The organism is Colwellia sp. BRX10-9 (assembly GCF_014077405.1).
GTDB lineage: Bacteria > Pseudomonadota > Gammaproteobacteria > Enterobacterales > Alteromonadaceae > Colwellia_A.
The window spans coordinates 115,343-173,013 of record NZ_JACGVV010000001.1 but is presented as its reverse complement, the minus strand read 5'-3'; the positions used below and the strand labels follow the sequence as shown (position 1 = coordinate 173,013).

General features: G+C 38.6%; 47 protein-coding genes and 1 other RNA gene (2 of these 48 running past the window's edge). 11 read left to right on the top strand and 37 right to left on the bottom strand.

Going from position 1 to position 57,671, the window contains the following annotated elements:
• The 10 genes from H4J69_RS00715 to H4J69_RS00675 all read right to left on the bottom strand — a co-directional run.
• Positions 1-255 carry the 5' portion of a response regulator gene (locus H4J69_RS00715; RefSeq protein ID WP_182230109.1) on the bottom strand. 138 nt of this gene lie to the left of the window's left edge, so the window shows 255 of its 393 coding nt (coding positions 1-255); its start codon is at positions 253-255; its stop codon lies beyond the left edge, outside the window.
• 38 nt (positions 256-293) lie between these two features.
• On the bottom strand, positions 294-419 hold the full coding sequence (locus tag H4J69_RS20000) for a hypothetical protein (RefSeq protein ID WP_259367688.1): 126 nt from the start codon (positions 417-419) through the stop codon (positions 294-296).
• 479 nt (positions 420-898) lie between these two features.
• Positions 899-1,492 (bottom strand): hypothetical protein, encoded by a 594-nt coding sequence (locus tag H4J69_RS00710; protein ID WP_182230110.1) that lies wholly within the window; start codon positions 1,490-1,492, stop codon positions 899-901.
• A 625-nt stretch (positions 1,493-2,117) separates the two neighbouring features.
• The gene (locus H4J69_RS00705; RefSeq protein WP_182230111.1) at positions 2,118-2,519 is read right to left on the bottom strand and encodes a DUF3718 domain-containing protein; all 402 of its coding nucleotides are present in this window, start codon (positions 2,517-2,519) and stop codon (positions 2,118-2,120) included.
• A gap of 748 nt (positions 2,520-3,267) precedes the next feature.
• Positions 3,268-4,539, bottom strand: coding sequence for a lipopolysaccharide assembly protein LapB (locus H4J69_RS00700; protein ID WP_182230112.1), 1,272 nt, complete (start codon positions 4,537-4,539; stop codon positions 3,268-3,270).
• A 5-nt stretch (positions 4,540-4,544) separates the two neighbouring features.
• A complete protein-coding gene (locus tag H4J69_RS00695) occupies positions 4,545-5,159 on the bottom strand; it encodes an energy transducer TonB (RefSeq protein ID WP_070374081.1) in 615 nt (204 codons plus the stop codon).
• Between the two features lie 3 nt (positions 5,160-5,162).
• On the bottom strand, positions 5,163-5,564 hold the full coding sequence (locus H4J69_RS00690) for a biopolymer transporter ExbD (RefSeq protein ID WP_070374082.1): 402 nt from the start codon (positions 5,562-5,564) through the stop codon (positions 5,163-5,165).
• Between the two features lie 12 nt (positions 5,565-5,576).
• On the bottom strand, positions 5,577-6,101 hold the full coding sequence (locus H4J69_RS00685; RefSeq protein ID WP_146798594.1) for a MotA/TolQ/ExbB proton channel family protein: 525 nt from the start codon (positions 6,099-6,101) through the stop codon (positions 5,577-5,579).
• Positions 6,101-7,444, bottom strand: a complete 1,344-nt coding sequence (locus H4J69_RS00680) for a MotA/TolQ/ExbB proton channel family protein (protein ID WP_070374084.1) — start codon at positions 7,442-7,444, stop codon at positions 6,101-6,103. Before H4J69_RS00680 ends, H4J69_RS00685 begins: the two co-directional genes overlap by 1 nt.
• Positions 7,444-8,226, bottom strand: a complete 783-nt coding sequence (locus H4J69_RS00675; protein ID WP_070374085.1) for a DUF3450 domain-containing protein — start codon at positions 8,224-8,226, stop codon at positions 7,444-7,446. The genes H4J69_RS00680 and H4J69_RS00675 overlap by 1 nt, the downstream gene beginning before the upstream one ends.
• A gap of 449 nt (positions 8,227-8,675) precedes the next feature.
• On the opposite strand from H4J69_RS00675, the gene H4J69_RS00670 reads away from it, so the two are divergent.
• From H4J69_RS00670 to H4J69_RS00660, 3 genes are all read left to right on the top strand, one after another.
• On the top strand, positions 8,676-9,461 hold the full coding sequence (locus H4J69_RS00670) for a TSUP family transporter (RefSeq protein WP_182244085.1): 786 nt from the start codon (positions 8,676-8,678) through the stop codon (positions 9,459-9,461).
• 22 nt (positions 9,462-9,483) lie between these two features.
• Positions 9,484-10,089 (top strand): primosomal replication protein PriC, encoded by a 606-nt coding sequence (gene priC, locus H4J69_RS00665; protein WP_182217995.1) that lies wholly within the window; start codon positions 9,484-9,486, stop codon positions 10,087-10,089.
• Between the two features lie 99 nt (positions 10,090-10,188).
• On the top strand, positions 10,189-10,452 hold the full coding sequence (locus tag H4J69_RS00660) for a late competence development ComFB family protein (RefSeq protein WP_070374088.1): 264 nt from the start codon (positions 10,189-10,191) through the stop codon (positions 10,450-10,452).
• A 568-nt stretch (positions 10,453-11,020) separates the two neighbouring features.
• Here the strand turns inward: H4J69_RS00660 and ffs are convergent.
• From ffs to pspA, 11 genes are all read right to left on the bottom strand, one after another.
• Positions 11,021-11,117, bottom strand: an RNA gene (ffs, locus tag H4J69_RS00655) — signal recognition particle sRNA small type.
• Between the two features lie 170 nt (positions 11,118-11,287).
• Complete coding sequence (locus tag H4J69_RS00650) at positions 11,288-12,145, bottom strand: DUF3014 domain-containing protein (protein ID WP_182217997.1); 858 nt, start codon at positions 12,143-12,145, stop codon at positions 11,288-11,290.
• Positions 12,146-12,290: 145 nt separating this feature from the next.
• Complete coding sequence (gene maiA / locus H4J69_RS00645) at positions 12,291-12,944, bottom strand: maleylacetoacetate isomerase (protein WP_182217998.1); 654 nt, start codon at positions 12,942-12,944, stop codon at positions 12,291-12,293.
• 33 nt (positions 12,945-12,977) lie between these two features.
• Positions 12,978-14,528, bottom strand: coding sequence for a transcriptional regulator TyrR (gene tyrR, locus H4J69_RS00640; protein WP_182218000.1), 1,551 nt, complete (start codon positions 14,526-14,528; stop codon positions 12,978-12,980).
• A 110-nt stretch (positions 14,529-14,638) separates the two neighbouring features.
• Positions 14,639-14,977: a 4a-hydroxytetrahydrobiopterin dehydratase gene (locus H4J69_RS00635; RefSeq protein WP_182221589.1), complete on the bottom strand. Its 339-nt coding sequence runs from the start codon at positions 14,975-14,977 to the stop codon at positions 14,639-14,641.
• A 9-nt stretch (positions 14,978-14,986) separates the two neighbouring features.
• Positions 14,987-15,799: a phenylalanine 4-monooxygenase gene (gene phhA, locus H4J69_RS00630; protein ID WP_182214954.1), complete on the bottom strand. Its 813-nt coding sequence runs from the start codon at positions 15,797-15,799 to the stop codon at positions 14,987-14,989.
• Between the two features lie 230 nt (positions 15,800-16,029).
• The gene (locus H4J69_RS00625; protein ID WP_182244084.1) at positions 16,030-17,073 is read right to left on the bottom strand and encodes a YcjF family protein; all 1,044 of its coding nucleotides are present in this window, start codon (positions 17,071-17,073) and stop codon (positions 16,030-16,032) included.
• 444 nt (positions 17,074-17,517) lie between these two features.
• Positions 17,518-18,948: a YcjX family protein gene (locus tag H4J69_RS00620; protein WP_182214950.1), complete on the bottom strand. Its 1,431-nt coding sequence runs from the start codon at positions 18,946-18,948 to the stop codon at positions 17,518-17,520.
• Positions 18,949-19,080: 132 nt separating this feature from the next.
• On the bottom strand, positions 19,081-19,527 hold the full coding sequence (gene pspC / locus H4J69_RS00615; protein WP_182214948.1) for an envelope stress response membrane protein PspC: 447 nt from the start codon (positions 19,525-19,527) through the stop codon (positions 19,081-19,083).
• Positions 19,524-19,736, bottom strand: a complete 213-nt coding sequence (pspB, locus tag H4J69_RS00610) for an envelope stress response membrane protein PspB (RefSeq protein ID WP_182214984.1) — start codon at positions 19,734-19,736, stop codon at positions 19,524-19,526. Before pspB ends, pspC begins: the two co-directional genes overlap by 4 nt.
• Before the next feature lie 56 nt (positions 19,737-19,792).
• Positions 19,793-20,461 carry a phage shock protein PspA gene (gene pspA, locus H4J69_RS00605; RefSeq protein ID WP_182214946.1) on the bottom strand — a complete coding sequence of 223 codons (669 nt, stop codon included), beginning with the start codon at positions 20,459-20,461 and terminating at the stop codon, positions 19,793-19,795.
• Between the two features lie 191 nt (positions 20,462-20,652).
• Here pspA and pspF point away from each other — a divergent pair, with 191 nt between their 5' ends.
• The 6 genes from pspF to H4J69_RS00575 are packed head-to-tail and all read left to right on the top strand — an operon-like array spanning position 20,653 to position 27,065.
• Positions 20,653-21,744: a phage shock protein operon transcriptional activator gene (pspF, locus tag H4J69_RS00600; RefSeq protein ID WP_182244083.1), complete on the top strand. Its 1,092-nt coding sequence runs from the start codon at positions 20,653-20,655 to the stop codon at positions 21,742-21,744.
• 9 nt (positions 21,745-21,753) lie between these two features.
• Positions 21,754-23,379, top strand: a complete 1,626-nt coding sequence (locus tag H4J69_RS00595) for an ABC transporter substrate-binding protein (RefSeq protein WP_259364600.1) — start codon at positions 21,754-21,756, stop codon at positions 23,377-23,379.
• A gap of 1 nt (position 23,380) precedes the next feature.
• Positions 23,381-24,409: an ABC transporter permease gene (locus H4J69_RS00590; protein ID WP_182214943.1), complete on the top strand. Its 1,029-nt coding sequence runs from the start codon at positions 23,381-23,383 to the stop codon at positions 24,407-24,409.
• Positions 24,399-25,292, top strand: coding sequence for an ABC transporter permease subunit (locus H4J69_RS00585; RefSeq protein ID WP_182214941.1), 894 nt, complete (start codon positions 24,399-24,401; stop codon positions 25,290-25,292). The genes H4J69_RS00590 and H4J69_RS00585 overlap by 11 nt, the downstream gene beginning before the upstream one ends.
• Positions 25,292-26,281: an oligopeptide/dipeptide ABC transporter ATP-binding protein gene (locus tag H4J69_RS00580; protein WP_182214940.1), complete on the top strand. Its 990-nt coding sequence runs from the start codon at positions 25,292-25,294 to the stop codon at positions 26,279-26,281. The genes H4J69_RS00585 and H4J69_RS00580 overlap by 1 nt, the downstream gene beginning before the upstream one ends.
• 1 nt (position 26,282) lies before the next feature.
• Entirely contained in the window at positions 26,283-27,065 is a 783-nt protein-coding gene (locus H4J69_RS00575; RefSeq protein ID WP_182214938.1) for an ATP-binding cassette domain-containing protein, read from the top strand.
• A gap of 76 nt (positions 27,066-27,141) precedes the next feature.
• On the opposite strand, the gene yeiP is transcribed toward H4J69_RS00575, so the two are convergent.
• The 9 genes from yeiP to H4J69_RS00530 all read right to left on the bottom strand — a co-directional run bounded on the left by yeiP (position 27,142) and on the right by H4J69_RS00530 (position 38,450).
• Positions 27,142-27,714: an elongation factor P-like protein YeiP gene (yeiP, locus tag H4J69_RS00570; RefSeq protein ID WP_182174511.1), complete on the bottom strand. Its 573-nt coding sequence runs from the start codon at positions 27,712-27,714 to the stop codon at positions 27,142-27,144.
• 95 nt (positions 27,715-27,809) lie between these two features.
• Complete coding sequence (locus H4J69_RS00565) at positions 27,810-28,730, bottom strand: M14 family metallocarboxypeptidase (protein WP_182244082.1); 921 nt, start codon at positions 28,728-28,730, stop codon at positions 27,810-27,812.
• A 152-nt stretch (positions 28,731-28,882) separates the two neighbouring features.
• The gene (locus H4J69_RS00560) at positions 28,883-31,459 is read right to left on the bottom strand and encodes an exo 1,3/1,4-beta-D-glucan glucohydrolase (protein WP_182244081.1); all 2,577 of its coding nucleotides are present in this window, start codon (positions 31,457-31,459) and stop codon (positions 28,883-28,885) included.
• Between the two features lie 14 nt (positions 31,460-31,473).
• Positions 31,474-32,745 (bottom strand): sugar MFS transporter, encoded by a 1,272-nt coding sequence (locus H4J69_RS00555; protein WP_182244080.1) that lies wholly within the window; start codon positions 32,743-32,745, stop codon positions 31,474-31,476.
• A gap of 393 nt (positions 32,746-33,138) precedes the next feature.
• Positions 33,139-33,651 (bottom strand): tyrosine-protein phosphatase, encoded by a 513-nt coding sequence (locus H4J69_RS00550; RefSeq protein WP_182214931.1) that lies wholly within the window; start codon positions 33,649-33,651, stop codon positions 33,139-33,141.
• 48 nt (positions 33,652-33,699) lie between these two features.
• Positions 33,700-35,322: a glycoside hydrolase family 30 beta sandwich domain-containing protein gene (locus tag H4J69_RS00545; RefSeq protein WP_259367687.1), complete on the bottom strand. Its 1,623-nt coding sequence runs from the start codon at positions 35,320-35,322 to the stop codon at positions 33,700-33,702.
• 156 nt (positions 35,323-35,478) lie between these two features.
• Entirely contained in the window at positions 35,479-36,246 is a 768-nt protein-coding gene (locus H4J69_RS00540) for a sugar-binding protein (RefSeq protein WP_182214928.1), read from the bottom strand.
• A 200-nt stretch (positions 36,247-36,446) separates the two neighbouring features.
• Positions 36,447-37,268 carry a LytTR family DNA-binding domain-containing protein gene (locus tag H4J69_RS00535; protein WP_182214926.1) on the bottom strand — a complete coding sequence of 274 codons (822 nt, stop codon included), beginning with the start codon at positions 37,266-37,268 and terminating at the stop codon, positions 36,447-36,449.
• Between the two features lie 15 nt (positions 37,269-37,283).
• Positions 37,284-38,450 (bottom strand): sensor histidine kinase, encoded by a 1,167-nt coding sequence (locus H4J69_RS00530; protein WP_182214924.1) that lies wholly within the window; start codon positions 38,448-38,450, stop codon positions 37,284-37,286.
• 409 nt (positions 38,451-38,859) lie between these two features.
• On the opposite strand from H4J69_RS00530, the gene H4J69_RS00525 reads away from it, so the two are divergent.
• On the top strand, positions 38,860-40,770 hold the full coding sequence (locus tag H4J69_RS00525) for a methyl-accepting chemotaxis protein (protein WP_182244078.1): 1,911 nt from the start codon (positions 38,860-38,862) through the stop codon (positions 40,768-40,770).
• 154 nt (positions 40,771-40,924) lie between these two features.
• On the opposite strand, the gene H4J69_RS00520 is transcribed toward H4J69_RS00525, so the two are convergent.
• The 7 genes from H4J69_RS00520 to H4J69_RS00490 form a co-directional block, all read right to left on the bottom strand.
• Positions 40,925-41,917 carry a glycosyl hydrolase family 17 protein gene (locus H4J69_RS00520; protein ID WP_220467852.1) on the bottom strand — a complete coding sequence of 331 codons (993 nt, stop codon included), beginning with the start codon at positions 41,915-41,917 and terminating at the stop codon, positions 40,925-40,927.
• Positions 41,910-42,797, bottom strand: coding sequence for a glycosyl hydrolase family 17 protein (locus H4J69_RS00515; RefSeq protein ID WP_182214921.1), 888 nt, complete (start codon positions 42,795-42,797; stop codon positions 41,910-41,912). Before H4J69_RS00515 ends, H4J69_RS00520 begins: the two co-directional genes overlap by 8 nt.
• A 93-nt stretch (positions 42,798-42,890) precedes the next feature.
• Complete coding sequence (locus H4J69_RS00510) at positions 42,891-46,337, bottom strand: hypothetical protein (protein WP_182244077.1); 3,447 nt, start codon at positions 46,335-46,337, stop codon at positions 42,891-42,893.
• Between the two features lie 99 nt (positions 46,338-46,436).
• A complete protein-coding gene (locus H4J69_RS00505) occupies positions 46,437-47,849 on the bottom strand; it encodes a family 16 glycosylhydrolase (RefSeq protein WP_182244076.1) in 1,413 nt (470 codons plus the stop codon).
• A gap of 156 nt (positions 47,850-48,005) precedes the next feature.
• Entirely contained in the window at positions 48,006-49,334 is a 1,329-nt protein-coding gene (locus H4J69_RS00500; protein WP_182244075.1) for a glycoside-pentoside-hexuronide (GPH):cation symporter, read from the bottom strand.
• A gap of 122 nt (positions 49,335-49,456) precedes the next feature.
• A complete protein-coding gene (locus tag H4J69_RS00495) occupies positions 49,457-52,441 on the bottom strand; it encodes a TonB-dependent receptor (RefSeq protein ID WP_182244074.1) in 2,985 nt (994 codons plus the stop codon).
• Positions 52,442-52,517: 76 nt separating this feature from the next.
• On the bottom strand, positions 52,518-55,187 hold the full coding sequence (locus H4J69_RS00490; RefSeq protein WP_182244073.1) for a glycoside hydrolase family 16 protein: 2,670 nt from the start codon (positions 55,185-55,187) through the stop codon (positions 52,518-52,520).
• A 909-nt stretch (positions 55,188-56,096) separates the two neighbouring features.
• Here H4J69_RS00490 and H4J69_RS00485 point away from each other — a divergent pair.
• Positions 56,097-57,671 carry the 5' portion of a putative Ig domain-containing protein gene (locus tag H4J69_RS00485; RefSeq protein ID WP_182221604.1) on the top strand. Its footprint extends 585 nt past the window's final position, so 1,575 of the gene's 2,160 nt are visible here — the first part of the coding sequence; the start codon lies at positions 56,097-56,099; its stop codon lies beyond the right edge, outside the window.

Genomic DNA, 57,671 nt, shown 5'->3' with positions numbered 1-57,671 from the left:
AGTGTTTTGAGTAGTCATGAATATTATAGGAGTGTTAACGGTAAAAGGTTTTTTTTGAAGGTTTTTACTTAACTGAATACCGTTCATAAAAGGCATAAGATGGTCAATAATATAGAGGTCAAAATGCTGTTGTTGCGCCTTTTCAAAGGCAGCTAAACCATTGCCTGCAATTTCAACGATATGACCCTGTTGTTCGAGTAACGGGGTAATAAAATCTAAAACGTTCTGCTTATCATCAGCGAGTAATATAACCATAGTATTAATACTTCTTATTTTAATTAAACGAGAAAATACTAATTTGAAAGCAGAGTGAACCAACCCATTACCATAGGCAAAAGTGGCGCTGAAACTAATACAATAATCGCTGCTAATAAATGAAATATAGATGAGCTGTCTTTGAAGTCTTCGCCGTGTGACATGTTGATCTCGTTAACTTGAAAATATTCAGCGCGCATTCTAGCCGACAACAAGATTTATTTCTAGTAAAAGTTGATCTGGATCAATGATAAATCATGGTGATTGTGCATACACATAATGATTGATATTAGACTCATTTACACTTGGTGGTTTTTAAGGGGATGCAGTTAAGATGGCTTTTTGAAAAGACGACTGTTCAGTCATAATACTTGAGATAAACCGGAATATTTAGGATCACTTTGTGCGCATTCCTGACATTAACTATGGTTTGTTCTTTAGGTCACTGATTAGCCAAAAGCGGACAATTTTGGATTGATTTTTAATTGATAAATTTTTGTTGAAATAGCTACCCCAATGACCCAGCTTTTATGTCAGCTATATTCAAAGGTAACTGACATTAGAGGAATATTTCTATGGCGCTAACGCCCCCATTGCGCCATAGCACTTATAATAACTTTGCCGAAAGCAAGGTCATATAATGTTAATCTTCATGTATATAACTGCAATCATCTGAATCAAGACCTAACTGATAGTCTTTTGATTTTCCCTCTAACCAATCGACTAACTCTTTGGCCGCAGGTGAAAGGTTGACTTCAGCTCCTCCCCCTCTCCTTTCCAAAAGGTAGGGGGTATAAAGCTCTGTTTCATTATTAAACTTAAAGCTCAAAAAACGAATACTTCCAGCGTCAGAACAACGTTTTTGCAATTCAGTAAAATTTTGAGAAGTCACCTGGCTAGCAATACTTTGAATGTCCTTGACAGCTTCAATATCTATAGTTTCAAGTAAAGTACCAGCCCCACCCATCACTTTAGTGAGTTCAATTTCTGACTGCTCTGCCACATCATCTACAGAAAGATAACCGTCATTCTTCCCTTTATTATGATAATAATGATAAAAGTTGCCTTGAATATCAACAAAAATTCCAGCATGACTTGCCCCCCATGCGTTGTTATCATAAACCACAGCCAGTAAATATTTTTGTTCAGCTATTGGCTCTGCTTTTTCTTCTGAATCCCCCTGACAAGCAGTAATAAAACAGATAATTACAAGTATCAAAAGATTGTTAATTTTCATTTTATATCTCAATTAGTTTAATTTTAACTCAACCGTTTATTGTAAGTTCAGATGATATTGGTAATTATTATACTCTAGCAAATTTATCATGGGTGTCTTGATAACTTTTGAAAAGACGACGGTTCAGTCATAATACTTGAGATAAACCGGAATATTTAGGATCACTTTGTGCGCAAATAAGGAGTAAAATTTTAAAATGTTGAATGTTTGTTGATGTCACTATACACCCGTTAGTTGTCTTAAGCAGGCAAACAGCTAATTAAATAATCATTGCCATAGCGGACATACCTAAAATCAGTTTTGAGACTGATTTCACGGTATAAAAAACAAAATAAAATTATATAATGAAAACAAAACCATAACGTCTGCAAGTTTATAGTTTTACTTGGCATTCAATATATAGACGCTAAATTCTGCTACAAAATAGTCATTCTGGATTATTAAATAGATTCTAATTACTGCTCAGCTTTTGGGTAAGAAAACTGACAGATAGATATTTCAGTAATTTATATCCAATGGTAAGAAGCAGATATTTGTATGCTAAACTTAACATTAACTTATTGAATGAAGAGTTAAACTTTATAGTAAGTTATAAAAGTTTAACTCTAAATTTTCAATATGCTATTTATTTAGCCGAGCCGACATAAATGATTTTAATCTCTTCATTTTTGTGATTAAAAACGGCTGCGATATCTTTTATTTCAACACTTGTGGTAGGTATTTTATCTTTTTTGGAGGTAAAATGGTTTAAATACGAAAAAGTATCTAACGCATCATATTTATGGGCAAAATGCGCCATTACCATATCATTACAAGTAACAGAATTAACAGCAAAGCGTTTTGAATTAATCGCAGAACTAATCATACGCAATCTCAGTGCATTTTTTAATCCATCTTTATTATTATTTCCAGCAAACACACACATTTTTGTCTCAATATTACTATCTGTTGCAATAAACTCGTACTTGGTAGCATTAGAATTGAAAGCTAATAATACGAACACTACTGCCAAAGTTAAAATTTTCATAATTGACTCCTTTATAGTTGCAAGTACCCGGTACAACTTAACTAAAACTCTCGAATAGTTAACGGGAGATAGGAAGCTATTTAACACATCCTCATCCGTACGGTTATAGGCATTTTTTGCGCCATTCAGAATTGGTAAAGCCTAATTGTATGAATAAAATGCGATTAAAATGTGTAACTAAAAGTAATATTAATTTTGAAATAATAAGTGTAAAAAAAATGGACACTAGCTAATTAAAAACTCAAAATATAGAGCAAAATCTAATGTTAGATTGGAAATATACATATTTACACCTCGGAAATATACATATTTGCAGTGCAATGTATTATATGCTGTAAAAAAAGCTGACATTTTAGTCTACTTTATACAAGGTGGACGAGCTGCAATAAATCATGCAATACAAACATGTCAACGACCGCTATCGGGCACACTCCAAAGTAATATGAATGTTCAATCATGTCCGCGTATATCAAAATATACAAAAAATTTTAGTATGTATTATAAAATGCGAATGTCTTCAAAGTGGCAAAAGTGATCATTAGAAGCCAATCTCATTTAGTGATTGGTAGTCTTAAACATTATGTGCTTTCACACTATACAAGGGCTCAATTATTTTAATGAGGCGGTCAGTCTAAAAATTTATCAAGGATAATCAACTAAATTTAACGAAGTATCTTTTGAATTGAAGGAATTTTAGCGATAAAAAAACCAGCCATAAGGCTGGTTTTTAACGCAAAGACAAAAGAAGTTAAATAGAAACGTTCTTACGTGCTGCGGTATCTTTGATATAAGTAACCCAACCTTTAGCCGTTCTACGTGACTTAGGGTCTTTTAATGCTTTTTGTACATAAACATTGGCTTGCTTATAATTTTCAAGATAAAAGTATGATTCTGCAATACTTTGGTTCAAGCGACCTTCGTTACTAACACCAATCTCGATGGCTTTCTTTAAAGCAACTATCGCTTTAGCAAATTGCTCATCTTGATTTAACAACATACCTTGCTTGCTGTAATGCTTAGATAAATTAGTCATTTTGGCTAATTCACCGTAGTAAGCAGCAGCTTTACCTATATGCTGAGCAGCATGCCAGCTGTTAGCTAAAGTAAAGAGGTTTTTGTCATCACGAGGTACAACGCCCGAATCAATATACTTTTCCATTAAAACAGCTGCTTTATGTGGAATTTGACTTTGAGCATACAAGTTAGCAAGCATCTTAATTTCGTTTTCTTTATCAAGATAGCCTTGCTTATAAGCTAGATCCAATGTCTGTAAACTTTTTGGGTAATCTTCAACCATCGCATAAAACGAGGCTAATTGAGTCCAAAATAGTTTAACTTCAGGGAATAATTGCACTGCTGTTTCTAAAACTTCAACACATTCTTTAAACATCTTACGTTCATAATAAGAGTTTAATTTAAGAACATGTGGGTTTTGGTTTTTCTTATCACCAAAAACCGCGATAGCATTATCGGCAGCAGGAATAACCTTAGCGTATTGTTTAAGTTCTAAATTAGCCTGAGCTATTTTGATCCAAACATTACCATCAGTTTCCCCTGTAAACTTCATCCAAGCATCATAAGCAACAAGCGCTTCTTTATAGCCTTGTACTTGCATCTGCAAGTCACCCACTAGTTTCAGTGAGTCGGCATGCTCTTTCTCATTTAAGATATCAGGTGCAAGTGCTTTGTTAAGGTAGATAATTGCATTCTTTTCGTCACTTTTCTGCGCATACATCACGCCAATAAAACGATCTAAAAAAGCAATATCATAATCTTTTTTTGCATTTATTTCTAAAAGCAAAGTCAGAGCATTATCGATGTTAGAACCATCTTCAGCTTCAACGCCGTAAGCTTCAAAAGCTTTGGCTACCTTTTTACCAACAGTTGGACCAACAAGCTGTGTTTTACGCTCTTGTCTCTCACTCTGTTCTTCCCCTATAGCATAAGCTACAGGAGATAAAGGCAAATGAGCAATCGTTACTGAACCTATGATCAATATAGATATAAAAATCTTATTCATTCTGATTACTCCTTATTCATACTAAAGTCTAGTTGTACCGTTAAACCAGGACGACGTTGAGCAACACCGTCAACAACTTTTGGCTTGTAACGCCATTTTTTCAAAGCGCGTTTAGCCTCTCTGTCAAATATACGTTTCGGTTCTGAATCGATGACTTCAACATCTTCAACACCACCAAGTTCGGTAATGGTAAATGAAAGCTTAACCCAGCCTTCTTTACCATCACGAGCGGCTTGCTGTGGATACTTAGGGTCAATACGTACGATTGGCGATGCATCACCGTCACGTCCAAAACCAGCTCCCGGAGCAGACATACCTGAATTAGCACCAGATAATTGCACACTAGGCATATTAAACGTTAGTCCACCTGAGTTGTTATTAGCTTCAGGCTCTGGAGCTTGAGGCTTAGGTGGCGTTTTTGGCGGCGGTGGCGGCGGCGGCGGTACACGCTGTCGACGTTCTGCTGCTGACTTAGGCGGCGTAGTATTAACTTCTACAATAATATTATCTAATGGATCTTGTTTCGTCATGTCACCACTTGAAACAAGAAAAGCCATAAAAGAAAATAGTGCAAAAGTAACCGCTGCGCCTAGTAGTAATGAAACTAAAAAGCGAACCATAGACTACCCCTTCGCTGCAGCAATAGAAATTCTATCTATACCTGCATCTTTAATCGCATCCATCACTTTAACAACTATGCCATGTTTTGCATCTTTGTCTGCTTGAATGATAACAACATCAGTTGGTTGCTCTGCTAATAATTTTTCAATGTTAGCAGCAACACGTTCGACATCAACGCGACGTTTATCTAACCAAATTTCGCCATTTTCTCTAACAGCAATAAAGATGTTAGCTGATTTTTGCTTGCTTTGGTTAGCGGCTTTAGGTTTGTTAACTTCAATACCAGCTTCTTTTACAAATGAAGTGGTTACTATGAAGAAGATCAGCATGATAAATACGATGTCTAGCATCGGTGTCATATCAATTACTGCTTCTTCGTCTTCACGAATACGTTTACGTGCCATTCGAATATCTCTCTAGTGATGAGGTAAACTGTCAATCAGTTTAGCCTTTGCTAGTTTAACTTTAGCGTCTAACCTTGTACTGAAAAACACTCCTGATAACGCAGCAACCATTCCCGCCATTGTCGGGATAGTAGCCATTGATATACCAGCAGCCATCAGACGCGGATTACCTGTACCTTGTTGAGCCATTGTCTCAAACACACCAATCATACCGGTGACTGTACCTAGCAATCCAATCAGTGGACACATTGCCACTAAGGTTCTAATTGTGAGCATACGTTGCTCTAGTAATTCTGTCGCTTCGGAGATCCAAGTATCTCTAATCCGATGGGCATACCAAGATGTAGTATCTTGGCGTGCATCCCAACGATTGACGATATCGTCTTTCATTGCAGGATAAATTCTTGATAAGAACCAGTAGCGTTCAATCATCATTACCCACATCAGTAAGAGAGCGAAGGCAACAACATATAATACGTTACCACCTGTCGCAATAAAACTCCTGACAGATTCCCAAAGCTCTATCAGGAATAACATTATTTAGACTCCTTCTCAGCAATGGCAGCAATTAATCCTGCGCTTTGCTCATCAAGCTTTTGCAATACTGACTTACTTTTACCCGCAACAACGCTGTGGATTAAGATAAGTGGTAATGCACAAATTAGACCTAATGCAGTTGTTACAAGTGCAAGAGAGATATCACCAGCCATTATTTTCGGGTCGCCTGTACCAAACAATGTAATCGTTTGGAAAGTCATAATCATACCGATTACTGTACCTAATAGACCCATTAATGGAGCAATAGCAGCAAACATTTTGATTAAGTTGATACCGCGATCGATTTTCGGTGTTTCGCGTAAAATAGCTTCATCAAGTTTAAGTTCAAGTGTTTCAGCGTCAACATTTTTGTTTTCGTGATAAACCTTGATTAAACGTCCTAGTGGATTGTTATCATTAGGCTGTTCAATATTCTTTTCTTGAGTCTTGATGCGAGAGCTAATAGTCGTTAAGAAAATCATACGCTCTAAAGCAATTAAGAAACCAATAACAAGTAATACTGTGATTGCATAACCAACAGTGCCACCTTCATGGTAGAACTCCATAAGAACTTTCTTACGAGTTTCAAGGGCTAAGATACCGCCACGTGAAGGATCTACGTATAGAGGATGATAGCCAGAAGTTTCACCAAAGAAATCAGAAGCTGTGCTAGAAATATAACCCGCTGGCTGTTTAGCCAAAGGTTGAATTTGACCAACTTCATCATTGTAGTTTAAGAAACCGTCAGCAGATACTAAGTTAAAAGTACCAATACGTGTAACAGTTTGCGTAGAGGTTGAACCATCTAAGCTTGTTACTTCAGCGCTAAACTGTGAAATTTTACCCGATTGAGTCATTTCAGTTTGTAAAGCAATCCATAACTCTTCAAGTTGCTCAAGTTCAGGTATTTTCTTAGAGTTGGCAATAACATCTAATGTTGCGCCACGTCCAGGAAATTCAGCACTTACAATTGATGTTACGATTTGACCGTAAGCATCAGCGGCAGCAGCACGAGTAACACCAAACATTTCGCCAAGAGTACCTTTAGCGTTGTCTAATTCAACTGAACGTTGCGCGATAGTAATATCGTTAGCAGCATATTCTTTAGTTAAACGGTCGTTACGTGTATTTTGATTAGCTAATTCTTTCTTAGCTTTATTCAAAAGTGCTTGCTTGTCTGCACGAGCTGAAGTGAACTCTGCTTCGCGCGCTTTATCAAGCTTGCCTTCAGAAATTCGATCGTTTTTAACTTGCTTTAATAAATCATCCAAGTCATTAGCTACGGCTGAAGTTGCTACAGTCATTGACGCAGCAAGCATTACAAAATTAATAATTTTTCTCATTATTTCGCTCCCGCTGCAAATACTGGTAATTTAGTTAAATCTTTTGGTAATTGGTTACGCGCCATAGCGATTGCATCTTTAGTAGGCTTTAAGTATTCATCGCCTAATGCTTCCCAACCGCGTGTTTCATTGTTCCAAACCCAAACATTTTTCATGTCTAGTGATTGAGCAACTAGAGCTACACGGCCCATATGAACGAAGTCAGCAGTAATTGTACGGTCGCCTAAATCAAGCTCACCTTGGTAAGCTGCAAAAACAGTACCGTAGTTTGCTTCAATTTCGTAAGCTTCAAGTACTAAACGAAACTGTTCAGATACCGAAATATCAGAAGCGCCTAGCACGTCACGTAAGTTAGCAACGCGCTCTTTACGGTTTTCAATATTCACAGGAATATCTAACGCTACAAACTTGTCTAACGTATCAATCATCTTATACATAAGAGGAACGATACCTTGTTTAGTTTTGTCAATACCAGCGATCTGATCTTCTAAAGATTTGATATTCGCAAGTTGGTCATTAACCATCAATTGAATGTGATCATTGTATTGAGATAAAGTTTCAGCTTCATCAACAGTTAAACGATATTCACCTAAAAGCTCAATAGTTTGTTCATAAATACTATTGATTTTTTGTTGTGATTTTTTAGAAGCTTGAAAAGTGCTAGCTTCTGCTTTTTGTAGTTCTGATAATGCATCTGCAGAAGCGAAGTTGCTTGCTGTTAATGCTAGTGCGCCAATTATCGTCGAAGCGATAAGGCTTTTCTTGTTGCTAAATTTGGACATAGTTCCCAACCAATTGCTATTGAATGTGGATAACATGGAGATGTTAACGCAAATTTAATAATCTGCCATTTTAAGTTTTTATTTCTCTAGAATAAAACAATGCAATACTCCCAGACGACAGCGTTGCTGTCAACTAGGTACATAAAAAAGGCTGCTAATTACCAGCAAATTACATAAATTTGCTGGTTTCGTTACAAAAAATAAACATTAAGTTAAAAAAATCGTAAGTGATTTGCAGTAACTTTCTGAATAAATTAGGCGACTAAACAAACACAATTTTCTGTAAATATATTTGCTCCTATTAGTTTTACTAATTCATTCGTACTAAGTCAAATTTATTTATTGAAATATTGATAATATTTATAAAAAAAAGGTTGGTAATTTGACATATTTAAAGATTAAAACCGTGCTACTATTCGCCTATAGCACTAATTTACCTATATTTATTTATGTTTATAGATTCAACTTTTAATTTTGAAATATGGTTCACTTTATGTGCCATTGGATTTATCGCAGGACTCATTGATGCAATAGCTGGCGGTGGTGGTATGCTAACTGTTCCAACATTACTCTCGGCCGGTTTACCACCACATCTTGCTTTAGGTACCAATAAGCTTGCCGCTACTTTTGGTTCATTAACCGCTTCAGTGACTTTTTATCGTAAAAAGCTATTTGATCCCAAATTTTGGCGTTTATCGATTTTATATACGGCGATAGGTGCTGTTGTGGGCACGTTTGCTGTTGGCTATTTGTCAGGTGATTTTTTAGAAAAATTTATTCCTATTGTTATCGTTATCACTGCCATTTACACCCTGTTTTCTAAAACCATTGTCACTGAGTTAAAGGGGCTACCTGCGTTAACTTTTCGTTTAAAAATCACCCAAAGTATTCAGGGTTTACTCTTAGGATTTTACGATGGCTTCGCCGGTCCTGGAACCGGGGCATTTTGGACCGCATCCTCAAGTGCACTCTACAAAATAAACATATTACTGAGCTGCGGATTGGCGCGTTCAACTAATTTTGTCAGTAATTTCTGTAGTTTATTAACCTTTATTTATTTTGGTTATGTTAATTTTATTATCGGTATTTCGATGGGTATATTTATCATGCTAGGTGCTGCTGTGGGTGCACATTGGGCAATAAAGTTTGGTAACCGCTTTATTCGTCCTGTTTTCATCATCGTCGTTATTTCTATGTCAGCAAATTTAACTTATCATGCGTGGTTCACTCAATAACAAGGTCAAGAGGTCGTCAAATATGCAATTAGCAATCGACAGAATTACAGCTGTTTTAGATAGTCTAGCTGAGCAGGCTAAAATTATTGATACTGAAAATCAGCAGACTAAATCACATTATCTTTTAAAAGATAAAGATATCTTTTCAGAAGCTTTATTTGCCACCAATAGTGATAAAATAGGCGCATATGTTGATGAGGTACGTGGTAAAACTATCGAATTAGCTCGGTTATTAAAGAGTGGAAAAAAAGAACTATCGCAAAATAGATTACAAGGTATTGAGCAACAAATATCATCAATAATCAATGCAATAAGATCAAACAAAGGGCTTCATCAAGAAGCACAATACCGATTAACAGCGATAAACGCTAGGCGTTATAAGAAAGCGGCAAAAGAACTCTTTAAATCCAGTCAAGCGCTCTATCAGCAATTAGCAGAGCACCACGAGTTTGAGCGCCGCTTACTTGCTATGCTCAATGAAAGAGAGCAACTTCGTCAAAGTGCAACGCCTGCCAAAGCAAAGAAAATATTGGATGAAGTCCTTGCCCTTCACCAAAGGTTAGGTCGATGTCGTCAAGCTATTTCAAAAATAGAGCGCGAAATAGAAGTTTCAGAAAAACCGCGATGATATCTGTTAAATAACTCGCTTTTTGCTTCATCTCGCATTAATCTTAAATAATAACAAACAATAAATTAATCTATTATTTAATCGTAAAAGAGGGCTGGAATGAGAATATCTGATGACATTCATAACTATTATGAAAAACTAGTCGTACAACATTTTGCCGCGCTAAAATTAGAAGAGAAATATGAAGCTGATTTTATTGCTGACCTAACCTGTGTAGTGCTAAATCAACTACCCACTCGTTATATTAGACATGAAGTTGATATGTCATTCTACTTACCTGCTTCAGAACGTTTTGAAATGGAAAACAATGTAAAAGTTGCTATTAGTAAGGCAATAGAGTTTATGAAAACTCATAACACTTAACTACTGTTCTTTGATTTATTAAGAAGGCAAGTGGTCAAGTCAATGCTCACTTGCTTTTCTTTTACCCTTAAGCATTCCCTTTAAATGATGACCTGCCCTTATATTAAACCGTTAAAGTTTTAATACCGATTAATATTCATTTTTTAGCCATTAACTAGCTAAATGCTTTTCACTTCATCAGAAACCAGCTAACCCACTCAAATGGCCTTAAAAGTATAAAGACATAAATAGACCTGCATTATCCCTTTGCACTCATTTTTGAGCGTTTCAGTGCTTACAAGTAGGATTTATAAATGTGTGATGACATTAGCAAATAATTTATTAACGGCTGACAAGTATCATACCCCCTTTAAATGACATTGCTGCCAGTAAAATCATCTGTCGGTAAGTTGATATTTTCTTGGCTTGTTTGTTACGGGATATTCTTGGAACTTTAGATGGAATTATTTCGCTAGCGATAAATACCGGCTCGAATGTATAAATGGGGAATTTTAGTCGTAAAGAGTTGGTACTGAAAGTTGCAAGGTAGCTAAAGATTGTAAGTGATTGATAAAAAGAGTGGTGGCAACCCTAGCAGCCACACCTCGGCACATGAGTCGTCTGCTGCGGTTGCTTCCTTCCGGATCTGGCCGAGTTCACAGAGTATCATTGCGAGGGGACCGAAAGGGTCACCATAGAAAGTTGTCGTTCTCACTTCAACGGCGCGAATTATGGCTAAAGATTTAGCTTGATGCAAGCGCTAGTTATATAAATAAAATCGTTCGCTGTTTTTTTAACCACACTAGCAGGTGTATAGCTAAAATCACCTTAAAATTAGCTTGGAATTACCTTTAAATTATGGACGCTCGCGTGCCAACCGTTCATTAATTTCTAATAAGACTGATTTAATCACCAATAGGTTTTCTTTACCTAAACGTAATAACAGTTTGTCGGCAGCATCAAGGGCTTCTATTTTTTCATCTTTAAAGCGAAACATCACACTGGGGCGAACTAAGTCTAATGATTCTTTTGGAATTTCCATATCCAAGACCTTGGTAATAGCATCATGTAAAACCTCAGTAAAGTTGTCGTCTGGATAGCCTAGCTCTGCATAAGCTTGATCAATCAAAGGCTTCATTTCAAAGTACGACTGCACCAGTGTTTCACTGTCAAATGAACGCAGTAAATCAACATAAAGTGTAAAACGTCGCGCTGCTGACTCATCCCACTTCCAATCACTACTTGCCCCGTTGCTAACCTCATTTGCTAAAAATTTAGTATTAGGTTTAATTAACGGACTATGAGCGTAAGCGATATTACCTTGTGCAAAATTATCAGTGAATACCACAAAACGGCGGATCATATCTTTATCAATGACCAACTTTAACAGTTCTTTACGCCAGGTAAAACTTGGTAGCTTTTCTTGTAACCAAACATCACTTTCATTTAAGGTTGGTAATATCGGTTCAGGCTCAATAGCAACGACGGGTTCTGTCACAACTAAAGGAAAAACTTCTTCTTCAGTTAATATCGGCTCTACTATAGGCTCGGGCGGAATTTCAGCTTTAACGATAGCCACTGGCGCCACTTCAACAACTTCTTGTTCGGTTGTCGATGACATATATAACCAAACTAAGGCGGCTATCACTATAGCAATAATAACGGCAATAATGCCCCAGGAGGTTTGTTTACCTTTTTGCGCTTGATCTTCCATAGGTACCTAATATTCAATTTATCTAAAGAATGCATGATGAATAACCATTGCAACCCGTTTTCATCTAAGTTGCAAGGGAATACGTGATCTAAAATAACTTTTATTTGAAATTGAGTTTTTATCTTTTTATATTATTACTTAACAATTATAAAATAGCATCGTCTTGATTTTCTGGTAGTGCTTTTATAAAAGCGGGTAACTGGTTGCAACGCTCAACAATGGCATTAATAAGCGGAAATGCTGACATATCTACTTTAAAACGATTTGCATTGTAAACTTGTGGAACAAGGCAAAGATCAGCAATAGTGACATCATCACCATAGCAGTATTTTCCTGATACCTTTTGTAGTTTTTCTTCAAAGGCAGCAAAACCTATGCTCATCCAATGGTGACTCCAAGCTAATTTATCTCTATCTTCAGCACCTAGTGTATTGACGAGATATTGTTGTACACGTAAGTTTGTTACTGGGTGTACTTCACACGCGATATCTAAGGCAAGTGCTTGCACTTGTGCTTTAGCATAAATACTTTCAGGATAGAGCTGTGGTTGAGGGTATTTATTATCAAGGTAATCAAGTATTGCCATACTTTGATTTAGCACCAAGTCGCCATCAACTGTCTCATCAATTAACGTTGGAACTAAATGGGTTGGATTAAGTGCAATATAAGCTGCACTGTGCTGTTCACCGCCATTGTTAACTAAATGAACGGGTACAGATTCACAATCAATGTTTTTCAAGTGCAAAGCAATTCTTACTCGATATGCAGCGGACGAACGCCAATAACCAAAAAGTTTCATTTTATATCTCTATTTGTTATCTGTATGAATTATTTAAATTTTAACGGTTTTTTTATTGATGTCATATTCACGTAATTTATTTGCAATGGCGGTATGGCTTAATCCTAATTTTTTCGCTAATTGTCGAGTACTAGGATAAGCCGGGTATAGTTTTCTAAGTAAATCAGCTTCAAAACTTTTAACCGCAGCATCTAAAGTTCCTTCAAATTCCTTTTCTAGATAACCATGTTCACGTGTATATGCAGGTAATTGCAGATGAGAGGTCATCACAATACTGCCTTCCATTAATGATACCGCACGAATTAATACATTTTCGAGCTGACGAACATTACCTGGCCAAGGATAATGTTCGATAAAATCACGACAGTCATCTGACATAGTGACAATCGTTTTACCAATACGTTGACCAAATTTTACAATAAAAAATTCAGCCAGAGGGATAATATCCGAACGTCGGTCACGTAATGAAGGTATATTTAGTCCAAGTACATTTAAACGGTAGTAAAGGTCTTCTCTAAAATCGCCGGTAGAAACCATGCTAAGCAGGTCACAGTTGGTTGAGCTAATGATCCTGACATTGACCCTAATCTCTTCCTCGTCATTGACGCGACGAAAAGTACCATCTTGAATGACACGCAGTACTTTAGTTTGTAATTTAGGTGACATCTCCCCCACTTCATCTAGAAATATTGTGCCACCGTCTGCTGATTCAAATAAACCCCGTTTAGCTTTATTCTCGCCTTTTGAACCTGCACCAAAAAGTTCTGTTTCTGCATCGTCATCAGGTAATGCTGCACAGCTTAAAGTCATAAAAGGTTTGTTACTGCGATCACTCGCGGCGTGACAAGCATGAGCTAACAGCTCTTTGCCCGTGCCCGTTTCACCAACAATGAGCATTGAAGAGTCAAGGAGTGCCATGCGTTTTGCTTCACGAATAACTTTACGCATCGAGCCACTACTTGCTTGTATACCGGCAAAATTATTTTCATTCGCTTGTTTAAAAGCACTTATTTGTTGGCCTAAACGTGCTTCTGATTTTAAAATTAATACCGCACCCGCTAAAACGGGGATACCGCTTTGATCGGTCACATGGATAGGCATGATATCAGCCACAAAGTCATCATCTTGAAACTTTAAGCGACGCGTTTGAGCAAGTACTTCATCGGCATCTAACCAGCGATTAAAGTTAAAGCCTTTTAACCAATTGCCAACATTATCGCCAATAATTTCATGATCTTTACAGCCCATAATACCGGCAGCTACGGTATTTACAATACGGATATCACCTTTTGCATCAATAGATATAAAGGGATCAGGAAAAGTTTTAATGAGCGTGGAGAGTTCATTGCGCTCACGTTCAGAGGGCATAAAAGGTGTTGTTTTTACATCATTCACGCCTTCAATTAAACGTAAACGTGGCATAAAAGTTTGTAATTGGCTAAATTCTAAGTCAGGTATGTTGATAAAAATTTCGCCTGGCTGCTTTAGTTCAATGCCACGTAAATTGATTTCATGTTCAACAAATATTTCTAATACTTCTCGGGCAATGCCGACTCGATCGCAACAAACAATTTCTAAACGCATTTACCTTACCTTAATAGCCAAGTATTCCTGTTCGGTATTGTAAACTAATTTGTACAACAAAAAAAAGCCCCCTGAGGTAGGAGGCTGCTATTATCTAATGTAAGCAAATATTACAAAAGTTTGTCAGTTTTTGCTGCACAAATAAAATCATTACGGTGTAGCCCTTTAATAGCATGTGTCCACCAAGTAATTTTTACTTTGCCCCACTCTAATAAAATCGCTGGATGATGGAATTCTTCTTCGGCTAATGTAGAGACTTTATTTGCAAATGCCCATGATAATTTATAGTTCTTAAATTTATACTCACGTTCAAGCATCATAACCCCGTCACGTACTTCAGGGATCCAGTCTGGTATTTGTGCTAATAGTGCCGGTAACTCTTCATCACTCACTTGTGGCGCGCCAACTTGGCATGCTTCACATTTTTGTACAGATAATTGCTCAGTCATTATTTTTCCTTAACTCACATTATTAATTTCTTTTGCTGGAAACTTCGCTGGGTGTAAGCCTAAGGCTTGTGCTTGCTCAACCAACTCCATAATATCAGCCACTTCAAACTTTCTTAAATCATCTAAATCACTTACTTTATTCAGCATATAATAAATAGGCTGCATAACATCTATTCGATATGGCGTTCTTAATACGTCAAGTATGTTAAGTTTTTCACGTTCAACAATCTCGCTTTCAGTCGCGTGAATGGTTTCGCTCGGTGAAGACAAAATACCACCGCCATAAACTTTAATACCCTCAGGGGTATCTAATAAACCAAACTCGACCGTAAACCAATATAAACGAGCTAAAAATACTCTTTGCTCTTTAGTCGCATTAAGACCCATTTTTCCATAAGCCTCAGTGTAATCAGCAAACGACTTATTGGTTAATAAAGGACAATGGCCAAATATTTCATGAAAAATATCAGGTTCTTGCAGATAATCAAACTCTTCTCGGCTGCGAATAAAAGTAGCTACTGGGAATTTTTTTTCTGATAACAACTTAAAAAACGCACCAAAACCAATCAATGCCGGTACTGGCTCGCACTGCCAACCTGTTGTTTCTTTAAGTACTTTACTAACTTCTGCCAACTGTGGAATTCGGTCATGTGGTAAATTTAATAATTTTGAGCCTAATTTATATTCGTCACACGCTTTGTTTTCAACACATTTTAATTGACGAGTGATCAATTCCTGCCAAACGCTATTTTCTTCATCTGACCAATGAATGTGACCATTTTCATCAGCAACTCGCGAAATATACTTCGTCGCCATCCCCATGATATTACCTTATTTTAATTTTTATCATTATTCACTCACCAATGAGTGAGTCATGTTCTTCACTGATAATAAAACAAGCTTGACGGGAAAAATACCAAACGCTAACTGACTATTATTTAACCAGACAATAATAGCGTATAGAAAAAATTACAAAAATGTAAATACAAAAACAATAACAAATAAAATCAATAAGATAAAAACAACTTATTTATACATCACAAGAAATAAAACTACCTTATTAATAATTTTTTTACCTGACTGAGTATTTTTTTCCTCACTTGAGCTATTTTAGGGGTGTTTTCTTCAAAAGGAATGGGTCGACAAAGCTTAATAGTTTGAATACCCAGGCGTGACGTTAACATACCCGCGCCGAGTCCTTGTGCCATGCGCGCAGATAATTTCCCTAATAGTTCAGCACCAACCAAGTCAGCTCCTAAATCAATGACTAACTCACTCGCGCCGGCATAAGCCATATTAACGAAAACTTGTTTAATTAATTTTATTCGACTCCAGTAGCCAATTTTTAAACCATAAAGGCCGGCAATTTTGTCAATCATCCGTAAATTTCGCCAAAAAATTAGCATCATATCAACAAGAGCAATCGGGCTTAAAGCAACTAATACTACGGCTTCCGTTGAAAACTTAGCGACTTCATCTAATGCTTTCTCGTCAACTTTTGAGAGTATTTCACGGGAGTATAATTGGAGTAACTCTTCATCACTGTATTCCTCTTTGACCAACGACTGCCAACTTTTTTCATGCTCAGACATCAAATCACAAGGTAAGTTTGCTGAAATGCTTTCACATAAAGCTTTTGCGTCAATATGTCGAGGGGAAGCTAAGTCAGTTGCTAATATATCTTTTGCTTTTGCTTGTGTACTTTGCTGGCGTTTAAATTGTCTTAATGCTGAATACTCTCGTATCGCCGTTGAACCAACAATAACTGACAAACCAAAGAGCAGAACACCATACATACCAGCTAAAATAGGAGATTGAGCAAAGCCCTGTTGAAAAAATGTAAAGGTTTCTACCATAACAACGCCAGCAAAAACAATGCCTACAACCCGCCATAACCAGCGAGGCCTAGTTTTTTCCTGTGGGTTATCATCATTTAAATACCCTTGCTTAATTAATGATAAATCTTCTGATGCCTGCCAATCGTCATTACCGACAATAACTTGTTGCCCATTTGAAGGTAAATGACTTTTCTTTGTCGTTAACTCATCATTTTCAAAAAGAATTTGCTGTTGGTATTTTTCATCGAGTTCATTCATCTATTTTATCTCCAAGCAAAATTGTATTACTTGCTTCATTCTTATATTTATCAAGGTCGATCATTTTATTTATCACCGGGTAAAAACTGCATCACTTGATCCATGCGTATCGATGGCTGGTAAGCACTATGCTTAGCGGCCAACACATCAACAATCATTTCATTTTATCACCAAGTAAAAACTGCATTACTTGGTCCATGCGTATCGATGGCTGGTAAGCACTTTGCTTAACGGCCAACACATCAATAATCATTTCATTTTATCACCAAGTAAAAACTGCATTACTTGGTCCATGCGTATCGATGGCTGGTAAGCACTATGCTTGACGGCCAACACATCAATAATCATTTCATTTTATCACAGGGTAAAAACTGCATCACTTGATCCATGCGTATCGATGGCTGGTAAGCACTATGCTTAGCGGCCAACACATCAACAATCATTTCATTTCATTTTATCACCAAGTAAAAACTGCATTACTTGGTCCATACGCAGGTGAGGTAGACATTCATGTTGTCCAATCGGATCCATCGGAGCAAAGCTAATAAAATTAAAAGTCTCTTGCTGCCAATAATCTTGTTCGGGTAATTTACTCGGCACCGCACCCGGAAAAACCGTAATTAGCTCTCCATTTTCAGAGCGTTTGCCACGAAGCACAGGAATGTCTTGCCCTTGGTAACGACTCGTTCCTGCTTGTGTCGTTTTAACAGAAGCTAGCGCCAGTGTTTTCATTTCAATAACATCATAATTTAACTGATGTTTAGTTTGATAAACAAGCTGGTCGAGTAATTTTACTAAGTTATGGTGTTGCTCTGGCGTAACATGGTCAGCTTTGGTCGCAGCAAATAATAACTTATCAATTTTTGGCGCAAACAAACGAGAAAACAAACTACTTTGACCATAGCTAAAGCTTTCCATGATCATGGTCATCGCTGTTTTCAAATCAGCAAAACTCTCAGGACCATTATTTAACGGAGTTAAACAGTCTGCTAATACAATTTGTCTATCGAAATTAACAAAATGTTCTTTATAAAAAGCTTTAACAACACGTTCTTTATATTCAATAAACCTTGCTCTTAGCATACCGATTAAACAGTCATCACTGGCATTTTGATAAGCATTTTTATCCATTGTTTCAAAAGCAGTGAAAGGGAAAAATTGCAAAATGGGCGCATCTGCTAATTCTCCAGGTAAAATAAAGCGTCCGGGCTGAATAACCGACAAACCAAGTTCGTGACGAAAGTGTAATAAAAGCTCAGTATATTCTTTTGATAAGTCAGCCAACCTTTGCTCATCGACCTTGGCAAAGGGATCTATTTGATTCACTTTTTCTATAAAGCTTTCTGCTGATTTAAACCTAGGTTCGGTAAGCAATAATGCTGTTGTTTGTTGTGACCACTGTTCAAACGTTTGATTTAACATCGGTAAATCAAGTAACCACTCTCCTGGATAATCAGTAATATCTAGGTATAAAGTTGCTGTATCACTGGCATATTTCAACAATGACTCTTTGGGCTTATAACGAATAGCAAGTCGCATCTCACTAATACCATGGGTCGGCTCAGGCCATGTTGGTTCATTTTGCGAAAAAGCTGACATTGCTCGGTCATATTCAAAACGGCCAATGTGTAAATGCTTTTGAGGCACTCGTTTAGCGGCAATGAAGCGCCCTTGATGAACAACATTAAAAAAACCAAGCTGTGAATGATTGCTTTCATTAACGAGTTGGTTGACTAAAGAAGTAATAAAGGCTGTTTTGCCACTACGACTGAGACCTGTAACGGCCAAAGTAACGTGTTGGTCGAGCGTTCGATTTAATAAATCACTCGCTTTTTGCTTTAATTTATTCAGCTTTTTTTTATTTATAAATGCCATGAATTATCTTACTGAAAGTTATATTAATATTTAATGGATACACTTAATCACAAAGACAAGTCGTACGCTTAACTATTTGTTAAGCGAACAAGCTAAAAAAGCGGCAAAAGCCGCTTTTTAATTTTTTGTTGATCACAACTTATTGATTTCTCGAGAAACAGTAAACTCAGGTGAGGTAACATAATGCTCCATCGCTCGAACTTCCCTTTCTAGGGATTTAAATTTATGTCTAATATCCTGAAAAGCTTGTTTAGGCGGCTCTCCAGATTGCCAAATACGCGACTTCACCTTGATAGACTCAGAAGAAAGTTCTTCTTCTGTGTGCATGGTAGCTGATGCATATTGTGATTGTGCTGGTTGTGGTTTTTTAGCGGTAGCGCCTGGTTTTTTATCTAAAATAAACCAACCAGCAATATAAATAACCACAAACCAACCCATACCTAGTAAAACACCCGAAACCACTAGAATACGCACTAACCATGTTTCCCAGCCAAAGTAATCAGCTAGACCAGCACAGACGCCAGCAATTTTTCCTTGGCTCGAGTTTCTGTATAATTCACCACGGCGCTTGTCTGTCATACCTTGCTTCTCCAGTCAGGTGTTTCAGCATCTAAAATAGCTTCAAGCGTTTTAATTCTCTCGGTCATTTTATCGGCTAATTCAGAAAGTTCAGATAATTGCTTGTACTCTTCTTCACTAAAACCTTGGGTTATCTGGCGCTTACTTCGGTAATGTAAAATCAACCAAATAGGGGCAACTAACAACATAAAAATGATGACAGGAACCATTATAAGTTCTTCCACAGTACTTCTCCTTATAAGTTATTCAACACAAACTGAGTTATTTAGTTTTTCTTATCTGATTTCATTTTAGCTTTTAATTGCGCTAATTCATCATCAATATTTTCATCAGATTCTAAATCAGAGATTTCATCTGCTAATGATTTGCTCCCTAAATCAAGGGACTCAACTTGTGATTCGATATCATCAATTTTACGTTCATAACTATCAAAGCGACTCAGTGCGTCATTAACTCGACCACTATCGATATTCTTTTTCACTTTTAAACGAGACGTCGCTGTTTTTTCTCGCATGATAATTGCTTTTTGTCTTACTTTTGCATCCGCTAATTTTTCTTGTAACTGAGAAACTTCACTTTGTAATTTAGCAATATGATCATCAACGTGGTTCAACTCATCTAAAAGTGACAATGCATTCTCAGCACACTTTTTCTTTTCAACGAGCGCCGCTCTTGCTAAATCTTCACGGCCTTTGCTTAAGGCTAGTTCAGCCTTTTCTTGCCATTGTTGCTCATCTTTTTCAAAACGAGTCGCTTGACGAGATAAATCTTTCTTATCTGCTAAAATTTTAGCAGATGACGAACGTACTTCAACTAAAGTATCTTCCATTTCTTGAATGATCAATCGTACCATTTTTGCAGGATCTTCTGCTTTATCTAACAGGTTGTTAATATTCGAATTAATAATATCTGTAAACCTAGAAAAAATACCCATAACAACTTCCTCATTCAATAATTTAATTTAATGTTACTGATATCCTTTATTCATGTTTTGCGCCAAGTTTTACTATTAACTTAACTTCATGTTTTAAATAAAGTTATTATAATTAAAAAAAACACTTCAAACCTGGTGATTAATAAAATACACTATTTGTTAGTGAAATAAACCAATTATTAGGTCAAGTAATGTCGCGTTTTAACCAAAAGGATAACCTTCTTGGACAAGCAAATAATTTTCTTGAAGTTTTAGAGCAAGTCTCACAAGTAGCGCCTTTGAGTAAACCTGTGCTTATTATTGGAGAAAGAGGGACAGGTAAAGAGCTTATTGCGGCTCGGCTTCATTACTTATCTAAACGTTGGGATCAAAATTATTTAAAGCTTAATTGTGCGGCATTAAATGAAAATTTATTAGAAACAGAATTATTTGGCTATGACAGTGGTGCATTCACCGGCGCGAGTAAACGCCATGAAGGTCGTTTTGAGCGTGCGGACAATGGCACCCTCTTTCTTGACGAAATAGCCAATACCTCGGGGTTAATACAAGAAAAACTATTAAGAGTCGTTGAATACGGTGAGTTTGAGCGTGTGGGTGGCTCAAGAACTATTAATACCAATGTGCGCTTAATTGCCGCAACCAATGAAGACTTACCCACCTTAGCCGATGCGGGTGAATTTAGAGCAGATTTACTTGACCGACTTGCTTTTGATGTTATCACCCTACCACCACTTCGAGAACGTACTGAAGACATCATGATGTTAGCTGAAAGCTTTGCGATTAACATGGCGCGCGAATTAGAGTTTGAGCTCTTTAGTGGTTTTACTGAAAAAGCGAAACGTGCCATGCTTGAATATCATTGGCCTGGAAACGTACGAGAATTAAAAAATGTTGTCGAGCGTAGTGTTTATCGTTGTAATAACCCACACTTACCCGTGCATGACTTAGTCATTGACCCGTTTGAGTCACCTTACCGACCTTCTCAGCGTATTAAAACCCAAGACAGGATATCGGTAGCAGCGCCGAGTGTTGATAAAGAGAACAACGAAGAAAAACGCCAAGAGGTGATCCATCAACAGTTGCCTGTTAGTCAATCATTGGTCTTCCCTTTATCATTAAAAGACCTTTCTCAAGACTATGAGATTGATTTGATTCAATCAGCTTTAGAAAATTGTCAGTATAACCAAAAGAAAACTGCCGACGCACTCAAATTAACCTATCATCAACTAAGAGGTTACTTGAAAAAGTATAACTTATTAGAAAGTGCAGTAGACGAAGGGTAGTTGAGTTATATGTCGATATTCGCTGTTAAAAAACATTTATTGAAGATAATGACCTTGCCATTTTTATGTTGGATAACGGCATGTGATATTGATAATGATCCCTCATTAACTGACCATAGTATTGTCTATTGCTCTGAAGGCTCTCCTGAAAGTTTTAATCCGCAAACGGTTACCTCTGGTACCACCATTGATGCTACGTCTAATCAACTCTACAACCGATTAATTTCATTTAGAGGCGAAGAAAACACTATTGCTCCGTCGTTAGCAAAGTCATGGCATGTGACGCGTGACGGTAAAATGGTTACTTTTTATTTACGCAAAAATGTTGCCTTTCATCAAACCGATTATTTTACCCCAACACGTTTTTTTAATGCCGATGATGTACTGTTCAGTTTTAACCGTATTTTATTACCTAAGCACCCTTTTCATCAAGTTTCGGGTGGAAAGTACCCTTTTTTTCAAAGTGTAAGTTTTTCAAATGTCGTTGAAAGTATTGAAAAAATCAATGAATACACTATACGTTTTAAGTTCAAATACGCAGACAGTTCAATTTTGGCTAACATTGCCAGTGACTTTGCCGTTATATTATCAAAGGAATATGCTGACACCTTAGTGTTAAAAAATATTAAGCGAGAAATAGACACGCTGCCCATTGGCACGGGTCCCTTTAAACTAAAAGATTATCGTCCCGGCGCCTATATTCGCTATGCTCCCCATAAAACGTACTGGGATCAACCAAGTACTTTAGAGCAACTTATTTTTGATATAACGCCGAGTAATACAGGGCGATTAACAAAATTATTAGCGGGTGAATGTGATGTAATTGCTTTCCCCATTGCTCATAACAAAATAAAAAGTAAACCTGAATTAGAGCTACAAGCGGTGACTTCTTTTAATGTCGGTTATCTTGGCTTTAATACCTTAAAGCCACCTTTTAATAATGTAAAAGTACGTCAAGCCGTTGCATTAGCCGTTAACAAGCAAGCCATTATTGATACTGTCTATCAATCTAGAGCCGATATAGCACATAGTTTATTACCAACAACCTCTTGGGCTTATGATAAGAATACTTTACCGCAAACATTTGACTTAGCTGAAGCTAAAAGATTACTAACTGAGGCTGGCTTTCCTAACGGTTTTACTATGAATCTCTGGGCGTTACCGGTACAACGGGCATATAATCCAGACGCGGTTACTATGGCAAAGTTAATTCAAGCCGATTTAAAGAAAATAGGTATTAATGTGTTAATTGAAAACTCTCTCGATATGGGCTCTTTTCTTGAACAGCTGTCAAAAGGTGAGCATCAGAGTGTTTTATTAGGCTGGTCGGCGGATCACCCAGACCCAGACAACTTTTTTACACCACTGTTGAGCTGTTCATCAGCTAGAAGTGGTAACAACAGAACATTTTGGTGTCATAAAAAGTTTGATAACTTAATACAGCGAGCATTAGAAACAACAAATGTGGCCCAACGTAAAAAGTTTTATAGTCAAGCGTTAGCGATTATTTCAACTGAAGTGCCGTTAATTCCCATTGCTCACTCTAAACGATTTCAAGCAAGGAAAAACATTGTTAAAGGTGAACTATTATCTCCCTTTGGTGGCATCGACTTTAGCAGGGTGAGTAAAAACTAATATGCTGATATTTACCCTACGCCGTCTAAACTTATTCATTTTCACCATGTTTCTACTGACATTGCTGTCTTTTAGTTTGAGCTTTTTATTTCCTGGTGAACAGTTAATCAATATTTCTGGGCAAATAAATGCGACACCTAAGCAATTGATAGTTTTAGCTGAGCAGTATCAAACAAATAATAATATTGCTCAGCAATACTTTTCGTATATAAGTCATCTTTTCCAGGGAGACTTAGGTATTTCAATGGCCAGCCAATTGTCTATAAGTAACGAGATCATGCGCTTTTTACCCGCGACAATTGAACTGTCTTTAGTGGCACTTTTCATTGCTATGGTCTTTGGTATTCCTATTGGCTTTATTGCCGCCATTAAACACCGTAAAGCTACCGATAATATTATTTTAACTATTTCTATGCTGGGTTATTCAATTCCTGTTTTTTGGTTAGGCCTATTAGCCATTCTTATTTTTTCTATCCAATTAGGTTGGTTACCATCAGCAGGACAGCTCAGCTTAGTGTTTGAAATAGAACATGTTACTGGCATACAGTTTATAGATATTTTATTAAGTGACAGTCCTTATAAGTGGCAAGCCTTTCAAGATGCCAGCGCACATATATTTCTACCTGCGTGTGTTATCGCCCTAGCTCCAGCGACCATCTTTGTACGCTTAGCTCGCACGGCAATGATGGATGTGCTCGACAGCCAATACATACGTGCGGCTAAAGCAAAAGGGTTAAGCTTTAAGCAAATTATTTATCATCACGCGATACGAAATGCTATGGTGCACGTTATTCGAGATGTTGGTTTACAGTTTGCTAACTTAGTAACTATTGCCATGGTGACTGAAGTTATCTTTAGCTGGCCAGGCATCGGCCGATGGTTAATAGAAAGTATATTTCAGCGTGACCATACTTCAATTCAAGGTGGGCTTTTAGCGCTTTCTAGTTTTATTTTTATTGTGCATATTGTCATCGATTTTATCTATGCAGCACTTAATCCTTTAGCAAGAGAGAGTCGAAATGGCGCGTGATAAAATATACTTAGAGGAAGAGTTTCCTTCACCATTACTGCAACTTTGGCATAATTTCAAAGTAAAACCCGTAGTGATGATAGGTTTTAGCTGTTTTATTTTCTTAACAATTCTCGCTTTATTTGCACCTTTTATTACACCTTATACTCCCGTTGAAAATCACTTAGATTTTTTATTACTGCCACCAGCATGGCACGAAGATGGTAATGTCAGTTTTTTATTAGGCACCGATAATTTGGGTCGTGACATGTTGTCTCGCTTAATGCACGGCACATCACTGACTTTTGGCTTAAGTTTTGTTGTGGTGCTTATTTCTTTAGGTATTGGTGGTGTTATTGGCTCGGTATCTGCTTTAACATCAGGAATAAAATCAAGTTTTCTTAACCATTTTCTTGATGTGATTTTATCTATTCCTTCTTTATTGCTGGCAATTGTTATTGTCGCTATCTTGGGGCCAGGGTTGAGCAATACCTTATGGGCGATTATTATCGTGCTTATCCCACAGTTTGTTCATATAACCCGTAATGTCGTTACTCAAGAGTTCAGAAAAGACTATGTTCTGGCTTCGCGATTAGACGGCGCAAGTTCATTTAGAATTTTATATCACTCTGTTTTTCCTAATGTTTTAGAGAAATTAATTAGCCAAGCAACGTTAGCCCAGTCTGCTGCGATACTCGATATTGCTGCATTAGGCTTTCTTGGATTAGGCGCACAAATTCCCATGGCAGAATGGGGGGCGATGCTAAAAAACGGTATCGATTTATTCTATATTGCCCCGTGGACGGTTTATCTACCTGGTTTGGCGATTCTTTTTGCCGTGGTGGCAACTAATTTAGTTGGTGAAGGCATGAGACACGCCCTTAAAATCAGTAAGGAAGCTTAATGAACCTTCTCGATATCAGAAATTTGTCTATTGTGCTGAAATCAGCGACTAACCCTATTTTAGCGGTTGATCGCGTCAGTTTAACCATGAAAGAGGGTGAAGTTCGTGGTTTAGTTGGAGAGTCTGGTTCAGGAAAATCTTTATTGGCTCAGGCTATTATCGGCGTACTTGATGAAAAGTGGCATGTTGACGCTGATAGGTTTCACTGGCGAGGAAAAGATTTAATGCGCTTATCTGTTGATGAACGCAAAGCCATTATTTCAAAAGATGTCGCGATGATATTTCAAGAGCCGATGGCGTGCTTAGACCCAACAATGACCATAGGGATGCAACTTACCGAGGCGGTTGATGGCGAACAATTAACGGGTTATTTTTGGCAAAAAAATCAACAACGTAAAGAAACCGCGATTAGTCTCTTACATAAAGTCGGTATTAAGCAGCATAAAATTTGTTTAAAAAAATATCCTCATCAGCTTAATGAAGCGTTATGTCAGCGAGTAATGATCGCAATGGCACTCGCTAAACGCCCTATTCTCCTCATTGCAGATGAACCCACCGCGGCAATGGAGAGTACCAATCAAGGGCAAATTTTTCGCCTATTGGCGAGTTTAAACCAATTAAAAAACATGTCGATATTATTGATAAGTCATGACCTTGAGAATGTCACACATTGGACAAATACCATTACAGTGATGTACAGCGGACAATTTGTTGAAGCGGGTACCACCAAGCACATATTTGAACAACCGTTTCATCCCTACACTCGAGCACTCGTTGATAGTAGCCCAAAGTCAAATAGTGGCTTGCCAGCAAAATCACGGTTAATGGCGCTACCTGGCAGTATTCCTATTTTACAACATTTACCTATAGGTTGCCGATTAGGCCCAAGATGCCCTAGAGCTCAACAGGCCTGTGTTGTAGCACCTAAGGTAACAAACTATCATGGTCATCAATTTAGTTGCCACTTCTCGCTAAAGGGAAGTTATTAATATGCCAATATTATTACAGGTTAATAACTTAAGTAAGTCGTTTAGAATAGGCAGAAAATGGTTTAATCAAAAATATTTTACCGCACTCGAACCGATTTCATTTGAGGTACAAGCTCACCATACCTTGGCTATTGTTGGAGAAACCGGATCGGGTAAATCAACCTTAGCAAAATTATTGGTTGGTGCGGAACTGCCTTCAACGGGCAGCATAAAACTTAATGGCCAAACATTACAACCTGGAGACTTTAAGCAAAGATGCCAGCATGTACGGATGATATTTCAAGACTCTGGGACAACATTGAACCCAAGCTTAACCATTGGGCAACTACTGAATGAACCTTTGTTGATCAATACCAAATTAAATGAAGAAGACCGCCATTGTCTAATACGAGAAACATTACAAAAAGTAGGTTTGCTCGCTGAACATATGAATTTTTATCCACATATGTTCTCTGGTGGTCAAAAACAGCGCATATCATTAGCTCGGGCGATAATATTACAACCACAGGTGATTATATTAGATGAGGCCTTAGCTTCTCTTGACCCTTCGTTACGCTCGCAAATGATTAACCTGTTGCTCGATTTACAAGAACAGATGGGACTCGCTTATATTTTAATTTCTCATAACTTAGGTATTGTTAGGCATTTTAGCGATAAGATAATGGTTTTAAGCAAAGGACAAGTTGTAGAGATGGGCGACACAGCAAAAATTCTCAGTCGACCAAAACATCAATATACCAAGAAACTTATTCTCAACCAAAGATTCCAACTGTTACACCGCTAACAACTAACCTAATGGTTAGATCAATAAAGCCAGCAAATGCTGGCTTTATAAAAGTGGAGATAAAGTAAACGAGACTTTATTTCTCAGCGCGTCCCATAAATTTACGTTCTTCAGTGTTCACTTTGATTTTATCACCGATTGAAATATGTTCAGGCACCTGTACGGTTAAGCCCGTAGATAAAATTGCCGGCTTAGTGCGAGCTGTTGCCGAACCACCTTTAATTGATGGGTCTGTTTCAGTAATAACCAGTTCAACACTCGGGGGTAAATCAATACCAACCGCAGCACCATCAACAATAATAATTGATAAACCTAAGGTATCTTCACAAATAAATAGAGCTTCGTCAGCAATACTTTCTTTGTTAAGGTTGTATGGCGTGTAATCTTCATTGTCCATAAAGACATATTCATCACCATCGATGTATGAAAACATCGCGGGACGTCGGCTTAGGTCAGCGAAGTTCAGCATATCTGAGTCTTTAAACGTCTCGTCAATCTTACCGCCAGTGACAACATCGTACATACGCATACGGTATAAACTACCACCGGCACGACCTTGAGGAACTGAACGCTCTATATCTCTTACAATAAATACTTTTCCGTTATGCTCTACCGCAGCATTTTTCTTTATATCACTGGCCTTTGGCATGGATAATAATTCCTAAAATTAAATGTCAGAGAAAAATAGCACGAACTTAGCATTATGAAAATGTTTTAGTGTGCAAATTTTTCGGTTTTATCAGGTTATTCACTTTTTAAAATATAATCTAAACCACCCGTTATAGCAGCCACTTGCGCTAGAATGCAGTTTTCATCATCAACTTTTGGGCTGTCGGGGTAAACTTCGGTGGTGGTCAAGAATTTAGCATTGGTTAAGCCCATACATAATCCTAACTCGCGCGCAGCATAATTAATAACGCCCGGCTGCTCAAGGGGTACACCGATCAATTTACCGCTTTCGTCAGCAGGCGCTATATGGGTAACTTCTTCAACGGCATCAATAATCGCTTTTTGAAAGTCAGCGACTGGCTTCACGCTATCGGCGACTAAATAAAAGCCATCAGGGATTTGCCATTCTTTTTCTTCTATCGCATCTCGAGCACAAAGTGCTGGTCGAAATGTTGAATTATCGGTGTCAGTCGTTTCGTGTAAATCTATATGCACAAAAATATCACTGTTGAGCTCGGCAACATACTTCATTATCGCTGCTGACTCTTGGGCTGGGCTGTTTTGATAGAAAGAACGATTGGGATCTATCGCTTTGCAATTCCAACGGTTAACTGTTTCATAACCCCAAGGGCTAATACAAGGCGCGACGACAATATTAAAGTGTTCCGCATATTTGCCGGCTTGTGTTTGGGCAAAGCGTAATGCCCCCTGCACTCCACTGGTTTCATAGCCGTGAACACCACCGGTCACTAAAACTGTTTTTTTATTGTCTTGCCAGTTTTTTGTTTTAATCACATACAAAGGATAACGACTTTCATCAAGCGATAATGCGCCATATTGAAGAACATCAAAATCTTCTTTTAACGCGTTTATCTTTTCAACGACTTCATCTTGATATGAACGGGTTACCGTTTGTGCTTTAAACCACTGAACATTTTCTTTTTCAGTCCATTTTTTGCCTAGCGTTCCAATCGGATAGTTTTCTTCTTGATTCATATGATTTTCTTTTGATATTGTAAATATTATCAGCAAGTTTACACGCACATAGCGACAACCGTAAGGTCATTATCAATAAATACGTTGATTCGACCAGAAAAAAGGATAAAGCTCAACAATCAGCCTTATCCTTATCCTTTAAGTTAAATAGACTACTGCGGGCATTTCAATGGCGCGCTAGTCGCTTTATTTGGCACTAATCGAATATGGTTAACAGATAAATTAATCGCGCCCGAGGTACGCAATTCAAAAGGCACAGCTACTTTACTCAGCTGCAGACCTTTTTCAGCAAAGCAATGTAAGCTAATAGCAATATCTTGCCACTCACCCTGCTTAGATGCCGCTAATTGTGCTTGAATATTATAACTTACCTGACAATTTGCGCTGTCGCCAAGCGTTTCACAATTCATGGTGATATAAACAGGCGCGTTAATATCACTGTCTCTTTTAACTGAAAATGTTAAGTCAGCATTTTTTTCGAGTTCACTAGTAAGATCTTCTCTAAAACCGTTGCTGTTAATAAATTTAACTCCCGCACTCGCTGCGCCAGTGGTCTTAAGTCGAAATGAATCTTCTTGTATCTCTTTATCAACCGTTCGATAAGAAATTCCTTTAAGTGATTCACTACTCGACTCTATTTCAATGTTTTGTTGTTGAGAAAACAATAACATTTTCCAAGGCGCTATCGCCTTACCTAAGAAAATATCGGTAATTAAATGCGTATTAAGCGCCACATTAGATTGCTCAGACAAGTCAGCTAATAAAGTGTCATCTTGGTAGGTTAAACCATAGCCATATGAAAATAATGGTTGGTAGTTTTCGTCAAAACGATTGACAATTTGTGTTGGTAATTTAGGCCAAGAGAAAGACAATTTACCGGTAAAGTCGTGTTGGATATTATCAGCTGGGCTTTTCAATAAAACATCTGCGATTGCCTTACCCTCTGAGCCCGGTAGCCACGCAGCGACAAATGCATCGCTAGCATTGAGTTCAGCATTGACCCACATAGGTCGACCACTAATAAAAACAGCAACAACAGGTACTCCTTTTGCTTTAAGTGATGTAAGTAACGCTAAATCTTTTTTATGACCGCGCTGATATTCAAGGTTATCAATATCACCATGCCCTTCAGCATAAGGTTCTTCACCAAAAACGACAATCGCTACATCGGGTTTATTTGTGTAACTGCCATCAACACTCAAGGTTACTTGACCACCTGCGGCACTGACTTGTTGTTCTATCCCAGAATAAATAGAAGAGCCACCGATAAAGTCTGAATTTTTATTACCAGTTCCTTGCCAAGTAATACTCCAGCCCCCTGACTGTTTACCGATATTATCAGCGACATCGCCCGCTACTAAGATATGTTGCTTAGGTGATAAAGGTAATAGCTGTCCGTTGTTTTTTAACAGCACTAAGGATTCGCGAACCGCCTGACGAGCAACTTCGCGGTGCGACTCCCCACCAATTAAAGCGATGTTCCCTGATAAAACACGCTTGGCAGGACTGGGCTTTTCAAAAAGCCCGGCGCGGACCTTTACCCGTAAAATACGCGTTACCGCATCATCAATACGTGACTGCAGAATATCGCCTTGCTTTACTTGTGCAATTATATTGTCATAAAGTGGTCGCCACGCTTCTGTTGGCACCATAAAAATATCTAAGCCAGCATTAACCGCTTGAGCGCAATTTTCTTTGATACAGCCTTTAACTTGCCCGTGACCATTCCAATCACCGACAACAAAGCCGTCAAAACCCATTCTATTTTTCAAGACATCGGTTAGCAAATATTTATGACCATGGACTTTATCTCCATGCCAACTATTAAATGAAGCCATTACCGACTGAGCACCCGCAGTTAAACCGCCAACATAGCCTTGGGCATGCACAGTAAAGAGCTCTTGCTCGCTCGCTATGTTTTCGCCTTGATCATCGCCACCTTGCGTACCGCCGTCACCGATAAAATGTTTAATGGTACTGATCACGCGTTTATCACCTAAAAAATCTTTATTGGCATGACCTTGTAAACCTTTGACGACTGACGCTGCGTATAAGCGAACAATTTCAGGATCTTCTGAGTAGCCTTCATAGGTTCTTCCCCAACGATCATCTCTAACCACGGCAACAGTTGGAGCAAACACCCAATCAATACCGGTAACCATGACTTCGGTCGCGGTTATTTCTGCTATTTTCTCAATAAGTGTCGGATTATTTGCTGCGCCCAAGCCAATATTATGAGGGAAAAGTGTCGCCCCGATAACATTATTATGACCGTGCACCGCATCAGTGCCCCACATCGTTGGAATTGTTGAACCGTCGAGTGAATCATCAACAGATGCTTGATACATTTTCTCCGCCAATAAAACCCAATCTGCAGGGGTAGAATGCTTATTATTATTGGGGAAACCCCCACCACCATTTAAATATGAGCCAAAACCATAGGTTCGCATATCCTCGAGGGTAATATCACGAATTTCTGGTTGGATCATTTGCGCCACTTTTTGTTGCAAGGTCATCTTAGCGAGTAAGTCAGCTACTCTTTGCTCGACTTGCACATCTTTTTTAACGTCACTTTCAAGTTGAGGCCAAATCTTATCGGCTTTATTGCTATCAATAGCTTGTGTCTCTTGCCCCGTTAACGTCGAATTTTCAGCAGGGCTGCAACCAAGAATTAATAACGAAAGCGTGATAAGAAACCAATTTTTTTTGTTAAATTTTAAGTATTTCATTGTGTTCATATTCATTATTTTTCTGTGACTACCTTGCTACCCTTCAAACCATAAAAGACGATATAGACGTAACAAAACAAAGGTAAGATAAAAGCAAACTGCACACTAACACTATCCGCTAACAGGCCCTGTAATACAGGGACGATGGCGCCACCAACGATCGCTAAACAAAGAATGCCCGCTCCCTGACTGGTGTGCTTTTTAAGGCCATTTAACGCCAAACTAAAAATAGTTGGAAACATAATAGAGTTAAATAACCCTACTAATAAAATTGCCCACATCGCTATGGTGCCAGAGCTTAAAATAGTGATGGCAATTAAAACCACTGAACAAAGCGCATTAAAGGCTAAGGTTTTACCCGCATCAATTTTTTGCATGACTGCAGCGCCAATAAAGCGCCCAACCATAGCTCCGCCCCAATAATAAGTAAGGTACTTTGCCGCTTGAGTTTCTTCTAAACCGGCGATATCAGTTTCACCTAAAAAGCTCACCAAAAAGCTGCCAATTGACACTTCTGCGCCAACATAAACAAAAATACCGATAGCACCTAAAACTAGATGGCGATACTGCCATGCCGACCCTTCAATTTTTTCGCCATCAACCACCTCAGCACTTTCAATATGTGGAAGTTTTAAGAAAGCAAAAATAGCAGCAAGCACTAACAAGGCCGCCATCAGTCCTAAATAAGGTAGTTGTACCGATTCAGCACTATTTGCTGACATTGAATCAGTGACTTCGTTTAAAATTAATAACGCGCCAAAATAAGGTGCGATAGTTGTGCCTAAAGAATTAAACGCTTGGGTCATGGTTAATCGTGACGAAGCGGTTTCTTTCTTACCCAGTAAGGTCACATAAGGATTTGCAGAAACTTGCAAAACGGTAATGCCACTAGCTAAAACGAATAAAGCCGCCAAAAAAACAGGATAACTATGTAAAGAAGCGGCGGGATAAAACATTAAACAACCCAAAGCCGCAATCACTAAACCGACCACAATACCTTTTTGATAGCCCATTTTTTCGACAAACCACCCTGCAGGCAGAGAAACCAAAAAGTAAGCACCAAAAAAGCAAAATTGCACTAGCATAGACTGTGCATAACTTAACGAAAAAATGGCCTTTAAATGGGGGATCAAAATGTCATTTAAACAGGTAATAAATCCCCACATAAAAAACAATGATGTCAGTGAAATTAACGCAAAGCGAGTAGAGTTATCTCCACCAAATCCATTAGATGAATTCGCTTGTGAGGTTTTGCTTTGATCTAAAGTAAAAGATGTTCCAGCCATTGTGGTGAGGTCCTATTGCTTAAAAATAAACACAAAGAATTTAGCTACTTCAAGTAGCAAGTTTATTCTTTATATCGCTTAAAATTGGTGTTGTTAATAACAAACCTATATCAGGCTTTATTATTTATCTATTTTTATTATAATTTGGCAGTAAAACCGCGAGACCACGGCTTACTGTCATTAATTTATCTTGAGTGATACAACAAATAGTTGCAATTTAAATGAGGTGTAGTGGGTAATCAATGCGTTAAAAGCGAATTTAAATAACACCGTAAGTTGAATTAACACGATAGCAGACAAAATTAAATCGCTTAAGGGTTTAACTAATTACCTCTGAGCTAAGTTAACATGAAATCAGTACTCTTCTGGCTGCAAAGTGGCTTTATATTGTTATCAAAACAGTGTCTCGGCTTTTGTTAACTGACGATTCAAATAATCTCGTTGTTTTTTAATTTTCAAAGCTTTAGGTTTCACTTTTTGTACTTCTGTAACAATTTTATCGACTGGCCAACCTAGTGCTAATAGTAATAGAGCAATAACAGTTCCCGTTCGGCCTGTGCCGCCTTTACAATGAATAGCCACCGTACCTTTATTCTTCAATTCATCGACTATGGTCGTTTTATTTATTGCCCATTGCGCTTCAAAAGCAGTACTCGGCGCTTCATCATCAATAATTGGCAATTGTAGCCAACTAAGCTGATACTGGCGACAGAGTTCAGGTAAAGAAAGTACCTTGTTACTTGCCATTTCTTCATCAAACATTAATGTGATCAGCATTGAAACACCCTCTTGCTTCAACTGCTTAAGTGATTGTTCAAGGCTAACTAATTTAGTGCCAGGACAAGGGGTAAATATCAGCTTAGCACCGTTATCCAGCGCTATAACTTCAAAGGGATGTTTATTCACTTAATCTTTACTCTTATTAATTATATGGCTTGTTAAAACGATTAAAAACTAAAGCTTAACACGTACTGTTTGCACGGCATTAGCGGCAATAGTTACTTGCGCATATTGACTACCAATTTGTAATGAATAATTTATTGGTGCTTTAGTGGTATTAAGTAACTGTACACTGACCAAACCATTGTCATTAATCGCAGCGCTGGCGTGTAAAGCATCTTTGTCTAAGCCTTCTAACTGCTGATTAACCTGTAATGCCGTATCACCTGGTCGAATGGTTTTACTAAATTGTGCTAATACATAATAAATCGGGGTGTAATAAACCTCACCTGTCTCAGTATCAATCATGATAGGTGCACCACAAAAGTTACCTACGTGATTAGGCCCACCATGCTTATCGAGTACGATATTCCAATCTATCCAGCCCTCTAACCAATGATCTAAACTAACAATAATATTACGTGCATAACGATGAACGGGGGTGTATATCGGATGATCCTCAGGTTTAGGTGCCCAAGTTGCGGTGTACGCCCAGTCGGTCGCATTTTCGTTCCACCAAAAATCATCATTATTGAACCAGTTACTTTCTTTAAAGCGGACAGGATCTAAGATACCTGCTGGTGCATCTTTACCTAGATCATCAATCGTGCCTTCGGTATGTATAATTGAAAACTCTGGAAATTTTTCATGAACCCGGTCAAACACATCTTCATTAACTTGATTACTGCTTTCGTACCAATGAACGGCTGTACCATAAACATACTCAGACGTTTCTTTATCCCCGAGTATTTCATCAGTCCAATGCTCCATTTCATCACGATTTTGGTCATAAATAAGTAATTTAACCGCTTTGTGCGCACTCGCTTTTAATTTTGGTCCTAAATGGTCCTTAATAAAAGTATTTTGGCTTTTAGGCGTAAAATGCATACTTTCCCATTGACCACTGTTGCCATGCGGTTCATTTACTGGCGTTAGTGCCCAGAGTTCAATACCTTCTTGCTGATATGCATCGAGGTACTTAATAAGATAGTCTGCATAAGTAGCGACGTACTGTGGTTTTAATTCGCCGCCCGTGCCTTGGTGATTATTTTCAGGTGTTGGCTTAACATAATAGTCTTCAATCGTTTTCATCCAAGGTGGCGCAGTCCATGCGGAAGCGACAATTTTTAAATCTTTATCGACTTGCTGATTTTTTATCGCGTAAGCTTCTTTTATCATTGGCAACAAATCAAATTGCTCATCTTTAATACCAGGGTAATCTTGAGCGCTAAAACCATCGCTATCTACCGCGATACTGAATGATGTTAAGTTAGCGTCATCTTTACGTTCTGCATATGAATAGCGACCGTCCACGGCAAAGTCTGTTGCACCAATATGCGTGCGTGCTATTGAAAAATTAGCGCCCTTTTCGCCATAAATATTTTCCATCACCTCTGCACGCTTATCTTTAGGTAAGTGTGCAAGCACAAAAGCGGAAGATTCAGTGAACGATGTACCAATACCAACAATCTTTTGTTTTTTAATATCTGGTCTTACAACAATAACCTTGCCCGTAGCTGTACCTTGTTGAAAGCTTAAATTCTGCTGTGGCGCTATTTTATCACCGGCTTCGCTAGTCAGTAATATTTCTTGGGTCATTAAAAGCTGGTAATTAATATCGGTGGTGTCTTTATTCATTTGAGTTGCCTGATTTACCGGTGCACAACTCATTATGGTGAGAGAAGTGATTGTTATAACAAATAACTTATGGATGAATTTTTTTTCAATATTGTTCATTTTATAATGCTCATGTCTAGGAGAGGGAAAAGAAAAACTTAACGCTTATCTAAGCGATTATTTAGCCAAGATAAGCTTACCGAACATACCCGCATCTATCCAACCACGATCGGGCGCTCCACCCTCTGCAGACTCAGAGCCAATAAAATTTTCACGTAGTTCACTGCCGTCGTTATCACAATAAGCCACCATGAGTCCCATCACTTTGCCAGCAAACAAGGCGACTGGTTTGTTAATACTGCTTGAGTCTGTTGTGGTATCTTGATATTCATCGTTATAAATATCGATGCTTAGTTCCCAAATAACCGTATTGCCTTGTTGTTTCCAGTTGCTTTGAACATGATGTGAATAGTTCTGCGGCTTTTTGTTGGTACCTATATCTATGGCTTGGTTATCAAGAGACATGTGGTAGGCAAGTGCATTATGGTTATATTGGTGATCACCGCCAGAGAAATCTTCATCTATAAAAATCTCTAAGCAATCGTCATCCCAATATTGGCTCAAGGGGTCGCGATGGGTATCAATGAGAATGTCATCAATAATTTCAGCCATAATATATAATTTAGCTTGCGTCCAAACCACCTTGTATCGGCCTTGAAAGTCTTCTTTTGAAAATTCTGGACCTAACCAACGTTGATCTAAATTTTGCCACTGTGCCAATTGCCAAACACTTTCATTGGCAATACCATCAACACTTGGTGCTTTTTCAGCATGTGGTGCATAATAATTAAGTCGATTAGCCGCATGACTATCGGCTGCATAGCAAGGCACTATTAATGCCATAGAAAAAATGGACGCAATAATTATCTGTTTAATACTTAACATTTAATATCCCTTAATTAACAATGACTGTTTACCCAAGTGAGTAACATCTACAGTTATATCAATCATCTAATGAGCGGCTATTTTTAACAACCGTATTACGATAAAGGGGATTTTAGAAGCGGTAGGCTGGTCAATATAAGGCAATAACAAGATCACTTAGATAAAAAATGGCATATTGACCACGAGTCGTCGTCAATATACTACATGTCAGTTAAAAAACTCTTGATCACTTCTCGATAATTACGGCTCACTTTAACTTGGTCATATTCACCTAATTTAAGAAAAAACTCACCTTTGGTATGCGGGATCACTTTTTGAATATAATTAAGATTAACAATCGTTGAACGGTGCACACGTTTAAACATTTCAGAGTCTAAATCTTCTAGCAAATTTTTCAAGGTGCAGCGTTTAATATGAGTAACGCCTTGCGCATGAACACAAACATAATCTCCTGCTGCGTCAACCCATTCAATATCGGTTTGTTTTAACAAGGTTATATCGTCTCGGTCTTTAATGACGATTTTACGCTCAACTTTGTCGGTATTAAGCTTAGGAAGGCTGATACTCTGCGAAGAAGCATTATCAGGGTTTTCCATTTCATTGATTGAGTCTATCGCACTAATAATGCGAGATTTGTTTAAAGTGTCTTCATCACTTTCACAACGAACCAACGCACGCTGAATGGCCCGCTGAATTCGTTCGTCATCAATAGGTTTAAGAATATAGTCAACGGCATGCACATCAAACGCATCTAAAGCATATTGCTCAAATGCGGTCGTGAAAACCACCATAGGAACAATATCAGATTGTAATTTTTTAATAACGCCAAAACCATCAACACCTGGCATCTGTATATCTAAAAAGAGTAAATCAGGTGCTAAGGCCATCGTAGCTTCAATCGCTTCACGGCCATTTTTACATTCTGCAATAATTTCTATTTCAGGAATTTTATTTAACTTTGCACGCAAGAGATTAAGCGCTAAAGGCTCATCATCAACAATAATTGTTCTTAACTTATTCATAAATTTAACTCACCGTCATTGAGTTTGGTACTGGCTAGCAGGTGTTATTTCATCAAGCGTTTCAAAAGGCAGCTTAATGATAGTTTTTAAACCACCTGATGGGATAATATTAAGGTTAAATACGTAGTCATCTGTATATAACACTTTAAGTCTTTCATCGATATTACGCAAGCCGACACCTCGACTCCTTTTTCCTTTCATTTTACTACCGTCAACCGCGGTTCCAGAACCGGTATCACTTAACTCTAACACCAACATTTTATCAACAACGTCAGCCCATAGACTAATAGTGCCACCCTCTTCATTTTGCGCGATAACATGTTTCATTGAGTTTTCAATAATAGGTTGTATTAATAAACTCGGTATTAAAGCTAACTTTGCTTTATCAGAAATTTTAAAATCTAATTTAAGTCGCTCGCCAAAACGGGTTTTCTCTATTTCTAAATATAAGTTAAGTGCGATAATTTCAAATTCTAACGCAATTTTAGTATCAGGGTTATTGTCTAATGAATAACGTAAAAACTTACTTAATTGAACGGTCATCCGCTGAGCTTTCTCTGGAGCTTCGCATTCGATCAGAGAATTAATGGCATTGAGGGTGTTACAAAGAAAATGAGGGTTGAGTTGGTAACGTAACATTTTTATTTTTGCATCTCGGGCTACCGATTGCGCGTTCACTCTTTTTAATTGCTCTTCTTTAGCTTCCGCTGCCTTTGAAAGCAACATTTTATGCTCAAATTGCAACAATTGATAATAGCGAATACCATGAAAAAAACCGGTCCAACAAAAGAAAATAAAAATACTACTAAAATACCAGCCGCCAAACTCGTCCCAATTACCGGCAGAGCTGGTCAGTTCTATATAAAGTTTGACTCGGATAAGTGTCCAAATAAAGGAAATACAAATCACTGAAACGATGGTTATCAGTACGCGGGTAAAAATAGGTGAGTGCCAACACCTCATGAAAATCCAATAGAGTGGCAATGAACAAAATATCCCCACAACAGACTGCCAAAAAGTGTGATTAAGGTGCTCGACATCGATTTGGACATACCAAAGTGTCAGTGATATCAGACTAATTAATGAAACGAAAGACCAAAAGCAGATTTGTAAAACCCAAAATAGATACTCTGGCTTTTTTGAAATAAATTTATTGAAACGTAATAGTGGGTTGTCAGACATATTTGCTCCGAAATCATCTGATATTATACTACCCCTTCCACCACTGATGGTCGAATAAAAATTTCCTTACTATCGTTGCTAAAGACCGTTTCATCTCATTAAGGTAAAAATAGCTTAACTTAACTTAACTTACTGAGTCATTAAGTCAGTAAGTTAATCGATAGTTCATTGTCATCAAAAAATATTTTTGGTATTTAAATAAAGTGATTTTATATTTAATCAGCTGAAATAATTAGCTATCTTGAAAGAAAGTTAAATTGTTGTGGTTTTAAATGGTGCGACTACATGGATATGTTAAGCTCAAGCAAATTGAGAGCGAATCTATTTTAAAACCCTTATAAAAAGGATTTTATGGACAAATCGCCGTAACCGAAAAGTTTGTGGAAAACTTGCAAATAGGATCTATTTAATGAGATTTTTAACCACCCTTTCTATCCGATCTAAGTTAGTCATTGCCATGTTAATGGCCGTTATCATATCGACCAGCATTGTTGGCTTTGTTGGCCACTCAAAAGCCAAAGAACTGCTTATATCCAGACTACAACAATCAGATTTACCTAATCTCCTGCTGCGCGTTCGTAATGCAGTCGACGGTGAAATTTCTGAAATGAAAGTGTTAACAAAATCTATTGCCACTAACCCTTTTCTACTTGATTGGATAGAGTCTGGTGCCAGCAAAGACAATGAAGCTAACGTTATTAGCATGCTGAGTAACATCGCTAAAGATAACAATTTAAGTAATGCTTCCTTCGCCGATCGAAAAACAGCTAAATATTGGAACCAAGATGGCTTTCTTCGTGTTCTCAAAGATGACAGTCTTGATGGTTGGTTTTTTTCATTTACCAATAGTAATAAAGAAGAGTCGGCAAGTACCTACGCTTATCCGAATGGTAATGTAGATGTTTTTATCAACTATCAACAACTTAATGGACGAGGTGTTTCTGGATTATCTAAATCATTTAATGACATGGTTAGTTACCTAAACAGCTTTAAAATTGAAGAGTCAGGTTTAGTGTATCTTGTTGATCACTCGGGGTTGGTAAAAATCCATCAAGATAAAGCAAAAAGTGAAAAGGCGAACTTGACTGATATATATAAAGATATAAATTTTCAAACGCTGTTATCAAAAGAACAATTTTCTTTTCAAGAAACAGAAAGTTTAATCGTGGCGACAAGCTATATCTCAAGTTTGGGTTGGTATGTTGTTGCAGAAGTGCCAAAGGCTGAATTGTACTTAGCGTTGAACGAGTCACGAAATTATATGCTGATTTGGTTTGCCATTATTGTCGTAGTGTTTATTTTGATCAGTATCATTTTTGCAAAAAGTTTAACGCAACCTATCAATGACCTTGCTGGATTATTTAAAGCCTTGGGTGATGGTGAAGGCGACCTTAGTTACCGACTAAGTGAGAGCGGCAGCGAAGAAGTCTCACGTTTGGCCCATGGTTTTAATACTTTTATCAGTAAAATACACTCGGTAGTTAATGATGTCGCTAAAACATCAAAAGATGTCCGCCAAGCATCGTTAGATGTTTCCCAAGATGCAGAGCAGTCAAAACTCGATGCTGAAGGTCAGCGTGACATCGCCACACAAGTTGCAACGGCTATTAGTGAAATGGGTTCAACCATTACAGAAATTGCAGCAAACGCCGCACATGCGGCTGACTCGACCAGCGAAGCGATAACCCAAGCTAAAAATGCACAAGTTGTTGTTAAAGAATCAACTGAGAATATTTACCAGATGGCACAAAATATGGATTCTGTGTCTGTTACCATTGAATCTTTAGCGAATAAAAGCAACGCTATTAGCAGTGTGCTTGATGTTATACGAGGAATTTCAGAGCAAACAAATTTACTGGCATTAAATGCCGCGATTGAGGCTGCTCGTGCAGGCGAACAAGGTCGTGGTTTTGCGGTGGTCGCTGATGAAGTTCGTAACTTAGCGAAGCGCACCAGTGAGTCCACTGATGAAATTAATAAAATGATCAACCTTTTGCAATCAGAGTCTCAGCGAGCCGTTGATAGCGTGAGGGAAAGCAAAGTGACCGCCGAAGTTGGCGCAACGGATGCTCAACAGACAACAGAGGCACTTGAGGAAATTGTTGCTAATATTCAGCTCATTTCAGATCTAAATACTCAGGTGGCCACAGCAACAGAAGAGCAAGCAGCCGTTGTTGGTGAAATTAATATTCACGTTCATACGATAAGCGATAGCACAGAAAACAGTGCGCAAATATCAACCCGTATAGCCTCTTCAAGTGAATCACTTACTGCAATGGCAATGAATCTTGATAGCTTGGTCAAACGCTTTAAAATATAAGGGAAAGGTTAATGGCTTGGGTGAATAAGGGATTTTCAATCATTTAGTCTTTAATTTGACCAATAAAATAAAACCCAACGACTTTGACCGAGCAATATTTGCTGACAAAATCCTTGGGGTATTACTTTTATTGACAGTTAAACTTTAACGAAAACTAAGCAAAAGCATTGTTTTTGTTAATGTTTATAACCTCGTTTGGATAAATATTTTTCATCACTAACTTAGGCGTACGGTCGACTTTAAAGAGTCCCCAATGTTTTTCAGGTTCTAATTTATCAGGAGATCCTTTCCATGGTTCATCAAAGGCTTCAAAGACAAAGGTCAGTATTTTTTCTTCTGTCGTCCAAGCAAGTAGTTGCTGATAATATTCTGCCTGTAGTACTTCGTTAGCATTCCAAGGCTCTATGCCCCGTCCATTTGATGCCGTTGTCCAACCCGCTTCGGTAATTATCACCGGTTTGTCAGGATAATGATGGGCAACACTGTAATAATTTTGTTTGGTATATTCGAGTGCATCTTCCATCGTTCTGTATTCCCAGGCAGGGTAAGTATGAATGGAAATAAAATCTAGTTCAGCAACCAAGGGCTCAAGTTTGTATGTCCAAGGGACATAGTTTTCACAAAAAGTTACCGGTTGATGAATTTCTTTTTTAATTTGTTTTACATAGTTTACTAAGCTATCGACAGGTACCATATGGTCTGTCCATTCGACACTCGCTTCATTACCGACAGAAACTGAAAATACGATATCATCATACTTTTTGGTAAGTGCGATCATACTATGAATTTCATCACAATTTTTCTGACGATTTGCATTAATAACTTCTTGGCTAAAATCAGCGCCCCAAGGACAGTTAGGGTTACTCATTTCTGCTGCCATATCGACGCCTAGCATTACTTTGAAATGCAGTTTTTCAGTTTTAATAACATCAAGAACAAGTTCGGCGTGTGGTCCACAATCGTAAAGTCGAAGGTAGCTCCAGTTTTTTTTCAAAATAAGTAAGTCTTCTTTAACTTCATTATAACTTGGGTAAAGACCTTCTCTTGGATTTTGCCCGTCACGATAGCCAGAATAACAAATAGCATTTTCATGAACTAATTTCATCGAACTGATTGTTGCTATTTTATCACTGTGTTTTTTAAACATACTTTAATTTCCCGTTTTTATCCCAAAGACCCCAATGCGCGCCAACACCGCCTTCATCTTTAACTTTCCAAACCTCATCAAATGATGAAAAATAGAAGACCGCTATATTTTCTTCTTCTGCCCACTGATAAGTACCTAAAAAGTACTTAATGGCGTTTTCATAAGATGGCACAGCACCCCACTCTGCTGGACCTTCGTTCGGCCAGCCAGTTTCAGTGATAATAACTTTTTTACCCTTGCCAGCTTTAATAGCACGGCGATACATGTCTTTCATGTAAAGAATGGAGTACTCAAGGGCACAGCCTTCCCAAAAAGGATAACAATTCGCTAAGATCAAGTCGCAGGCGTCGGTAACCTTGGGATGTTCTTCAAATTCATAGTAAGCGTCAACATAGCCTACTTCGATACCCGGTAATGCTGCTTTTACACGATTAATGTAAGCGATTAATTGTCCTTCACTTAAGTCTTCACGCAGTAGGACTTCATTGCCAACGGCAACAATATCGGCATAACCTTGTTGTGCAACCGCTATCAGGTTGTTGATTTCTTTCTCATTATTTTCTAAATCATCATCTAGCCACGCACCGACTAAGGTTTTTAAACCTTGCTGCTTTGCTATCTTGGGGATATTTTCATTACCATCAGTACAAGAAAAAGAACGGATCCAGTTAATACTAGGAGAAATAATCGCCATACGTGCCGATATCTGTGCCTCGCTTATCTTAGTGCCAGGCCCTTGCCCTTCGGTATAAGGGCTAAAGGAAATACCATGAATTTTATTATCAAGTACCCCATTAACAGCACTTTGTAAGTCTTCTCTAGAAGAATGACCAAGATTCATTCCAGCCAATGACATATGCTTATTGTATTTACTCGACATGCTCGTCTCCGATAACCATCGTTATATATAATTGACGGGGTATTGATACCCCGCCTTTAATCAAACAACCAAAAAATTTATGCTAAATAATGATTAATAGAATAAATTATCAGTTGATATCGTTAAGGTTAATTGCTGTATTTGACCACTTCTAAGAAACAGTTCAGTGCTCTCTTTAGCAGGTAAACTCAACGCTGAAAATGTGTGCTGTGTACCGTCTTTATAAGTCACCATTAACGAAGGTTCAACTTCATCGTTAAGCTGGTAAACAATTGGAACCTGACACCAAGTAAAGGCGAGTCCCATTGCTGGCACCGTTATTTCTTGCCAATTTTTGTTCACATCTAGGTAGCGAAATGGCTTTGCTTGTTGAATAAATTCACATGATTGCAATAAGCTTGGTTCAAACGAGACAACACCTGCGTTAACGCGCAGACCTAACTCGCCAAAACGTGAAAGTATTTCTTCTTTCACTTGTCCGGTCATACCCGGTTGTTGCGCACCCGAATGTTTAGGGGTATGAGAGTATGGGTCCATTGGAAATGCACCATATTCAAGTGGCGTTTTGTTGAAACCAATACCATCACGAACTCGATAGTATAAACTGGCAATTTGTCGTCTTACCTCGTCACTTTCACCTTGATCAACACAGTTAAAAAAGTTTTCTTCTACCGCTAACATCAGCTTAGAAACCATGTGCCAATAGATACAGCCCAATCCTTCAAAACCAAACATACCACCAGAGCGGCCAGTAAAAGCTTGATGATTAAAGGTTTGCTCATAAAGATCAAAAATCGCTGTTTTATCAGTTGTCAGTGCCTGAGGATATTCTTGACTAAGCTCTGTTAATTTATCTTGTAGAACATTGCTATTAGTAATATCAGCATTGAAGCGATATTGACCATCAATATCTTGCAAAATGATACGTTCATCAGCTTGTTTAAGCATCTGTTGCAGCGAAGTGTTTTCTTGTACCTGCTGGGCATCAACACAATTTTTTTCTAAAAAGCTTGGTAGCTTTCTATCGGGGTAAAGCATAAAACTTTTTTGATCGGGGCGATAAACATCACTCGCAAAAAGCGCTTCGAGTACATCAACCACTTGTTTTGGTTTAAGTGCACCAGAACTTAAGGCAGCAACCTGTCCTTCGAGCATTGGGTACAGATTTTTAACCTTGGAGGTCTTATTTTCTAGGCTCAATAAATTATAAGCGTTATATAATCCGTCGGCGCGTTCATTGGTCTCAATCGTATGTTCAATCGCTTGTAGGGCATCACTTAACATCGCACTGATCTGACTAATCTGCTGATGCGTCTTACCACTAAAACCTTCTTGGCTATAGATAGCTTGACGGTAATGGCTTGCTGCCATGCCTAGTTCTGCAGTACTTTGATAGCGTACCTCAGCAGTTACTGGCTCAGGGGTTAACGTTGAAACTAAATGTGTTAATGCGTTTGCCGTATCAGTCAACCATAAGTTAACTTCAATAGACAACTCAACATCTTGTGTTTCATTAGCAATTAACTCTTGGAAAAAACAAACATAACGACGCAAGTAACATAAGGTCACCATAGATAAACCTTGCCCAACTAAAGCATTGTTTGCATCATTCCACTCGGGTCTTTGGGTATTTAACCAAATGCCGCCATCAACCACTAAATTACCCAATTTAGACAATAAGGGCACTAATAATTTTTCCAACAAGTTAACTTGATAAACATCACCCTTGGCGTCAAGGACCAGTTTGCCATCAGCCCCCATTGTTTTAACACGTTGCTCAATGTTAAGCGCGAGCGACTCATCATAGGTGACGGTGCTTTTAGCATCTTTAACCAAGTCATCAAATGACTTAATGCGATAAGGCACATTGGCATAACTGAAAAGTGTTTGGCGCAGCATCGCAGTCAATTTTTCTGGATGAAATTGCTTCGACAGCTCAAGCATCTTTTGTAAGTAAATTATTTGATGATCACCCCAATAGCCAATATAGCTCCACGGGTCATCAGGTTCTTCTACTTCCCAGTCGATGCCTTCTTTGGTAATTCTATAAGGATTATAACCATCCATCGTCGAAGCATTAACAAACTTGGCAACAACACTTTCAATAAATTGCGGGTAGCTATACGTTAATGCCTCCCAGTTTTGAAAAATATCTCGCCAATTTCCTTGGTAAGTTAACAAACGCTTATTGTTTTCATCCACTAATTTAATAGCGAACTGGTTCCATGGACGACTCGGATCGCCATGACGACGACCAAATGAAATAGGTAAATATTCAGAAGCTAAGCGCTCAAGTTGACTATCGCCAGACGTTTTAATTTCTGTCAGTAATTCCACAAAATCTAACTTTTCCGGCAAGCTGTCTAACAGCGCTTGATTGCGTTGATAAACCTTATGGTTAAATAAATTAATCGTCTTGGTAAAATCATCTGCAGAGATCTGATACTGATCGTCAAAAATACCACCACGCAAGGCATTAAATAAAACATTAGCATAGTGATGCTCGGCAACACTCTCTTCACCCGTTAATTGAAAACCATCAACAGAAGCCATAATACGTGCTAATTCATCAGAGCCATTCGCTATAGAATCGTTGATATTTTCGTCGAGTTTATTTCGTTCGCCTAGCTGACGACGCAAGACAACAGATTGACTTTGAGTCTGCTCAATATTAGCAATAAATTGCCATTTTTTATCACTGTGCGGCTTAAGTTCAAGGGTAGTATTCACTAAATATGCGCCACGAATACCTCGCTTTGTTGTTTCCTGTTCAACCTGTTCGCCACGTCGAAAAGCACTTAACTGCTCAGATGAGAGTAAGATATTAGTGTTATCTAAACCAAGGCAAAAAACCGTATTGGCTTTTAATGACTCACAAGGCTCTGCTCTATCGGTGATGCCCGAAAACAAAGTAAAAAAGGCAAGACCTGAACTTTCATCTAACTCGGTCCACTTATAGGCATCCACTAAATTGCTTGAATTTGTTTGCGTAAAGCGCGGTGTACCTGCAGGTAAAACATTCTGAAAACCATCAATAATTTCAACACTTAAAGGTTTATCTGATAAGTTCTCTAATTCACACTTCCTTACAAAACCATAAGTGTCGCTCGTTGCCCAGGTATAGCGAAAGGCTAACTGCAAATCATTATGAATTTCTTCAAAACACAGTTTATTGCCTAAAACGTTCTTGTATAAGTTTCTGGTGATATTAAAACGAAGTTCATGCTCACGATTAAAGGGTTCCCAATCAACCTTTTCACTACCCGTATTAACACGTAGTAGGGTTTTACACCCTGTATTTAACTCACTTTCATGAATTTTGTCTACGGTAATATAAGGAAATAAAGGCGTCTCTGGCGATACACGCCCCGCGGTTAATCCACCCGTTGATGAAACGAATAGCCAATGGTCACTATTAGAAATAACGCTAACAAAAAAAGGAGCCATCTTATTAACATTGTTAATGGCATAAAAACGTTCGTCAGCGATAGTGACAAATTCACCGGTCACTTGATTGTTGTGGGTATTACATATTTTCATTTTTAATTCCTACCTAAACTCAAGGTACTTTACTGTTCTAAATAATTGAATAAATTGATAGATAAACGTTTAAATTCATCTATTTCTAAAATTTACGGTTTACTGATTTAAGGGTTTAAATATTCTGACAAAGTCAACTTCCATTGATACCGGAAAAATACTGTCATCTATCGGGCCACCTGCTTTGCCCCACATACCGCCAATCGCGAGATTTAAAATAACGTGGTAAGGATGATCGTAAGGCCAAGCGCGCCAGCCGCTAGATTCATTGCTATAAAAGAAATAAGGCACATTATCAAACAATACGGTAATACTCTCTGGCGTCCACTCAACGGAGTAAAGATGAAAGGCTTTTTCAACATCTTGACCTTCGATACTGCCCTTTCGTTGTTCCCAATTCGCCCAATAATAAGCTTTATTATGTACGGTGCCATGAATGGTTTGCATGTCGTAACCAACGTGTTCCATGATGTCTATTTCACCCGAGTTGGGCCAAGCATCACAGGTTGCACTGCCTTGCCAATCTTCATTTTCTTGACAGGTGCTTGAATATTTAAAAGGATCACTAGGCAACATCCAAATAGCTGACCAAGTGCCTTGCCCTGCCGGTAACTTAGCTCGAACGTCGACACGTCCGTAAAGAAAGTCGCCTTTACCTTGTGAGTGAATACGGCCAGAGGTATATTTTGCATCATCTAAATTTTCTTTGTAGGCGGTGATCACTAAATTACCGTCTTTTACATGGACATTTTTGAGGTTATCGGTATAAGTTTGATCTTCACTGTTCACCTTACGAGCAGGCCAAATATCATAACTCCATTTATTTGGATCTGGCTTACCTTGATAATTAAATTCATCACTCCAAACTAATTGCCATTGCTTTGACTCAATTTCTTTTTTACGGACAATTAGGGCACTAAGGATTGGCTGCCCGTTGATCGCTTCAAAGTTTATATCTAGCTGTCCATCGGTCACTTCAACATTATAAACAGCTCGTGCTAAGGCCGAGATATGCTTACCATCTCGAGCAAGCCTGACATTTAAATCGCTAATAACCAGCTTGTCCTCAGCAAAAACATTGAAGACTCGGGCATCCATAGCAGTATCTTCAGGTTCAGCAAATTTAAAAATGATATCGTATTGGCCATTTTCCATGGGTTGCTTGATGCCAATATTACCAAAGCGAAAAGATTGATAAATAAAACTATCTTGTGAGCCTTTGATATTTTCAATCGTACCTATATCACAGGAAGTTATCGATTGATCTGCTTGATAGCTTATACCGTCAACACCAACATATTTACTGCCACCAACATTAATTGCCCAAACTACCGTGTTATTTTTTTCACTATGATCACTTTGCTTGTCGCCCTGATGAACAGAAGATAAATGAGCATCATCGGACTGATAACGTTCATCGTCGCTTATCAGTGCTCGGCCAATAAGTAATACAGGGATCAAGATTAAAACCAAGACCAGCAATGATTTTTTGTTACTTTGTTTATTCTTCATGGTATTGAAGCTCCAAATTCATAACGTTATCTCAGCTACGTAGCGTTATTTATTAGCAATATTAAGAGCAACAATAAGGGAACTAGAATGTATCGCAATCAAAACAAGGCAAGATGGACTAGCCTTGCGGTAAAAACGACACTTATCGCTTAACGACTAAGCCCCGTGAGTCTTTAAGGCTAAATGTATTTGTTCAACTTTTTCTTTGTTAAGCACGTACTTTCGCATGACCCAGGCAACAAGTATTGAACCTAATGCGGGGTAAACAGTGAATGATAGTAAAATCCCCTCTTTAGCCGTTTCTGTTTGTTCAACGTCTGCTTGGTAGCCATAATAAGCCAGTAACCAACCAGCGAAAGCGCCACCAAAAGCGACACCTAATTTGATAAAAAACACCACCGAAGAATAGACCATGCCGGTTATGCGAACACCCGTTTTCCAATGACCATAATCAATGGTGTCAGCCATCTTTGCCCACAACAAAGGGGTTGCCATTTGTAAAAAGAAGCTCCATAAAAAAAACAATGCAAAAGCGGTGTTCACTTGATCTTTGGGGACAAAATAACTGATCACACAGATAAAAGCGGCGATGAGCTGTAAACTAATATAAGCCTTAATCTTGCAGACTCTTTTTGCAAGAGCTTGAGCACAAGCGCAGCCTAAAATGCTACCAATCATGCCCAGCGACATAAATAAAGTAATTTGCGCTTCGAGACCGAGCACATATTTAACATAATATATCGCTAATGTGGCTCTTAATACTTGGCCTGTTAGTAAAAATAAACCAGCCAGCGACAATATTCGCCATTGATCATTTTGCCACAGTGCTTTTAAATCGTCGAAAAAGGATGTTTGCTGATTTTCAGGTACGCACACACGTTCTTTAGTACCACTAAAACATAATAGAAACATCGCCACGCCTAAAAGGCTCATCGCGACCATAGTGAGCTGATACCCTTTGGCTTTATCACCACCACCAAAATACTCAACTAAAGGCAAAGTGCCTGCGGCAACAATTAATCCACCGAGCATCCCTAAAACGAATCGATAAGTTTGCACTGATACGCGTTCAGCAGGCTGCGTCGTTAAAACACCACCTAACGCAGAATATGGGATATTAATTGCGGTATAGACCATCATTAACAAGGTATAGGTAACAAAGGCATATATAACCTTAGCGTTACCCGTCAAGTCTGGCGTAGTAAATGCCATAATAGAAATAATGCCAAACGGCACAGCGAGCCAAAGTAGATAAGGTCGAAATTGTCCAAAACGTGTTCTAGTGCGGTCAGCAAGTGCCCCCATCAGCGGATCAGTTATCGCGTCAAATAAACGCACCACTAAAAACATAGTGCCAACAACAGCTGGCGAAATCCCCACCACATCAGTATAAAAAATCAACAGAAACATCATTACCGTTTGGAAAATAATATTACTGGCGGTATCACCCAAGCCATAAGCAATTTTTTCGCGAATTGTTAACATAAAACGTCTCTTTTGATTATTGACTCGACTAACGAGCTTATACATATAAGGTTATAAAATAAAAAAGGCCTATATCGCAAAACAATATAGGCCTATTAGTTGAAACTCACTAGATTACAGGTTTACTTAAAGCTGTAACGAACACCTACAGTATATCTAGTACCGTATTGTCTAGCGGATAAAAACTGCTCTTCGTAACGACCAAAAGATTGCTCGGTTTCGTTATTAAGATTTAACCCTTCAACAAATACCGTAAAGTTTTCATCAATGTCGTAGTTAATACTCATATCTACTTGACCAAACTCTTTAGCAAATTGTGGTGGCGCATCAGAAGAACCTTGAGCTTGTCCTACACCAATAAGGTATTCGTCACGCCAAGCGTAAGTGACTTTTACTGACAAACCTTCTTTTTCATAGAACAATTGAAAGTTAGCCGAATCACTTAAACCAGTTAGTGGTGTTTGCGGCTCTAAATCAGCAACACTATCAACTTTAGTTATGTCCTCAACATCGAATTTAACATCACCATCAACAAAGGTCGCATTAGCACCGAAACCAAAACCACTCTCGCCAAAAAAATGTTGAACAGCGACTTCTATGCCGTCAACCATCTTGTCATCAGGGGCATTGAATGGACGGGTAATATCCCATTGCATTAATGGATCATCACCTGCTGGTTCAATAAAGCCTTGAGCGTTTAACGTCGCTCCGTTAGCTTGCATTTGTGCAAAAATTTCATCACTGGTTGGCGTGCCACCGAGGTCAGATACCGCTTGATTCCAACGTGGTCCCTGATAAATATCACGCATATCATCAACTGATGTCGTTATTGTTTGGCTACTAATAAAATTCTTTACGTCTTTTCTAAAATAACCAATAGCAGCATAACTGCCTTCTGCGTAATAATATTCTAAAGAAATATCAAGGTTAGTAGACTCATAAGGGTCAAGGTTAGTGTTACCTTCACCACCTATACGAGAGTTAGGACGCGTACTTGCCCCTAATGAACGGCCACCAGCTAAGCTGCCTAAAGGAGCACGAGCTATCGTTTTCCCCCAAGATGCACGGGCAACAAGTTCCTCACTAAGATCAATTTTGGCATCAATCATAGGTAAAAAGACATCATGCTCACCTTCAAGCGATAAAATAGTATTTTCACCTGGTTGATATTGAGTAAGCCACTCACTGCCACCTTTCCACCAAACTTCGGTAGGTATAGGTTGCAAGACATTACTGGTTACATCTGTTTGCTCATATCTAAAACCAACATTTACCTGCACGGGTAATTCAGCAACTTCAAACTCAAATAAAGACGATGCATAAACACTCGTTGTATCTTCATCTACTGAAGATTGTGATTGAACACTACCAGGGCGGTAAGCATCGGTACTAAAAAAGTCGTCGCCTAATACATCACTGTTCAAATAATACGCTGAACGAGCAACCGCTTCATCAAAGTCAAAACTATAATAGTATCCAGCACCCATAGGGTTGTCGCCATTTGAAAATTCATCCAAAAAGCCATCGGTTGTATTGTACTCAAACATTCCATCAGGAAATGCCGCTGAATAATTGGGGTTAAACAAGAAACCACCAATCAGGCCACTCCATGAACGTGAGCCACCCATGGTTTGCTCAGTACGAGCAACACCAAACTTAACTGACTTTAATGACGAGTCATCTGGGTTTTCCCATGAACCATCGATTTGCAGTTGATCAATTTCAGACTTTCCAGGAGTATGCTCAAATTGGCTAAAATGTGAATCTATTTCACTAGGTGCAAGCGTTGTAGAGCCATTTTTCCAGAAGATTGTCCCTTGTGGAATATCACCTTGTCTGAAGTCATAATGTTTATTAACCAATTGATCTGAGCCAAAAACTAATGATCCCGTGCCATTCATGCCTTTATCTTTGCCGTTATCAGCTTTATTTTCTGAGCTATGGTAATCGACTGAAAAAACAAAGTCATCGGACGGTCGCCATTCAACATTAAAACCTAATGAGCTTTCATTTGTTTCAGTTGTATTTCGATTGGCCGTATAAGAGCCATCGTTACCAGACAAATCGGCAAAGATAACCGTACCATTTTCATCTAATTCGTAAGCATCAATGTTGCCGCCAAAATCGTGCCATTGACCCCAACCAATAGAATTAGTCCCTGTTGTTGACTCTCCCATCGTATAATCAAGTGTCATAATCACACTTTCAATAGGCGCATATTGGAAAGTAACATTGGCATTGGTTCTTTCACGCTCAACGTTAGCAATACCATAGTTCATATCACGAGGGAAAAAAGCACCCGCTGCCGCATTTGCATCACGGTTATCAATGACTTTGTCATCATCTAAAGTCGGAAGCTGTGCGTCTGGCTGAAACTGCCAACCTTGAATATTTGCCGATTGTTGTTGAAAGTCACGTTGTTGATGAGAGAACGACAAAGCAAAACCAAAGGTGTCATCAGCAAAAGTATTACTGTATAAGCCTGAAAATTCTGGTGTAACATCATCACCTTCAACATTAGACGAGTCATAAATACCTTTTCCTGAAAGAACAAATTTCTCACCAGGGCTAGCAAAAGGTTTCATGGTAATAATATTCACTGTCGCGCCAAGACCACCACTTGGGTTTTCTGCACGCGCTGTTTTATGTACTTCGATAGCACTAACACCATCAGAAGACAAATTTTCTAAACTGTATGAACGTGAATTACCTGTACCCGGCATTTGACGACCGTTAAGTGTAATTAGGTTAAACTCTGGACCAAAACCGCGCACGGTTATCTGGCTGCCTTCGCCATTTGAACGACTGACCGAAACACCGGTAATACGTTGTAATGACTCGGCTAAGTTAGTGTCTGGAAATTTACCCATATCTTCAGCAGATATGACGTCGACAACGCCAGAAGCGTTTCTTTTTACTGACATAGAGCGAGATAAACTGCTCATGATACCTGTCACTTGAATAACTTCTATCCCAGCGTCTTTTTCACTATTATTGACTTTATCTGTTACTGCTTCTTCGGCATAAAGCTGACTGCTCAAACCGGTTGCTAAAACCGCTGATATACAAACGGCTAGGCGCTTTTTATTAAAAATTGAATGTTTCATGGTTACCCTACTTTCTTAAAATTAGTTTTAATGACGGCGGCTGTTTAAAGCCGCTCAACCTTTGCTAATATCGTGGTTACAGTGCCGTTATCATCACATTGTCAAGACGAAAAACAGCCCCTTCTCCAGTTCCCCAAGCAGGGAAAATCATTAATACATCTATCTGACTAATATCCAAACCCGCATCAAATAATGTTTGCAGTGGGAATGTGTAGGTTTGCCATTCACCCGTAGTCGGTGCTTTTCCTTCTGTGCTGCCTGTTAAAGGAAGCTCTGCAAAAGTTTCGGCTTTATTTGACTCGATTTTAAACATCCAAACACTTGCCGCATCGTTTGGTGGTGTAACAACTTTAACATCAAATTTCACCACACCATTGGCTAAGATACCTGAGGCATCAACAAAAACGCCATCTTCAGCATCAAGCCCAACAACCGTTGGCTGTGAACCAATAACATATTCAGCCGTTACGCCATGAGCGGTATCATCGTTTTCAAGTGTAGGTGTTGTGCCACCACAACAATCCCACATTGACCAACCTGTAGCAGGTGCATCAGCAAATAAAACATCATTGTTAACAGATGTTGCTGTTGGGTCATAAATTTTAACGTTATCTAGACGGTAAATGGCACCTTCGCCAGCACCCCATGCAGGGAATACCATTAAGACATCAATCGCACTGACATCTAAACCAGCATTCGCTAAATCAGATAAGTTAAAAGTATAGGTTTGCCATTGATCTAGAGCCGGTGAAACACCTTCAACAGAGTCAGTTAAGGTAAGTTCTGCAAAAGTAGCATTATTGTCTGCTTCAACTTTGAACATCCAAGCCGCATCACCAGGCATAGCCGTTACTTTCATTTCAAATTGAATTACACCGTTAGAAAGAATTGCAGAGGCATCAAATGGCGCAGGTGAATCTGTGTTATCAGCTCTAGATATAAAGCCCATTACCGTTGGCTCACCGCCGATAGAAAATTCAGCTACGTTACCGTGAGCATCATCGTCTAACTCAACAGTAGGCATAGAACCGCCACAACAATCCCACATTGGCCAGCTTGGATTTTCGTCATCGGTAAAGACCACTAATTCAGGCGCTCCACCAACGTCACCTTCAATCGCGATATTAGTAATTAAATATTCAGCACCTTCGCCTGTTTGCCAAGCTGGGAATATCATCACCACATCAATTGCACTAAGATCTAGACCTGCGTCTTGTAAGACTGATAATGGGAATGTATAAGTTTGCCATTGACCCACAACAGGATCTGCACCTTCATTACTGGTGTTAAGCGCAACATCGCCAGTATTAGGTCCGCCGTCACCGGCTTCGACTTTTAATAACCAAGTAGTCGCAGAAGATGGCGGGGTAACCACTTTCATTTCAAATGACAAAGTACCATTTAAATCAACTAATGGTGATGCATCAAATGGGCTAGACTCGCCAGAAAAATCATCTCCAAAATGTCCGCCTCGCGTTGAAAAACCTAATACGGTGCCATTGTTATCATTAATATTAAATTGAACAGCATCGCCTTTATCGGCATCAGCGATAATTGCAGGTGAAGTACCACCACAACAATCCCAAGCAATCCAGTTAGCATTTAAAGTACCGTTAAAAATATCTAGGTTTTTAGCAACACCATCACTTGGGGGCAATGGAACTGGCGCTTTACCTTCAACAAGACCATCTTCTAAACTATCGTAACCAGGTCTTACTGTTTCACAGCCTTTACCGGTATCAATATTTTGCTGACACTGGTAAACACGTACATAGTCAATTTCAAATTTGTTATCTGCACCAAAAGCTGTGGCATCAACACCTAAGTCATTAACATTTTCAGGCCAAGTGCCACCAACAGCAAAGTTAAGTACTAAATAAAATTCTTTGTCGTAAGGAGCCTTGCTCCAATAGGTTTTTAATTCACCCGATAATTGGTCGTAGTATTCAGTAAACCAACCTCGATGTGCTAAGCCTACTGCTTCATCTTTAGAGTTGTAGCGAATTTTGGATTGTCGCTGTGTTGCATATAAATGGTCATCCATGTACCAGCGAATTTCACCTTCTTGCCACTCAATGGCGTAAGTGTGAAAATCATCAGCTGGGTTAGCGCCACTTGCTAGGCTATAAGCTTGTCCTGATTGAGAATTGTTAGGCCAGCTTTTACCATAATGAAGTGTTCCGTAAACATGGTTTTCTGCGGTACCGTCTTCTCTCGCTACACCTAAGTTAACTGATTCAAAGATATCAATTTCACCCGAACGTGGCCATTCGCCATATTCTTCATCGGTAGGCATCATCCAAAATGCGGGCCAGCTACCTTGTCCTGAAGGCGCTTTTGCACGCATTTCCATACGTCCATATTTAAAATCGGCTTTGTAACGCGTCATCATACGTGCTGATGTGTAAGGTAAAGCGGCGCCCTCGGCTGCGGGTAAGGCTACAATGTTTAATATGCCATCTTGTATATATGAGTTTTCAGCGCTGTCGGTGTAACATTGTTTCTCTTGGTTACCACCACCGTCACAGTTAACTTCATGCGTCCAGTTTTGACTGTTTATTGTGCTTGCATCAAACTCATCATTCCACACCATTTTCCAATCAGAGACAGGTTGTTGTGGATCAATAATATCTGGTTTAGTTTCGGTGGCTGCACCACCACAGCCAGCAAGTCCTAACGTAACCGTTAGCCCTATTAACGCGGCCAAGCCTTGTGTTTTAAATTTAACACTGCTTTTAGTTTTCATGTCTTCTCCCCTAGAGATATCCAAATCAAATATTTATAATCATTTTTATAATGTCTATACGCTACTTTTATCTACAAAGCTCACGTGAATACAAATACAATCGTAAACAAAATACTGTTATTAACTAAATATCTTTTAGCACAACGATTTACTAATTAGCATTTAAATACGGTCAGATGGGATAGTGCAAAGTTGAAATGGACAAAACAGGGTCAAACGACTTTTTTTGATGACCTTTTTGGCTTTTATAATTACCGCTTTACTTGGGTTTTGTATTAAGAGGCTAATACAACTTTAAAGCAAGGTGAGTCATCATCTATATAATATGATAAAGACTAAGCTCAGTGCTCTCTTTACCCATTAGCTTTTTAATAATTAACACCAAAAAACACCCAATTGATAAGTGTTCAACCTTAGTATCTTGCCATCACACTAATAAATACTCCGTATTATATTAAGGGTTAATTGCCCGATAAAATCGCCCATCACGTGTAAAACACCGCTAACAATTAGCGGATAAAAGCTATTATTTATCTCCTTACACCAACAAATCAGTACACTTTAAAGTCAAATCGCTCAATAAAAGCCCGATTACAGTGCAAAATTTAATAAAAACCCACTTGACCATGAAATTAGGGACGACTCACCGTTTCCTGATTGTTTGTATCACTTTTTACTGTAGTTTATTTTTGGCTTTTCTACGATTAATCTCAGTTAAATTTAACTAGAAATGCATCATAAAATAATAAAAGAAGAACAAGTTTGGCTATTTAATTAGCCAAGTGAGTACCTTCAACTAAGCAGCACGGCTGCTATATACAAACCTAAGTATAACGACACAAGCTTGGTTTTATATTGCCAATACTGCAAATAATCAAATGACAATTGAACAGTTTATAGGGGATCTAAATGACTAATATAAAAAATAAAAAAAGCTTCAACAAAAACATAATCGTCCTAAGCCTAGGTTTAGCTTTATCTGCATGTGGGGGAAGTTCAAGCGATGATAAAGTTGCTGACGTTATAGAAGTTAACTCCGCACCAACTATTAGCAGCACAGCGGTCACAACAATTGAATCAGGTTCCACTTATAGCTACTCACTAGTCGCTGCCGATGCCGATGGTGACACTTTAACAATGTCAGCCACAAATTTACCCGCTTGGTTAACGTTTGATAGTGCAACCGGAAGCTTAACGGGTACGCCAGCGGATAGTGATGCCGGAGATACGGCAATTACTTTAACCGTAAGTGATGGCACTGATGAAATCACTCAATCCTTTACTGTTTCAGTCACTGTTCAAGCACAAGCTAACAATGCTGCTGTTATTACAAGTACTGGCGTTACAAGTGCTACTGTTGGTGAGTCATACTCCTACACACTTATGGCAACCGATGCTGACAGCGATACATTGACAATGTCAACAACTGTCCCAGGCGCGCTTTCTTGGTTAACGTTTGATGACAGTACAGGCATATTGTCAGGCACACCGGCATCGGGTGATGTTGCTGCTACAGAAATCACCTTAACAGTGAATGATGGCACTGTAGATACAATGCAAACATTTACCATTACCGTTGCTGACGCTGCAGTTGAAAACACCCGTAATATGATTGCTTTTGAAGGTGCTGCAGAGACCTATGCTTTCAATAATTTTGATGGCGGCATGTCAACTGTGATGGCTAATCCACAAGCAATGGGCATAAATACCAGCAACCAAGTCGTAGAAATGCAAAAATTGGCTGGACAACCTTGGGGAGGCAGTACATTAACCTTGCCTACAGCATTAACCTTGGCTGCGGAAGATAACACCTTCACAATGAAAGTTTGGTCGGCGCGTGCAGTACCTGTGTTATTTAAACTTGAAGGCATTAATAAAGAAATATCAATGGATCATGCAGGCACTGGCTGGGAAAATCTTAGTTACGATTTTGCAGATGATGTAACCGGCGCCTTAGACAGCGTTACGGTAATATTTGATTTAGGCACTATGGGCGACGCAGAAGGAAACGCGGCAGATTGGACCTTTTATTATGACGAAATAACAACACCTGCAACCGCTGAAGAAGAAGTCGTAGGTGGTGGCTCTACAAGTACCACTGATTTTGAAGCTGATCCACAAAGCTACACCTTTAATGATTTTGATGGAGGTGCAGCCGTTGTGCTAGCCAACCCAGATGCAACGGGTATTAATACCAGCGCTCAAGTGGGTCAAATGACAAAATCTGCGGGCCAAACTTGGGGTGGTTCAACAATGACATTGGCTACACCAGCGGCAATTCCAGCTAATAGCATGATTACCATGAAAGTTTGGGCTTCGCGTGCTGTACCCGTTTTAGTTAAATTTGACGATATGGATGCAGAAAGAACAGCAAACCATACTGGTTCAGGATGGGAAGAGTTGAACTTTGATTTTACTGGCGCGACTAGTACAAGTGAAACCAGACTTACCCTAATTTTTGATAATGGCGTGATGGGCGATGCC

Bases quoted from the DNA above. Each gene is read 5' to 3' on its own strand.
- H4J69_RS20000 (WP_259367688.1), bottom strand. From the start codon at position 419: ATGTCACACGGCGAAGACTTCAAAGACAGCTCATCTATATTTCATTTA.
- H4J69_RS00710 (WP_182230110.1), bottom strand. From the start codon at position 1,492: ATGAAAATTAACAATCTTTTGATACTTGTAATTATCTGTTTTATTACT.
- H4J69_RS00705 (WP_182230111.1), bottom strand. From the start codon at position 2,519: ATGAAAATTTTAACTTTGGCAGTAGTGTTCGTATTATTAGCTTTCAAT.
- H4J69_RS00700 (WP_182230112.1), bottom strand. From the start codon at position 4,539: ATGAATAAGATTTTTATATCTATATTGATCATAGGTTCAGTAACGATT.
- H4J69_RS00695 (WP_070374081.1), bottom strand. From the start codon at position 5,159: ATGGTTCGCTTTTTAGTTTCATTACTACTAGGCGCAGCGGTTACTTTT.
- H4J69_RS00690 (WP_070374082.1), bottom strand. From the start codon at position 5,564: ATGGCACGTAAACGTATTCGTGAAGACGAAGAAGCAGTAATTGATATG.
- H4J69_RS00685 (WP_146798594.1), bottom strand. From the start codon at position 6,101: ATGTTATTCCTGATAGAGCTTTGGGAATCTGTCAGGAGTTTTATTGCG.
- H4J69_RS00680 (WP_070374084.1), bottom strand. From the start codon at position 7,444: ATGAGAAAAATTATTAATTTTGTAATGCTTGCTGCGTCAATGACTGTA.
- H4J69_RS00675 (WP_070374085.1), bottom strand. From the start codon at position 8,226: ATGTCCAAATTTAGCAACAAGAAAAGCCTTATCGCTTCGACGATAATT.
- H4J69_RS00670 (WP_182244085.1), top strand. From the start codon at position 8,676: ATGTTTATAGATTCAACTTTTAATTTTGAAATATGGTTCACTTTATGT.
- priC (WP_182217995.1), top strand. From the start codon at position 9,484: ATGCAATTAGCAATCGACAGAATTACAGCTGTTTTAGATAGTCTAGCT.
- H4J69_RS00660 (WP_070374088.1), top strand. From the start codon at position 10,189: ATGAGAATATCTGATGACATTCATAACTATTATGAAAAACTAGTCGTA.
- H4J69_RS00650 (WP_182217997.1), bottom strand. From the start codon at position 12,145: ATGGAAGATCAAGCGCAAAAAGGTAAACAAACCTCCTGGGGCATTATT.
- maiA (WP_182217998.1), bottom strand. From the start codon at position 12,944: ATGAAACTTTTTGGTTATTGGCGTTCGTCCGCTGCATATCGAGTAAGA.
- tyrR (WP_182218000.1), bottom strand. From the start codon at position 14,528: ATGCGTTTAGAAATTGTTTGTTGCGATCGAGTCGGCATTGCCCGAGAA.
- H4J69_RS00635 (WP_182221589.1), bottom strand. From the start codon at position 14,977: ATGACTGAGCAATTATCTGTACAAAAATGTGAAGCATGCCAAGTTGGC.
- phhA (WP_182214954.1), bottom strand. From the start codon at position 15,799: ATGGGGATGGCGACGAAGTATATTTCGCGAGTTGCTGATGAAAATGGT.
- H4J69_RS00625 (WP_182244084.1), bottom strand. From the start codon at position 17,073: ATGAATGAACTCGATGAAAAATACCAACAGCAAATTCTTTTTGAAAAT.
- H4J69_RS00620 (WP_182214950.1), bottom strand. From the start codon at position 18,948: ATGGCATTTATAAATAAAAAAAAGCTGAATAAATTAAAGCAAAAAGCG.
- pspC (WP_182214948.1), bottom strand. From the start codon at position 19,527: ATGACAGACAAGCGCCGTGGTGAATTATACAGAAACTCGAGCCAAGGA.
- pspB (WP_182214984.1), bottom strand. From the start codon at position 19,736: ATGGTTCCTGTCATCATTTTTATGTTGTTAGTTGCCCCTATTTGGTTG.
- pspA (WP_182214946.1), bottom strand. From the start codon at position 20,461: ATGGGTATTTTTTCTAGGTTTACAGATATTATTAATTCGAATATTAAC.
- pspF (WP_182244083.1), top strand. From the start codon at position 20,653: ATGTCGCGTTTTAACCAAAAGGATAACCTTCTTGGACAAGCAAATAAT.
- H4J69_RS00595 (WP_259364600.1), top strand. From the start codon at position 21,754: ATGTCGATATTCGCTGTTAAAAAACATTTATTGAAGATAATGACCTTG.
- H4J69_RS00590 (WP_182214943.1), top strand. From the start codon at position 23,381: ATGCTGATATTTACCCTACGCCGTCTAAACTTATTCATTTTCACCATG.
- H4J69_RS00585 (WP_182214941.1), top strand. From the start codon at position 24,399: ATGGCGCGTGATAAAATATACTTAGAGGAAGAGTTTCCTTCACCATTA.
- H4J69_RS00580 (WP_182214940.1), top strand. From the start codon at position 25,292: ATGAACCTTCTCGATATCAGAAATTTGTCTATTGTGCTGAAATCAGCG.
- H4J69_RS00575 (WP_182214938.1), top strand. From the start codon at position 26,283: ATGCCAATATTATTACAGGTTAATAACTTAAGTAAGTCGTTTAGAATA.
- yeiP (WP_182174511.1), bottom strand. From the start codon at position 27,714: ATGCCAAAGGCCAGTGATATAAAGAAAAATGCTGCGGTAGAGCATAAC.
- H4J69_RS00565 (WP_182244082.1), bottom strand. From the start codon at position 28,730: ATGAATCAAGAAGAAAACTATCCGATTGGAACGCTAGGCAAAAAATGG.
- H4J69_RS00560 (WP_182244081.1), bottom strand. From the start codon at position 31,459: ATGAAATACTTAAAATTTAACAAAAAAAATTGGTTTCTTATCACGCTT.
- H4J69_RS00555 (WP_182244080.1), bottom strand. From the start codon at position 32,745: ATGGCTGGAACATCTTTTACTTTAGATCAAAGCAAAACCTCACAAGCG.
- H4J69_RS00545 (WP_259367687.1), bottom strand. From the start codon at position 35,322: ATGAATAAAGACACCACCGATATTAATTACCAGCTTTTAATGACCCAA.
- H4J69_RS00540 (WP_182214928.1), bottom strand. From the start codon at position 36,246: ATGTTAAGTATTAAACAGATAATTATTGCGTCCATTTTTTCTATGGCA.
- H4J69_RS00535 (WP_182214926.1), bottom strand. From the start codon at position 37,268: ATGAATAAGTTAAGAACAATTATTGTTGATGATGAGCCTTTAGCGCTT.
- H4J69_RS00530 (WP_182214924.1), bottom strand. From the start codon at position 38,450: ATGTCTGACAACCCACTATTACGTTTCAATAAATTTATTTCAAAAAAG.
- H4J69_RS00525 (WP_182244078.1), top strand. From the start codon at position 38,860: ATGAGATTTTTAACCACCCTTTCTATCCGATCTAAGTTAGTCATTGCC.
- H4J69_RS00520 (WP_220467852.1), bottom strand. From the start codon at position 41,917: ATGTTTAAAAAACACAGTGATAAAATAGCAACAATCAGTTCGATGAAA.
- H4J69_RS00515 (WP_182214921.1), bottom strand. From the start codon at position 42,797: ATGTCGAGTAAATACAATAAGCATATGTCATTGGCTGGAATGAATCTT.
- H4J69_RS00510 (WP_182244077.1), bottom strand. From the start codon at position 46,337: ATGAAAATATGTAATACCCACAACAATCAAGTGACCGGTGAATTTGTC.
- H4J69_RS00505 (WP_182244076.1), bottom strand. From the start codon at position 47,849: ATGAAGAATAAACAAAGTAACAAAAAATCATTGCTGGTCTTGGTTTTA.
- H4J69_RS00500 (WP_182244075.1), bottom strand. From the start codon at position 49,334: ATGTTAACAATTCGCGAAAAAATTGCTTATGGCTTGGGTGATACCGCC.
- H4J69_RS00495 (WP_182244074.1), bottom strand. From the start codon at position 52,441: ATGAAACATTCAATTTTTAATAAAAAGCGCCTAGCCGTTTGTATATCA.
- H4J69_RS00490 (WP_182244073.1), bottom strand. From the start codon at position 55,187: ATGAAAACTAAAAGCAGTGTTAAATTTAAAACACAAGGCTTGGCCGCG.